Source organism: Streptomyces sp. NPDC058239 (genome assembly GCF_042882185.1).
GTDB lineage: Bacteria > Actinomycetota > Actinomycetes > Streptomycetales > Streptomycetaceae > Streptomyces.
This window is the reverse complement of sequence record NZ_JBHVWS010000074.1, coordinates 1-41381: the sequence shown is the minus strand read 5'-3', so window position 1 is coordinate 41381 and position 41381 is coordinate 1. Positions and strand designations below refer to the sequence as shown.

The 41381-nt window shown below is 68.2% G+C and carries 39 protein-coding genes and 8 pseudogenes; 26 read left to right on the top strand and 21 right to left on the bottom strand.

The annotated features are described in order from the left end of the window. Positions 1 to 194: pseudogene (locus ACFVYE_RS42535) on the top strand (IS630 family transposase); the annotation flags it as partial. Positions 195 to 201: 7 nt separating this feature from the next. Here ACFVYE_RS42535 and ACFVYE_RS42530 read toward each other — a convergent pair. Next, entirely contained in the window at positions 202 to 474 is a 273-nt protein-coding gene (locus ACFVYE_RS42530) for a DUF6225 family protein (RefSeq protein WP_389608771.1), read from the bottom strand. Between the two features lie 320 nt (positions 475 to 794). Here ACFVYE_RS42530 and ACFVYE_RS42525 point away from each other — a divergent pair. Beyond that, positions 795 to 1076 (top strand): annotated as a pseudogene (locus ACFVYE_RS42525) (hypothetical protein); the annotation flags it as partial. Positions 1077 to 1191: 115 nt separating this feature from the next. Here the strand turns inward: ACFVYE_RS42525 and ACFVYE_RS42520 are convergent. Further along, positions 1192 to 1812, bottom strand: coding sequence for a hypothetical protein (locus tag ACFVYE_RS42520; RefSeq protein WP_389608770.1), 621 nt, complete (start codon positions 1810 to 1812; stop codon positions 1192 to 1194). A gap of 511 nt (positions 1813 to 2323) precedes the next feature. Here ACFVYE_RS42520 and ACFVYE_RS42515 point away from each other — a divergent pair. Next, positions 2324 to 2488 carry a hypothetical protein gene (locus tag ACFVYE_RS42515; protein WP_389608769.1) on the top strand — a complete coding sequence of 55 codons (165 nt, stop codon included), beginning with the start codon at positions 2324 to 2326 and terminating at the stop codon, positions 2486 to 2488. 272 nt (positions 2489 to 2760) lie between these two features. Here ACFVYE_RS42515 and ACFVYE_RS42510 read toward each other — a convergent pair whose 3' ends face one another. Beyond that, positions 2761 to 3687 carry an oxidoreductase gene (locus ACFVYE_RS42510; RefSeq protein ID WP_389608768.1) on the bottom strand — a complete coding sequence of 309 codons (927 nt, stop codon included), beginning with the start codon at positions 3685 to 3687 and terminating at the stop codon, positions 2761 to 2763. A gap of 134 nt (positions 3688 to 3821) precedes the next feature. Here ACFVYE_RS42510 and ACFVYE_RS42505 point away from each other — a divergent pair, with 134 nt between their 5' ends. Beyond that, the gene (locus tag ACFVYE_RS42505) at positions 3822 to 4736 is read left to right on the top strand and encodes a helix-turn-helix domain-containing protein (protein ID WP_389608767.1); all 915 of its coding nucleotides are present in this window, start codon (positions 3822 to 3824) and stop codon (positions 4734 to 4736) included. A 506-nt stretch (positions 4737 to 5242) separates the two neighbouring features. On the opposite strand, the gene ACFVYE_RS42500 is transcribed toward ACFVYE_RS42505, so the two are convergent. After that, positions 5243 to 6163, bottom strand: a complete 921-nt coding sequence (locus ACFVYE_RS42500; RefSeq protein WP_389608766.1) for an RNA polymerase sigma-70 factor — start codon at positions 6161 to 6163, stop codon at positions 5243 to 5245. Next, positions 6160 to 7368, bottom strand: a complete 1209-nt coding sequence (locus tag ACFVYE_RS42495) for an NAD(P)/FAD-dependent oxidoreductase (protein WP_383976726.1) — start codon at positions 7366 to 7368, stop codon at positions 6160 to 6162. Before ACFVYE_RS42495 ends, ACFVYE_RS42500 begins: the two co-directional genes overlap by 4 nt. 332 nt (positions 7369 to 7700) lie before the next feature. Between ACFVYE_RS42495 and ACFVYE_RS42490 the strand changes: the two genes are divergently transcribed. Continuing rightward, positions 7701 to 7904: a terpene synthase family protein gene (locus tag ACFVYE_RS42490; protein ID WP_383976724.1), complete on the top strand. Its 204-nt coding sequence runs from the start codon at positions 7701 to 7703 to the stop codon at positions 7902 to 7904. A gap of 255 nt (positions 7905 to 8159) precedes the next feature. On the opposite strand, the gene ACFVYE_RS42485 is transcribed toward ACFVYE_RS42490, so the two are convergent. After that, positions 8160 to 8702 carry a TetR/AcrR family transcriptional regulator gene (locus ACFVYE_RS42485; RefSeq protein WP_389608765.1) on the bottom strand — a complete coding sequence of 181 codons (543 nt, stop codon included), beginning with the start codon at positions 8700 to 8702 and terminating at the stop codon, positions 8160 to 8162. Between the two features lie 196 nt (positions 8703 to 8898). Here ACFVYE_RS42485 and ACFVYE_RS42480 point away from each other — a divergent pair, with 196 nt between their 5' ends. The 3 genes and pseudogenes from ACFVYE_RS42480 to ACFVYE_RS42470 all read left to right on the top strand — a co-directional run. Then, positions 8899 to 10464: a class I adenylate-forming enzyme family protein gene (locus ACFVYE_RS42480; protein ID WP_383976721.1), complete on the top strand. Its 1566-nt coding sequence runs from the start codon at positions 8899 to 8901 to the stop codon at positions 10462 to 10464. A 29-nt stretch (positions 10465 to 10493) separates the two neighbouring features. After that, entirely contained in the window at positions 10494 to 11690 is a 1197-nt protein-coding gene (locus tag ACFVYE_RS42475) for an acyl-CoA dehydrogenase family protein (RefSeq protein WP_389608764.1), read from the top strand. 42 nt (positions 11691 to 11732) lie between these two features. Next, positions 11733 to 12284: pseudogene (locus ACFVYE_RS42470) on the top strand (MFS transporter); the annotation flags it as partial. Positions 12285 to 12385: 101 nt separating this feature from the next. On the opposite strand, the gene ACFVYE_RS42465 reads toward ACFVYE_RS42470, so the two are convergent. Then, positions 12386 to 12802 carry a DUF3592 domain-containing protein gene (locus ACFVYE_RS42465; protein WP_389608773.1) on the bottom strand — a complete coding sequence of 139 codons (417 nt, stop codon included), beginning with the start codon at positions 12800 to 12802 and terminating at the stop codon, positions 12386 to 12388. Positions 12803 to 13171: 369 nt separating this feature from the next. After that, on the bottom strand, positions 13172 to 13489 hold the full coding sequence (locus ACFVYE_RS42460) for a hypothetical protein (protein ID WP_389608763.1): 318 nt from the start codon (positions 13487 to 13489) through the stop codon (positions 13172 to 13174). Positions 13490 to 13596: 107 nt separating this feature from the next. On the opposite strand from ACFVYE_RS42460, the gene ACFVYE_RS42455 reads away from it, so the two are divergent. Continuing rightward, positions 13597 to 14112 carry a cupin domain-containing protein gene (locus ACFVYE_RS42455; RefSeq protein WP_389608762.1) on the top strand — a complete coding sequence of 172 codons (516 nt, stop codon included), beginning with the start codon at positions 13597 to 13599 and terminating at the stop codon, positions 14110 to 14112. After that, positions 14109 to 14507: a VOC family protein gene (locus ACFVYE_RS42450; RefSeq protein WP_389608761.1), complete on the top strand. Its 399-nt coding sequence runs from the start codon at positions 14109 to 14111 to the stop codon at positions 14505 to 14507. Before ACFVYE_RS42455 ends, ACFVYE_RS42450 begins: the two co-directional genes overlap by 4 nt. Before the next feature lie 361 nt (positions 14508 to 14868). Here ACFVYE_RS42450 and ACFVYE_RS42445 read toward each other — a convergent pair whose 3' ends face one another. Continuing rightward, positions 14869 to 15051 carry a hypothetical protein gene (locus ACFVYE_RS42445; protein ID WP_383976708.1) on the bottom strand — a complete coding sequence of 61 codons (183 nt, stop codon included), beginning with the start codon at positions 15049 to 15051 and terminating at the stop codon, positions 14869 to 14871. Positions 15052 to 15266: 215 nt separating this feature from the next. Here ACFVYE_RS42445 and ACFVYE_RS42440 point away from each other — a divergent pair, with 215 nt between their 5' ends. Further along, positions 15267 to 15548 carry a hypothetical protein gene (locus tag ACFVYE_RS42440; protein WP_383976706.1) on the top strand — a complete coding sequence of 94 codons (282 nt, stop codon included), beginning with the start codon at positions 15267 to 15269 and terminating at the stop codon, positions 15546 to 15548. 660 nt (positions 15549 to 16208) lie between these two features. Here the strand turns inward: ACFVYE_RS42440 and ACFVYE_RS42435 are convergent. Further along, on the bottom strand, positions 16209 to 21341 hold the full coding sequence (locus tag ACFVYE_RS42435; RefSeq protein ID WP_389608760.1) for a hypothetical protein: 5133 nt from the start codon (positions 21339 to 21341) through the stop codon (positions 16209 to 16211). A gap of 1 nt (position 21342) precedes the next feature. After that, a complete protein-coding gene (locus ACFVYE_RS42430; RefSeq protein WP_389608759.1) occupies positions 21343 to 21687 on the bottom strand; it encodes a trypco2 family protein in 345 nt (114 codons plus the stop codon). 158 nt (positions 21688 to 21845) lie between these two features. On the opposite strand from ACFVYE_RS42430, the pseudogene ACFVYE_RS42425 reads away from it, so the two are divergent. The 3 genes and pseudogenes from ACFVYE_RS42425 to ACFVYE_RS42415 form a co-directional block, all read left to right on the top strand. Next, a pseudogene (locus ACFVYE_RS42425) lies at positions 21846 to 21980 on the top strand (IS701 family transposase); the annotation flags it as partial. Between the two features lie 199 nt (positions 21981 to 22179). Further along, on the top strand, positions 22180 to 22461 hold the full coding sequence (locus tag ACFVYE_RS42420) for a hypothetical protein (protein ID WP_383977238.1): 282 nt from the start codon (positions 22180 to 22182) through the stop codon (positions 22459 to 22461). A gap of 95 nt (positions 22462 to 22556) precedes the next feature. Next, positions 22557 to 23288, top strand: coding sequence for a hypothetical protein (locus ACFVYE_RS42415; protein ID WP_389608758.1), 732 nt, complete (start codon positions 22557 to 22559; stop codon positions 23286 to 23288). Positions 23289 to 23418: 130 nt separating this feature from the next. Here ACFVYE_RS42415 and ACFVYE_RS42410 read toward each other — a convergent pair whose 3' ends face one another. Beyond that, positions 23419 to 24021: a DUF1707 domain-containing protein gene (locus ACFVYE_RS42410; protein ID WP_389608757.1), complete on the bottom strand. Its 603-nt coding sequence runs from the start codon at positions 24019 to 24021 to the stop codon at positions 23419 to 23421. Between the two features lie 189 nt (positions 24022 to 24210). On the opposite strand from ACFVYE_RS42410, the gene ACFVYE_RS42405 reads away from it, so the two are divergent. Next, a complete protein-coding gene (locus tag ACFVYE_RS42405; protein WP_389608756.1) occupies positions 24211 to 24915 on the top strand; it encodes an SDR family oxidoreductase in 705 nt (234 codons plus the stop codon). A gap of 7 nt (positions 24916 to 24922) precedes the next feature. Here the strand turns inward: ACFVYE_RS42405 and ACFVYE_RS42400 are convergent. Beyond that, a pseudogene (locus ACFVYE_RS42400) lies at positions 24923 to 25764 on the bottom strand (IS5 family transposase). Positions 25765 to 26406: 642 nt separating this feature from the next. Here ACFVYE_RS42400 and ACFVYE_RS42395 point away from each other — a divergent pair. The 5 genes from ACFVYE_RS42395 to ACFVYE_RS42375 all read left to right on the top strand — a co-directional run bounded on the left by ACFVYE_RS42395 (position 26407) and on the right by ACFVYE_RS42375 (position 30954). Further along, a complete protein-coding gene (locus ACFVYE_RS42395) occupies positions 26407 to 26748 on the top strand; it encodes a PadR family transcriptional regulator (RefSeq protein WP_389608755.1) in 342 nt (113 codons plus the stop codon). After that, positions 26745 to 27704 (top strand): hypothetical protein, encoded by a 960-nt coding sequence (locus ACFVYE_RS42390; RefSeq protein ID WP_389608754.1) that lies wholly within the window; start codon positions 26745 to 26747, stop codon positions 27702 to 27704. The genes ACFVYE_RS42395 and ACFVYE_RS42390 overlap by 4 nt, the downstream gene beginning before the upstream one ends. Before the next feature lie 97 nt (positions 27705 to 27801). Further along, entirely contained in the window at positions 27802 to 28716 is a 915-nt protein-coding gene (locus ACFVYE_RS42385) for a phosphatase PAP2 family protein (RefSeq protein WP_389608753.1), read from the top strand. 323 nt (positions 28717 to 29039) lie between these two features. Next, a complete protein-coding gene (locus tag ACFVYE_RS42380) occupies positions 29040 to 29564 on the top strand; it encodes an AAA family ATPase (RefSeq protein ID WP_389608772.1) in 525 nt (174 codons plus the stop codon). 493 nt (positions 29565 to 30057) lie between these two features. Then, entirely contained in the window at positions 30058 to 30954 is an 897-nt protein-coding gene (locus tag ACFVYE_RS42375) for an aminoglycoside phosphotransferase family protein (protein ID WP_389608752.1), read from the top strand. 66 nt (positions 30955 to 31020) lie between these two features. On the opposite strand, the gene ACFVYE_RS42370 is transcribed toward ACFVYE_RS42375, so the two are convergent. The 5 genes from ACFVYE_RS42370 to ACFVYE_RS42350 all read right to left on the bottom strand — a co-directional run bounded on the left by ACFVYE_RS42370 (position 31021) and on the right by ACFVYE_RS42350 (position 33321). Continuing rightward, positions 31021 to 31188, bottom strand: coding sequence for a hypothetical protein (locus ACFVYE_RS42370; RefSeq protein WP_389608751.1), 168 nt, complete (start codon positions 31186 to 31188; stop codon positions 31021 to 31023). 225 nt (positions 31189 to 31413) lie between these two features. Continuing rightward, entirely contained in the window at positions 31414 to 32079 is a 666-nt protein-coding gene (locus ACFVYE_RS42365; protein WP_383972765.1) for a nitroreductase, read from the bottom strand. 14 nt (positions 32080 to 32093) lie between these two features. Then, a complete protein-coding gene (locus ACFVYE_RS42360; RefSeq protein ID WP_383972763.1) occupies positions 32094 to 32261 on the bottom strand; it encodes a hypothetical protein in 168 nt (55 codons plus the stop codon). Continuing rightward, complete coding sequence (locus ACFVYE_RS42355) at positions 32258 to 32974, bottom strand: integrase (RefSeq protein WP_389608750.1); 717 nt, start codon at positions 32972 to 32974, stop codon at positions 32258 to 32260. Before ACFVYE_RS42355 ends, ACFVYE_RS42360 begins: the two co-directional genes overlap by 4 nt. A gap of 35 nt (positions 32975 to 33009) precedes the next feature. Next, positions 33010 to 33321 (bottom strand): hypothetical protein, encoded by a 312-nt coding sequence (locus ACFVYE_RS42350; RefSeq protein ID WP_383972759.1) that lies wholly within the window; start codon positions 33319 to 33321, stop codon positions 33010 to 33012. A gap of 80 nt (positions 33322 to 33401) precedes the next feature. Between ACFVYE_RS42350 and ACFVYE_RS42345 the strand changes: the two are divergent. The 6 genes and pseudogenes from ACFVYE_RS42345 to ACFVYE_RS42320 all read left to right on the top strand — a co-directional run. After that, positions 33402 to 33642, top strand: a pseudogene (locus ACFVYE_RS42345) (ADP-ribosylglycohydrolase family protein); the annotation flags it as partial. A 117-nt stretch (positions 33643 to 33759) separates the two neighbouring features. After that, positions 33760 to 34034: pseudogene (locus ACFVYE_RS42340) on the top strand (hypothetical protein); the annotation flags it as partial. A gap of 1074 nt (positions 34035 to 35108) precedes the next feature. Beyond that, positions 35109 to 36074, top strand: a complete 966-nt coding sequence (locus ACFVYE_RS42335; protein WP_389608749.1) for a phosphotransferase family protein — start codon at positions 35109 to 35111, stop codon at positions 36072 to 36074. 141 nt (positions 36075 to 36215) lie between these two features. Beyond that, the gene (locus ACFVYE_RS42330; protein WP_389608748.1) at positions 36216 to 36371 is read left to right on the top strand and encodes a hypothetical protein; all 156 of its coding nucleotides are present in this window, start codon (positions 36216 to 36218) and stop codon (positions 36369 to 36371) included. A gap of 415 nt (positions 36372 to 36786) precedes the next feature. Next, positions 36787 to 38766, top strand: a complete 1980-nt coding sequence (locus ACFVYE_RS42325) for a hypothetical protein (RefSeq protein WP_389608747.1) — start codon at positions 36787 to 36789, stop codon at positions 38764 to 38766. Between the two features lie 129 nt (positions 38767 to 38895). After that, positions 38896 to 39135 carry a hypothetical protein gene (locus ACFVYE_RS42320; RefSeq protein WP_389608746.1) on the top strand — a complete coding sequence of 80 codons (240 nt, stop codon included), beginning with the start codon at positions 38896 to 38898 and terminating at the stop codon, positions 39133 to 39135. A 1049-nt stretch (positions 39136 to 40184) separates the two neighbouring features. On the opposite strand, the gene ACFVYE_RS42315 is transcribed toward ACFVYE_RS42320, so the two are convergent. The 3 genes and pseudogenes from ACFVYE_RS42315 to ACFVYE_RS42305 all read right to left on the bottom strand — a co-directional run. Further along, positions 40185 to 40469 carry a hypothetical protein gene (locus tag ACFVYE_RS42315; protein WP_389608745.1) on the bottom strand — a complete coding sequence of 95 codons (285 nt, stop codon included), beginning with the start codon at positions 40467 to 40469 and terminating at the stop codon, positions 40185 to 40187. Between the two features lie 5 nt (positions 40470 to 40474). Further along, positions 40475 to 41251 (bottom strand): ABC transporter permease, encoded by a 777-nt coding sequence (locus ACFVYE_RS42310; RefSeq protein ID WP_383976512.1) that lies wholly within the window; start codon positions 41249 to 41251, stop codon positions 40475 to 40477. Beyond that, positions 41248 to 41381, bottom strand: a pseudogene (locus ACFVYE_RS42305) (ABC transporter); the annotation flags it as partial. The pseudogene ACFVYE_RS42305 and the gene ACFVYE_RS42310, both read right to left, overlap by 4 nt.

Sequence of the window (41381 nt, the reverse complement as noted above, 5' to 3'; positions counted from 1 at the left end):
CCGAAGAAGAACCGCACGAGGTTCCTTGAGTTCTGCCGCTACCTGCGCAGCCTCTACCCGCCCGAGATCCGTATCGCGATCGTGCTCGACAACTTGAGCAGGGCAGCATGATCCGTCGCTACATCATCTGGCGAAACAAGCACGCCGCCGACGAACGCCTCCGCGAGGTCGTGAACAGGGCGAACGTTGCCTGATGCGGCACTAGTCGAGCAGTTCGTACCTGCCGGCTGTCCAGTCAGCGAACAGGGTGAGTGCCTTCTCGGCTTCGGTGCGTTCGGGCTTATTGGAGGTGGCCGGACACCAGTTCTCGACGTGTTCGGCGTCTACGAGCACGTAGGTGGCGTAGCTGTCGAAGTTGCCGGGGTCTTCGGCGACACCGATGCGGATGGGAGCGTCATCGAGCAGGTCTTTGATTGCTTTGCGGAGTTGCGCGGCGTTCCATGCCTGTGGGGCGTGGTCAAAGGTGTCGGCCATGGGCGCAGGATGCAGGACCGGGCTGACAGTCCTGGTGATGACAGGGCCGTACCCCGGGCCAGAGCGCTGATCCGGGGTACGGGGGGCTGGGGTGAAGAACCAATCACCGGGTGGTGAACCGAACCCAGCCGACGACGCCGTACCGGTCAGAGGATTGCCGTGGCCCAGGAATCTCGCGGTGGCGACTCGCGGGCAGCCGTTCCTACCTGCCGAGTGGCACGTGTCGCGCGGGCCGGCCGAAAGGCAGCTGCCTCAGTGGAGAAGGCTTCACGACGACGCTGGACGCAGCCGGCATCGATCCGGGTCGGCGCACCCTCGGCCGCAACCCCCGGCTCCGCAACCGCCCGCCGGGTCTCGCGGCCCACCAATACGACTTGGTCCACGCCCACGGCGACTACGACCTGGAGTGCGACACCAGCACGGCAAGCCCACGCGAATGCGCACAGCGCATCAAGGAGATCCTCCCGCACCGCCCCGACCCCACCGCCTTCACCCGCCTCCGCCGACGCCACCTGACGGGCAGCCAAGAACCGCCGACGGCGATGCACAGGCCAGAACGCGCTCATGCCGCGCTGGACTTCCACAGAAGCCAGGTGGAGTGAGAATCCCGGGGCATGCCGGTCTCACCCCAACTGGCAAACCCGCAGATCGGCGCGAGATCCACAGTCAACTTCACTCCGACAGGACAGGGACAATGCGGTCGCCCCGTCCGGGACTTCAGGAACGGAAGCCGATAACGCCAAAGCCCGGCCGCCCCACCGCGTGCCGCATCCAGCCGAGACACTGCATAACGGCCTCCACGACTTCAGGCTCCAGCGGTGGCGCCTGGCCCGACTCGTCGACCGCCCGCTTGGTGACCTCGAACTGCTCCAGCGCCTGTGCGATGTGATCAGGTGTCCACTCGCCACAGCCCGGTATGTATGTGTACGGCAGAGGATCGGGCAGGTCGCTGTAGCTGAAGTCCTGAACAGACACGGCGGTGACGCCCAGAGCATTCAGGCCCTCGTCGACCACCGACAGCCAGTCACCCCGGTGCGGCGTAAAACAGTCGTTGTCGAGGAACGAGCCGGTGAGCGAGCACAGCCGCTTGTAGGCGTAGCCGTACTGGAAGGCGTGGTCCTTGTTCTCGCTGAAGGGCCCGCCGTTGATGACCCCGCGCAGTGCCTCGTATGCCGTGGGGGCGCCTTCCTCGATCGTGTGGCTGAAATAGTCGTCGTCGCGTGCCAGGTCGTCCCCGAAGCTGTTGCGGATCACCTCCAGCAACTGATCATCGCGGGATCCGACCAAGGCACGCGTCGCGGCCACGTCGAGCAGGTAGACACTCAGGGAAGAACTCATGGGACGAACCTAAGGGAAGCCTCTGACACTGCTGCGCACGGCCGCTGACGGGCACTGGACCACGGCAGGCCCGTGAACGGGGCCTGCCTCCTCCGTACCGCCCAGTTCCCGGTCGCGTCCCTTCTGCAGCGCGCCCACCACCGGCTGCTCACCGGCGGCTGGTGCTCCGGAGCCCTGGTCGACGCGGACGGCGCCCGCTGCATGCTCGGGGCCGTCCGGATCGAGGCGCGCGGCGATGGCGGCCCGGAAGCGGACGCGGCCGCCGTGCTTCTGGACGCGAACCGCCGCAAGTTCGGCGACGACGTCGACTCCGTGCCGTCCTTAACGACGCGCACGGCTCCGGCCGCGTCCCGCTCCGCGTGGTCGACCAGGCAGCCGGCCTCGCCGACACCCGCGGCCTCTGACCCCTGCTCCGGACCACCTGCCTGGCACCCGGACCCACGCGGTCGGGTGCGGGCCAGGCCGTCCGGCCCGCGCACCACCCGTACCCGAGCAAGGGAGTCGCCCCGCCATGCAGTCCGACGACAAGCCCATCAACGGCCAGCACAACCCGAACAGCCCGAGCTTCTTCAACCTGATCGACCAGACGCCCCCGCCGCCGGTCATCGACCGGGAAGACGGCCCCGGCACGGCCAGGAACTGCTCGTACAGTTCCTCGTCCTGGAGGTGGAAGTAGATGCGCATCACGGTGCGGGGGCTGGTGGTCATCCGGCGCTCCCGGGGTTCTCCAGATGTCTCAGATTGTCTCGGCTCTCTCTCGCAGACGGGCTTGCCGGCAGGGGCGTCGAGACGCATATCTTCTGCAACGCGCTGTCCGCCTCGCAGTGCACCGAGGGCCGTTTCGGCACTTCCGAGACCAATGAATCGAACACCGCGAGGTGAAAGATACTTGCGGTCTGGGTGGGCTCTCGGCGCGAACTCGACGGGCTGCCCGGTCAGCACCCCTGATCAGAGGTAGGTGACCCCGGTCAGCTGTTCGGCCTCCGTCCAGAGTCGATAGCCTGTCTCGGGGTGGGCGGCTTCGGCACCGGGATGAACTGCATTCACGCCTCGGCCGCGCATCTCTTTGAAGCCGGAGGGGCCAAAGAATTGTCCGCCGCGCACATCGGACGCAGTGGCGGCGTAGAGCTGAGGCAGTGCTCCCTGCTCGCTCGGTGTCTGGAGGACCCGCAGGATGGCCTGGGCCATGAGCCGCTCGAACCGGCCGCGGTCATGCAGGGCACGGGGGTTGAGATTGCTGCGACTCATTCCGGGGTGCGCAAGGACACTGAGAATGGGCGAACCGGTATCGCGCAGACGGCGGTCGAGTTCGAGGCCGAAAGCGGTCAAGGCCAGTTTGGACCGGTTGTAGGCACGATTTGCCTGGTAGGCGTGGTGCGACATGAGGTCGTCGACGTCGAGGTGGGCGTTCTTGTGGGTGATCGAGCTGATGTTGATCACCCTCGCGGCGGCGGTGCGGCCGAGCGAGTCGAGCAGCAGGCCGGTGAGGGCGAAGTGGCCGAGCATGTTGGTGCCCATGTGGAGTTCGAATCCGTCGGCCGTGGTGCGGGCGGGTCCGAGATGCAGCACGCCGGCGTTGTTGATCAGCAGGTCGATCGCCGGGTGCTCAGCGGTCAGCTCCTTGGCGAATGCCTGGACCGACGCGAGTGAGGCGAGGTCCAGTTCCCGCACTTCCAGGTCGGCTCCGGTGACCGCGGCGCGGATGCCCTCCCGGGCCCGCTCACCGGCCGTGGTGTCGCGTACGGCGAGTACGACCTTGGCACCGTGCCCGGCGAGTTCGGTCGCCGTGACCAGACCGAGGCCTGAGTTCGCCCCTGTCACGACGGCGACTCTGCCGTGCTGGTGGGGAATGTGGCGGGTGTTCCACGCGGCCATGGCGGCGCTCCTGCAATGTTTCGGGGATGGTTCAGTAGCGACGGTAGGAGCAACCGGGCGCGGTTCCGTCGTACTCGTTTGCCTGGGAATAGCAGACCTACCTTGGCGCGCCGGTCGGCGTGCACACTTGCAACATGGCGACCGATCATCCCTACGCACGCGAGCTGGGTGACTTCCTCCGTGCGCGGCGCGCTCGGCTGCGTCCGCAGGACGTCGGCCTGGAGCCGGGAGGCCGACGGAAAGTGATCGGTCTGCGCCGCGAGGAGATCGCTCTGCTGGCCGGGCTCAGCACGGACTACTACCAGCGGATGGAGCAGGGCCGCGACGTGCGGCCTTCCGACGAGGCCCTCGATGCGCTGGCCGCCGCCCTGTGCCTGGACGGTGACGAGCGCCGGCACCTCTTCGACTTGGCCCGCTCCGCCCGGCGTCCTGTACATGCCCGCCCACGCCGAGCAGCGGAACGCGTGCCGGAGAGCACACGCCGACTGCTGCATGTCATGGGCACCCCCGGGCTGGTGCTCGGTCGGCATCTTGACGTGCTCGCCTGGAATCCGCTCGCCGAGGCACTGCTGGGCGATCCAGCCGGCCGGCCCCTGCCGGAGCGCAACATGGTCGCCGTCTTGTTCCGGGACCCTGAGGCCCGTGTGCTCTGCCAGGGCTGGGAAAGCATGGCCCGCCAGTACGTGGCCATGCTGCGCGCCGCCGTCGCGGACGACCCGGATCACCCGCGTGCCAGGGCGCTCGTGGGCGAACTGAGCATCCACAGTGCCGACTTCCGGCGCCTGTGGGCCCGGCACGACGTTCGCGAGAACGTCCACGGGAGCACGCTGTTCCAGCACCCTGAGGTCGGCGGAATCACCCTCGACTGGGACACCTACCCTCTGCCCGGCAACCCTGGCCCGGTCCTCCTGGTCTTCACCGCCGAACCCGGCACAGCCGACGCGGAGCGCCTCCAGCTCCTCGCCTCCTTGCAGGCGACCCGCGACCACGGCGGCGACACAGCCGCCCGGCGTCCGTCAGCCGAACGCAATCGCCCGCGCCCTGCATGAGGGAGGTTCGTTGCAGCAAGGTCACGGACTGGGATGGAGGGATCGCGGGCCCTGATGGTGTCCGTACAAAGCGGGTTCGGTATTGCGGCGACTGAGTTCGCCCCGAAGAGTGTCTGGCGGCGGAGTGCTCGCAGCTGATGTCCACCGTGTACGGGAGAGGAAGGCAAGCCCGAGTTGCCGGACCGACAGCCTGGCTGATCCGGTGTCCGGCAGTCCATACGTGGCCCCGTGAACTACCGCAGGCCACCAGCGCTTGACCTTCTCGGTCGCCATCCAGCGGTGGCGCTTCTTGAAAATGCCACCCATGCTCACCTCGTTCGCCAGACCTGCTCTTGTTCCCCGCCCCGCGAGGTGAAGAGGTCGGTGAAGTGGATGCGCCCGGCTTCCGACCGCTCAAGGGCGCTCTTCGAGCGTCGCTCTGCGATGGCCTGCAGCTTCTCCCTTGCGAGCGGACCCACCCGGGCCGGCCCTCGGCTGCCAGCCGAGGGTGGATCCCAGCTCAGGGCTCACTGCGTACCCACGTCGTGAGTGGTGCCGTCGGCGATGGCCTGGAGTTTGTCCGGGTTGGCCATGTTGTGGATGGCGGTGATGCGGCCGTCGGCGTCGAAGTCGAAGGTGACAGTGGCGATCACCCGGTCCGGAGCGCTGAACAGGATGCCCGGCCCGCCATTGATCTCGACGAGTTCGGCGTTCATGTCGGCGGGCTCGATGCCCTGGTAGGTGACGGTGCCGATGGCTGCGAACCAGCCAGCCACCGGTTGTGCGCCCACGACCGGACGCAAGGCCTGGCGGACCTTGCCGCCACCGTCGGTCCACAGGGTGACGTCCGGGGACAGCAGCTCCATGAGGGTGTTGATGTCGCCACCGGTCGCGGCGGCGAAGAACCGCTCGGTGACCTCCCGCTGCCGCGACCGGTCGGCCGTGAAGCGTGGCCGCCGGGCCCGCACATGCTCACGAGCACGGTGCGCGGCCTGCCGCACCGCGGCTTCGGAACGCTCCACCGCCTCCGCGATTTCGGCATGGCTGAAGGCGAAGATCTCCCTCAGTACGAACACGGCGCGCTCAAGCGGGCTCAGCGTTTCCAGTACCACCAGCATCGCCATGGACACCGACTCGGCGTCCGTGACGGCCTCGGTGGCATCCCCGCTGGTGAGGATGGGCTCCGGAAGCCACGGCCCCACATAGGTCTCGCGCTTGTGCCGGGTGGAGCGCAGCCGTTCCAGCGCCAGATTCGACACGATCCGCGCAAGGTACGCCTTGGGGTCGGTCACCTGTGAGCGGTCGGCGGCCGACCATTTGATCCAGGCGTCCTGTACCGCGTCCTCGGCATCGGCCGCGCTGCCGAGGACGCGGTACGCCACCGAGAACAGCAGGTTCCGATGCTGCTGGAACACCTGCTGGTCTGCGTCCGTAGACAGGTGGGTCACCGCGCCTCCCGGATGATTCGGGTGAAGCGGCCACCGCGGGGCCAGAACGCGCCCGAGGCGGGCATCTTCTTCATTCGGCCGTAGGTCGGCCAGGGCGAGGCAGTCACTGTCTCCTTATACCGGGCCGCCATACGGCCGGTCAGATGAATGCGTCGCGGGCTGTCGTCGGGGCGGGTGAACTGCACCACTGCGTCGTGCCGTCCCAGGCTCACCGGCGTGTGGTAGTAGCCGAAGCGGAACGGCTTGGGCTGCTTGCCCTTGAGTGCGCGGAGGATCGACACCGCGGCGTGCACACCGGTCGGCATACCGCCCTGGCAGGTGCCGTGCATGACACCGTAGCCCTGGCGGATCGCGGCCGCGTCGCCCACCGCGTACACCTCCGGGTGCGACACCGACCGCAGGGCGGCGTCGGTGACGATGCGGCCGCGCTCATCGACCGTCAGTCCGGCGGCGGCCGCCAGCGGCGATACCCGCGTACCGCTGGTCCACGCGACCGCATCGGCGGCGATGATCTCCCCGCCCGCCAGTTCGACCGCACCGGGCAGCACCTTCGCCACCTCGACCCCGCTGCGCACCTGGACACCCAGCCGGTCGAGCGCAGCCTGCAGATACGCCTTGGCCTTCGCATTCATGGCCGCACCGGGTTCCTGCCGGCCCAGCAGCACGACGTTCAGCTCCGGGTGCTGCTCGGCGATCTCCGCGGCCGACTCGACGCCGGTCAGCCCGCTGCCACCGACCACCACCGTGCCGCTGCCGAGCAGCGCCAGCCGGTCGGCCAGCACCTCGGCGTCCTGGGCGCTGTTCAGGGAGTATGCGTGGTCCTCGGCTCCTGGCACCGCCGCCGTGTCGGCCATGCTGCCCAACCCGTACACCAGCGTGTCGTAGTGCAGAACCTGGTCGTCGTCGATCCGCACCGTCTTCGCGTCCGAATCCACCGCCGTCACCCAGCCGCGCACGAACTGCGCGCCCGTGCCCTCCAGCAGCTCCGGGATGCTCAGCTCGGCGAGTTGCTGCCCGGTCGCCGTCATGTGCAGCCGCAGCCGCTCGGTGAACCGTTCCTGCGCATTCACCAGGGTCACCTGCACGTCCTCGCGCCGCCTGACCCGAGCCGCGAGCTGGATCGCCGCGGACATGCCGGCGTAACCCGCCCCCAGGATCAGAACGCGGTGGGTGGTCGCCCTGCCGGCTTCGTGCTGTGTGCTCATCGCTTCGCCTTCCTCCGCTCGCTGTTGACGACCACCAGATGGAAGGAGCCGCCGCGTCCGTGACATGAGGTCGATGTGATGCGCGACACAGCCTGCTTGGCGGTGGTTCCGCCCCCTGGTTGAGCCCGCAATCAACTGGGGCGAAGAGCAGAGGCGGGGATGCTCAAGGAGTCCCAACACCAGTCGGACTGGATGAGGCAGTCGTTGGCCAGATGTGCCAGCAGGCTCGAAGAGCACCATCAGGCCGCCTCCGTCCACGACACCTGTCGCACACAGACACCGGACGGGTCACCCTCCACGTCCACTCGACCGTCAAGCCCGAGAGAAAGGCAGTGGAGCAGCACCTGCAGGTACTGCTCCACGGTCCGCAGCTGCGGATCATGCGGGAGATCGCCGTGAACATCACGCTGATGTGCAACGACGTGTACTCGTCGGAGAAGGAGGAGGCGCGCGGGAACATGGACAGCCTCGTCCTCGTCCTTCAGCGTGCCCAGGGCTGCTCCCGCGACGAGGCCGTGGCTTGCGGCCTGCGATGAGGTCCACCAGCGTGTCGCCGGCTTCCAGCACCTGGCCGACGAAGTGGCCGCCATGTGCCGTCAGCTCGCCCTCACCCGCGTACGGGGCGCCGCCGTCGACGCTACGGTCGCCGCGAGTCCGTCGAAATCCAGATGCCCGGCGGCCCAAGCAGCCGGAACCGCGGAGGCAAGGACCATCGCGGAGTGCGGCATACGCCGGCACCTCCCCTGCACTGCTTGTCCGATTGCCCGCTGACGGGGCTGATCCTCCCTTGATCAGACCTGCGCGTCGAAGCCGGTGGCCCAGTAGCGGCCGTGGAGTCCTAGGTCGAGCAGCATGCGCACGACCTCCTCAACCGGTAGGGGCGGGGTTTCCTGTTCCGTCCACCAGCGCAGGACGGCGATCTGTTCCCCTACCCAGACACGGGCGAGCAGGTCGGGGTCGATGCGAGGGATGACCTCGTTGCGCTCGGCCCGGTCGCGGAATTCACCAGCCGTGGCGCGGGCGAGGGCGTCTGTGAATGTCTGGAGCGGCTTGCCGTCGCCTTCGCCGCGCAGCACGATCCGGTAGATGTCACGCCGCTCGCGGGCGTGGCGGAGCATTTCCAGGACGGGTTTGCCGGTGAAGCCGATGTAGCTGTCGGAGACGACGGGCCGCAGTCGCTCGGTGAGTTCTTCAAGCAGGTCGGCGGTCACCCGGGCGAACAGGTCTTCCCGGTCACGGAAGTGGCTGTAGAAGGTGGCGCGGCCCACGTCGGCACGCTCGGTGATGTCTTCCACGGTCAGTGAGCTGAACCCGCGCTCAAGAATCAGAGCCACCAATGCGTCGCTCAGGTTCCGGCGCGTTCTCCGCGTGCGTCGGTCCTCGGCCATGCAGCCCCCTCCGGTCTTCTGCCGTCCGTCTTGAGTCTACTTCAGCCTTGACAGGCGATCGGTTACTGAACAAGCTGTCTCTAATCATTCAGCATGCCTCGCATCTGGGGCATGCGCCCTGCTCGGCTTCTGGAGAACGTCCATGAACCTCGGCACCTATCTCGCCCGCAGTGCCCGCTACTGGCCAGGCCGGGAGGCACTGGTCTGTGGGAAGCGGTCCTGGACCTACGCGCAGCTGGATACGGCCGCCGACAACCTGGCATCCGCACTCCTGGCCCGCGGGCTGCGTCCCGGTGACGCGGTCGCCTCGCTGGCCTGGAACCGCGGCGAGCTGGTGGAGGTGGAGTTCGCGCTCTACAAGGCCGGGATGGTGCGCGCGCCGGTCAACGCCCGTCTGGGGCGCGGAGAGATCGCCCATGTCCTGCGCTACGCCCCGGTACGTGTCCTGATCTTCGACGGTGCGCATCGGGAGGACGCCCTCGCCGCGATCGCCGAGGCGGGCACGGGCTGTCTGCCCGTGGAGCTCGACGGTGCAACGGATGCCGAGAAGGCAGGCTCGTCCTACGCCGGACTGCTCGCCGAGGGAGGCGATGCCCCGGTCGCCGTCGAGGTCGGCGAGGACGAGCCGTGTGTTCTGAACTTCACCTCCGGCTCGACCGGTGCGCTCAAGGCCGCCGTGCAGACCTTCGGCAATCGGCTGGCCAACATGCGCAAGCTGCTGATGAGTGACGAGTCGAGGCCCGGCCCCGGTACCCGCTACCTCGCCTGCGGCCCCATCACCCACGCCACCGGCATGGGCCTGCTGGCCGGTGTGTTCGGCGGATCCACCACGCACATCCTGCCGGCCTGGAGCGCAGAGGCGTTCCTGGACACAGTGGAGAAGGAACGGATCACCACCACGTTCCTGGTGCCGGCCATGCTCAACATGGTGCTGTCCCAACCGGGCGCGGCTGAGCGAGACCTGTCCAGCCTCACCAGCGTCCGCATAGGCGGAGCGCCCATCTCGCCACAGCGGCTACGCGATGCTGTGGCACTGTTCGGGCCGGTGGTCGCCCAGGGGTACGGGCTCGGGGAGACCACCAGCGTCGTCGCCGGGCTGACGAGCCAGGACATCGCGCGCGCCGTCACCGACGATCCGGAACTGCTGCAGTCGTGCGGCCGTGCTTCGTACGACACCGAGATCCGCGTCGTGGACGAGAGCGGCCATGAGCGCGCGGCGCGCGAGGTCGGCGAGGTCATCGTGCGCGGCCCCGACTGCGTACGGGAGTACTGGCAGGACCCGGAGCTGTCCGCCGAGACCTTCCGTGACGGCTGGGTGCACACCGGTGACCTGGCTTGGATGCGCGAGGACGGCTATCTCTTCCTCGTCGACCGCAAGAAGGACATGATCATCTCGGGCGGCTTCAACATCTACTGCACCGAGGTCGAGGCCGCCCTTTACGAACACCCTGCCGTGCAGGAAGCCTGCGTCGTCGGCGTGCCCGACGAGCAGTGGGGCGAAGCCGTCAAAGCCGTGATCGTGCTCCACGGGCAGAGCGCGGTCACCGAGGACGAGCTGATCGCGTTCTGCGCCGAGCGCCTGGACCGCTTCAAGAAGCCCCGCTCGGTCGACTTCACCGGCGAACTGCCGCACAACCGCAACGGAAAGCTCGACCGCAGGGCCGTGCGCGAACCGTTCTGGGCCGGCGCCGCCCGCCGCGTCAACTGAAGCACCTTCCCGGAACGAGGAGAGAAACCATGACCTTTTCCCTGCGCCCCACCTACCAGGACGCGCGACTGGCCGGCTTTGTCGACAAGCTGCGCACCTATCTGGACGGCGAGTTGGCCGATTACGAACGCGAGCGGGGGATCACTCCGGCCACCCGTCTGACCCGCGCCGACCTCGAACCAGTCTGGCAGCGCAGCCGCGAGCTCGGCTTCTACGGCATCCATCTGCCCGAGGAGCACGGCGGGCAGAACCTGACGTACACCGAACTCGCCGCGCTCAAGGAGGAGATCGGAGCGAGCGGCCGGGTCCTGGGTCACAGCGTGCTCGGCGACATGGGCGGGCCGCTGCGGGCCGGCGACATCCTGCGCCATGCCACCGACCACCAGCTGAACACCTACTTCCTGCCCGTGGTGCGCGGCGAGCGTGCCTGCTGCTTCTCGCTCACCGAGACCGACGCCGGCTCCGATGTGCGCTCCATGCGCACCACCGCCGTCCGCGACGGGGACGACTACCTGCTGACCGGCCACAAGGTGTTCTCCTCGGCCGGACCGTTCGCCGACTTCGCCATCGTGGTGGCCCGCATGGCCGGCACCGGTGAACAGGAGGGCGAGAAGCCGAAGTTCTCCGCCTTCCTCGTCGATCTCGACAGCCCCGGCTGCCGCGTCGAGGACGGCGCCACCCCGATGTCCGGCGAGCACATCGAGAGCGACATCATCCTGGACAACTGCCGTGTGCCCGCCCGCAACCTGCTGGGCGAGGAGGGCAAGGGCATGCGCATCGCACTCGGCCGCGTCACCGTCAACCGGCTGCTGCACTGCCCCACCGCCCTGGGCGTCGCCCGCCGCGCCCTCGACCTGACCCTGGACCGCACCCGCACCCGCAAGGTCGCCGGCGGCCGGCCCCTGCTCGCCCTGCAGGCCATCCAGCACAAGGTCGCCGACATGGCCACCGAGTTCTACGCGGCGCGCTCCATGACCTACGCCGCGCTGGCAGCGCTGGACCGCGGCGAGGACGTGCGCACCGAAGCCTTCATGTGCAAGCTCTTCGTCGCCGAGTCCGCCTTCCGCATTCTCGACGAAGCCGTCCAGATCCACGGCAAGGAGGGTCTGACCCAGGGCAACGAGATCGAGTTCCTCTTCCGCAAGATCCGTATGTTCCGCATCCTGACCGGCACCTCGGAGATCCAGCGCAACGGCATAGCCCATGGCCTGGCTTTCCTCGGCTGAACCGGCGCGCCCGCCCGCCGTGCCGCGCCGGAAGACCAGGCGATGGACAACGCCGAGAGCAGCGTGACCACCGTCCTCTTCCCCCTCATGCGCGAGGCGACGGGCCTCACCTCCTCGGCGCTCGGCACCCTGGTGGCCGTCGCCAAGATTGTGAAAATGTTCGCGGGTATCCCGTGGGTGCTGCTGGCCCGCAGGTTCCGGCGCAAGGCCGTGCTCGCCGTGTGCTCCGGCTTCTGGGGCATCTGGATCATCCTGGCCGCGATGGCAGGCAGCTTCACACAGTTCGTAGTGCTCTACGGCATCGCGGCCGCCGGGTTCGCCGGGGCCGGACCCATCGCCCTGGAAATTCTCGGCGATCTCTACGCGGACAACCGCCGTGGTCGGGTGACGGGCCTGCTGTATGGCGGCGTCGCCCTCATCGCCGGGGTGAGCGCGCCCCTGTTCGGCCGCCTCTCCCATCCGGACAGCGGGTGGCGGTACGGCTATCTGGCCTCGGGTGTGATGTGCCTGATCGTGGGTGTGCTGATCCAGGTGTTCCTGGACGACCCGAGACCGGCCGCCCCCAGCCGCCCGCCGGCCCCGTGGCCATCGGGGCCCAGAAGAAGACAACCACCACCACGACCACGACGCGTACCGGGCAGCACAACCAGTCTCAGAAGAAGACGCAGACCCCGGACTATGGGGCAAGGGGGGCGTCAGGGCCTCGGTTGCCTGAGCCTCGTCCTCCAGGCGCCCCAGCCGAGCCTGAGTACCAGGAGTGGCATGAGGATCACGAGCGCGAGCCCGGCCAAGGCCAGAATGCCGTACATCACCCTGTTGCTCGTCACGGAGTGGGTGCTCGCCGTTTCGGGACGCCCCGGCTCGTAGTGGACGCGGATCGTGTCGCCGACATCGGCATCGCCGGCCTCCCGGAACTGGTAGACCGTCCCGGCGGCCGTGGTGAAACGAACTTCGATCCTCTTGCTGCGGCTTCCCTGGGGCTCGGTCACCTTGTCTTTCGCCAGGACGACCCCGTCGGCCGACAGTTCACGCGCGGCGACTGCGGAGGCGCCGTTCAGCCCGTCGAGTCCTGTACGGACGAACCCGTACCCGAGGACGACGAGCAACGCCACCGCAGTCGTCAGGGCCACCCCGCCCCCGACCTTCCCGGCGACGCGCGCCCACGCACCGAACCGGCGTAGCCACCGCCGCGCGCTCACCGTCTCCCACCTGTCCCATGAGCCATGGCCCCTCCTGCCAGAACTCGCACCGGGCGACCTTCGCCGCGAGTTTCTCCGAGGTGTCCTCCCCGTCGTACAGAGGTCTATCCGGGAAATCTTGTGCTCCCTGCGACCGGCTGTCTCACGTGACCATGTCCCTCGCCTGCGAATCGGAGAGCGTCAGGTGAGACAGCTGTCCTGTCTCACGGGATCTGTTCCGGATCTCAGTCGATCTGGTCCGATTCCTGTTCTCGGGACCAGGCACTGCCGCGGCTGGACCTGCTACTGGACCCGGTGGTCGGTCTCGAAGCCGAAGTGCAGGGCCGCGTGCTCGGAGGCGCCGTTCACGGGCAGGACGATGTCGGCGCTCACGATGGTGGCGTCGTGTAACCGGTCGAGGTGCACCTGGAAGACGAGCACGCACAGGGCCGCGGCGGTGCGGTCGGAGCCGGGCTGCGAGATCACCAGGTGGGAACCGAAGCCGATCAGCACCCGGACCAGGCAGGGGCGGCCCGCCGCGACCGCGTTGCAGAGGTCGCCCGCGATGACGTCGCCGGAGGCGAGCGGCTGACCGCGACCCGGGCGGCCAGGCTTCTCCATTCGTCGCCGGTCCGGTCAGACACCCCATTCCACCGGGCAATTGGCCCAACTCTCCGGTGCCGGAATGGCCTGGTCAGTGGAGCGCTTCGGACCGTACAGTCATGATCATGACTGAGGAAACCACCCCCGCCACCACTTTCCCGGCAGTGCTGACCCGCCACGCGGACGCTGAGACCTGCGCCGACCCGAGCAGTGTGATGACCCTGCTGGCCGACTCGGACGCAGCCGCCGCCGGCGGCGGCTTCACGAGCTACCGATCCACCTTCAGCGAGGGGGCCGTGGGGGCGCCGGCCCACTTCCACACCAGGGCGACGGAGCTGTTCTTCGTGATCAGCGGGTCCCTGCAGGTGCTGGTGGGAGACGAGGTCACCGTCCTGAACACGGGTGATTTCCTGGCGGTGCCGCCGCACACCCCACACGCCTTCGCGGCGGCGCCCGGCGCCGAGGCCGACGTCCTATTCGTGTTCACCCCGGGCATGGGCCGGTTCGACTATCTGCGCCTGCTCGGCCGGGTCATGCGCGGTGAGGCCGACCCGAAGGAGATCGCCGATTCCGCGGAACGCTTCGACAACCACTACGTCGACAGCCCGGTATGGCGTGCCGCTCTGGAACGCTCGGCATGATCGACTCCACGAGCCACATCCGCGTGGCCCGCCCCTCGCGGGACCTCGCCTCCGCGGAACGCTTCTACACGGACGGCCTCGGGCTCGAAGTCCTGTGGCGCACCACCGAACGCACGCCGGGCGAGCACGACCTCCTCATGGTCGGACCGCCCGGCGGGTCCTGGCACTTCGAGCTGACGTACGACCCCGAGCGTCCGCTGGAACCCACCCCGACCGTGGACGACCTGTTCGTGGTCTACCTGGGAGCCGCGGTGGACGAGGCCCTGATCGCCCGGCTGGTCGCTGCCGGCGGCACCCGGGTCCCCGCGCACAACCCGTACTGGGACGAGCACGGTGCGACGATCAGCGACCCGGACGGCTACCGCCTCGTCCTATGCACCCGCACCTGGGGCTAGTTCAACTGAGACGTGCGGCATTTCCCCACGGGGCCCTGAGCCCCTGCGGGCGGCAACAGCACGTTCGTCGCCACCGGCCCAGATCCAGTGAGATCGGTCGGCGATCCATGCGCCGCAGACCAGATCAATCCAGATTTCCCATTGCCCGGTGTCTCCGTTGATCTGGTCGTGGCTGGTCACAGCCAGGGGCTCGGACCAGATCAATTGCAACGGGACAGCTCGCCTCCCAGGGACGCGTCTGCCTGGGGAAGCGGTCTCTCGGACTCCCAGACATCCCAGATGATCCAGGCATTTCCGGCCCCAGTTCCCCGGTCATCTCCCAGGTCTCCCCCAGGGATCTGGGAGGTTGCGGAGGGTGAGGTCAGCCCGCGTCGAACCGGGCTTCCTCGAGGACCGCCGCGACGGCGCCGGCGTCCATGCCCTTGGCACGGCGGCGAACCACTCGCCTGCCGATGCGGGTAGGGTCGACCGGCTCGCGGGGCGCGGCAACGCGAGGGGCGAGCGGTCGGCGGGTACCGCCGTCGGGCGGCCACATCCTGGTCATCTTCGGCCTCGTACTCGTGGTGCGGATTCGGGAGCGGGGCGCCGCCAGAGCTCTGTACGGCGGCCCGCCGAATTGAGCCGAAGCACGATAGTTGCCACATAGGCAGGCTTGTTGTCACTGTGACTGAGTCAGCGAGCGTTTCACTTGGCCAGTTGAGCGCTGACGCCGGTTGAGGCGGCCAGGGACTGTCGGTGGCTGGTGGCAGGATCGCCGGTATGGTCTTCGTACGTGCTACACCGCCGCGGCCGGTCGACGCCACTGCAGTCTTTCCTGAGCTGACTCCGTTGGCGCGAGCTGCAATTCGGCTGCGCCTCGTGCCGGGTCGTACGCACGGCTGGGCGCCGTACGAGGATCAAGCCGCCGCGTTTGCCGCCGGTCACGTCGCCGGCCAGAACCCCGCGCAGCCAACCGCGGTCGAAGTCGGCAGCACCGACAATCTGCAGCTCTATGTCTGCCCGGCATCTCCGGAGCATCCGCACACCGACCTGATCCAGTGAGCTGTCGCTGAGCCCTCTTTCGCGAGGCCACACACACCGCAACAGCCCTGTGCGGGGCCCGGGTCCGGCCAGCCGCGCGGCGGTAAGTCCGCGCACGGCGCGATTTCGACGGGACGCTGCGGGAGTACGCCGCCGAGGCAGGGTGCGACCTCCCTCACCCGCCGTTCTCCGTCCCGAGCATGTACCACCAGGCCCTGCTCGAGCCAGGCGCCCGGATTATGGTCGGTGGCACTGACCACGTCTCGTTCGACGAATTCCTGGACCCGTAGGAGACCGCGTGGCCGCATCATGCCGCCGGCATCGAGGCCCTTCGCGCGTTCTACCGTGACGCCGAGCTCGCCGGTGCAGACGCGATGGCGCAGTCCCCCATGGCCGACGGGATGGCCGGCCTGCGTCGTGCCGTCGAGGACGCCGGCGACCCGGCGCTCTGCGCGGCCGCGCGTACCTGTGCGAAAGCGTCCGGCACCCTGGCGGAACTCCTCAAGCGGGCGATACACGAGCCCGTGATCCTCACGCGCCTGATGAACCATGTGATGTGGGATCAATGGGTCCGCACCGGTGGTGTACTCGTCGACGGACATGCCTCCCAGGGATCGCCCGATGCACCTTTGATGGCGGGCGCGGGTACCTGTGATGCAGGCGGCCACCACCGCGAAGACCTCAGGGCCACCATCGAATCAGGTCCAACACAGCCTTGGTCAGTTGCTGCTGTGTCCCGGGCCCGCCCTCGTCCCGGAGCCACCAAGTCGTTGCTCCCAACAGTGCGAACAGGCCGGCCCGGTCCGTCGTGGCGGTCAGGAGGTCGCGCAGGAGTGGGACGGAGCCGAAGGCTGTGCGGTGCCTTGGGCCGGCTGTGCGCAGGATGGTGACGCGGGCCGTCGTGCGGCGGGTCGGGTCGTCCAGGGTGGCGAGGTCGGTGTAGAGGCTGACTGTTTCCTCCGGCTCGAGGACGGCTAGTAGGTCGCACCAGGTGGTCCATTCGTCGCGCGCGGCCCCTTTGTGTGGAACCTGGCGAATCAGGTACTGCTGTGCGGCGTCCACTGCCTCACGACGCCGCTCGCCGGACAGCATGGGGATCAGGGCTGTGTACACCCCGCGGTAACCGGCCTTCCACGGCCACTCCGCTGCCGACCCTGCGGCGGAGTCGAGGTGAGGGGCGCGTTCCCGCGCCGGGAGGCGGGCGGCCAGTGCGGTCAGCACCTGGGCACGCTCGGCAACGCCCCGGTCAAGGCTGCCGTCGGTCATCGCGGCGAGGGCCCGCCTCAGTAGCTCCCCCGACAGCCTGGGCGCCAGGTGGACCAGGGACTTGGCCCGGGTATCGGGGTAGGGCGCGGCCAGAGCGTAGTCCAGTGCCTGCGGCAGCAGGCACTCGGGGAGCGCGGGGGCGAGGTGGGCCAGCCATCGCTCGCAGAAGGGGTCGCCCCATTCGATGGCGAAGAACGTGCGGAAGGTGACCAGCAGTTCGTCAGTGACGGCGGCGCGAGCAAGCGTCGGAAGGATTCCGAGCTTCCGTGGGGGGTCTGCGCCGATGTTGGCGGCCGAGATGCTCTCGTGGTCGTACGTGCGCAGAGCAGCGTCGACCGCGGCAGGCCGCTCGCCCGCGGGCAACCGCAGTGCCAGTACGGCCAGGACTTCGGCGCGTGTGTTCCCTTCAAGACGCTCCGCCACTGACCAGGCACGCTGCGCCTGAGTGGGCGTCAAATACGGTGCCAGCCAGTAGAGTTCGTCGCTGGTCCTGTGGGCGTCCAGCGCGCCCGACGAGTCCAGCGAGTCCAGCCAGGCCGGGATCCCCTCAGGGCCGCCCTCGCGGGCCAGGCGGGTGAAGAACTCAGGCATCGTCTCGGCGAAGTAGCCCCGATCGTCCTTCCAGCCAAGGGAGATCAATACCTGCAGCGAGGGTGCCAGCGTCTCCGCGGGCAGAACGGGCGCCAGCCTCTCCAGGGCCGCGGCCATCCATGCGGGGTGCCCAATGGACGCCACCGCCGCTTGCGCCGTCCGCGCGAGCGGCGGGGTCAGGATCGGAGTCAGGGCCGCCACCGCGCGCACTCGCTGGCGTTCGTGCTCGATGCCGGAAGCCGCCTCCAGCGCCTGCTGAGCCAGGCAGCTCGCTTCGGGCCCGGTGCCCGTGCCGAGCTCGGCGAGCGCGGTGAAGGCCTCGTCCTCCAACGGAAAGGACTGGCAGGCGCGCAGCGCCTGGAGCAGCCGCCGGTCGCTGAGGTGCGGCGCAAGGATGTCGGCGACCAGGAGGCGGGAATCCGGGCTCCAGGCCGTGCCGCGCAGCATCATGTCGAACGCGGTCTCGACACCGGCGTCGCCGAGATGGGGTGCGAGAAAGCGCAGTGCGGGGGCCTTGTCACGGGCGAGCTGCGTGTCGAGGCTCATGCTCCGGCACAGCCCGGAGACGGTCTCCACTTTCAGTGCCTCGTCCAGCCATTGGGCGAAGGGCGCCAGTGCTCGCTCGTTGCGCCACAACGGTTTCTTGATCCTCAGATGCTCCACCTCGGCCCGGATGCGCTCATCGCGTTCCTCGGCCGGCAGGCGCGGGGCCAAGGCGGCGATGACTGTGCCGCGTTCGTCGTCTGTGGCCGCGCGCAGGTCGTCGAGGAGTGCGCGGGCCTCATCGGCGTTCAGCAGAGGGGCGAGTGCGGCCAGGGCCGCCGCCGTCCTCTTGACCAACGGCAGCACTGCGGGCAAGAGTTCTTGTGCATTGCGTGCCGTGATTGCTTCGGCGAGCCGGACCCTGGCCTCGCGAACCATGTGGACCGGATCCGCGGCGAACGCGCACAGCTCGGCGATCCGGTCGGTGGGGGCACACCGCGCGAGCACCACCAGCGCGTCGTCGGCGTACTTGGGACTCATGCGCAGGACATCGATGACGGCATCGAAGGACTCCGGTGGCAGATGCGGCACCATGGCCTCGACGAGCCGGCATCGTTCGGGGCCGATGTCCACCTGGCGGGCCAGGGCCAGGACGCGCTCGGTGAGCTGCTCCGACGTGCCGGGCCCGACCAGCGTGACGGCCGCTCTCAGAATAGGTCCGCTCTGCCCGGACCAGGACGGCGCGGCAGGGTGTTGTCTCAGTGTGGCCAGTTCCTTGACAGGCAGTCGTTGGGCGAGAGCGACGAACAGCCTCGGGTGCTGCTCCGGCCTGGCGCCAGTGCAGACCGCCCGTATCGCCCGCTGCACCAGTGTCCGATCGTCCGGCAGCACGAGGACCAGTGCGTACAGCGCGGCGCTGCGCTCCTCCCCCTCCCGCAGCCCGGCGGCCAACGCCAGGGCCATACCGAACAGTTCACCGGGAAGCCGCGGCGCGAGCTGTGTCAGCGCTTCCGCCTTGCGCTGTTCGTCCGTCATCTGAGCGATCTGGGTCAGGGCCCGGGACGCGGACCACAGGCCACGGCGCACAAGCTCATCGAGCACGGCCGGCGGGCAGTTGGTCGACACCGCGGCGATGCTCGCCTTGATCAGCGCGTAGCGCACCAGTTGTGGCGTGGAGTCGGAGTGGCGGGCGGCACGCTCGACGTCGTTGAGGAACTGTTCGGTCGTGCCCGCCTGTTCGTGCGCTGCATACCAAAGGTGTGCCTCCCCTGTACCGCAGCGCAGCAGCGCGTGCAGGTCGGCAGTGCGGCCGGTGGCCAGCAGGTGGTGGGTGAGGTGACGCAGAGCATAGCCCCCGTACTCGTCTTCGCGCCCCGGATCGGCACCGAGCTCCGGCAGTCCCTCCGCCAGCCCGCCCCAGCGGCCGAAATAATGGTCGGCAATGCGGTCGTGGGCCTGTCGGCAGGCGTAAGCGGTCCTCTCGCGCAGCGCCCTGGCGGACGCGTCGCCCTCCTCGGGGACTGTGATCAGGTACTCGCGCAGGCTGCTGTGCGCCGGGCTGAACCGAGTGTGGGCCGTCGACGCCGTCGGGCTCTGTGCCGATGCGAACGGCCTCAGTCGTCCGGTGAGTTCGGAGACGGCGAAGGCGTGGTCCACGGCGGCCAGGGCAGCGAGCGTCGACGCGTCGGCGGGCTCTTCGAGGACGGCGAACGTCACCACCAGGCGCAGGCGGGCGTCGCCGTCCGCGCCGTCGCACCACTGCCGCACCTGTCTGGCGTAGTACTTGTCGAGGCCGATCGGCAGGTCGGGCAGTGCCGTGGCCAAGGAAGGCTGCCGCTCGATCGCGTCCAGCACGTAGCGTACGTAGATCCAGATGCCGCGGCTTCGGTCGAGGAGGGACGCGACGAATGCCTCCCCGGCGACGCCGACCTGGGCCAATTTGGTCGCGAGCGGCTGTTCGGCGACTGACTTCGTGAGGTGTCCGTGCAGGTCCGCCTGGTTCTCGCATTGCCCGCCGGTGAGAGAGCGGACGCGGGAGTCATCGGGCAGCAGTTCACAGTTGAGGCCTCCGGTGCGCACGGTGGCCACCACGTAAACGCCGTCGGGCAGTTGCCCGGGCAGTCCGAGCGGCAGGAATCCGGTGGAGTGCCCGACCGCCGCGTCCAGCGCGTCGACGACGAGGACGACGGGCGTGCGGGTCGCACCCGGCAAGCCTGCCTCCTCCCGGCCCCGGTCTGCGGCCGCTTGCGCAGCCCGGCGCAGCACCTTCGCCAGCCAGCCGACGGTGCGGCAGGACTGGGGAAGCAGGCCGCCCGGGGCCAGCTCGGACAAGCCCCAGACTTCGATGAGTTGGGCGGTGAGACTCGGTACAGCGACCTCGGTGCGGCCCGCGTCCGAGTCCAGCTGGGTGAAGTGGACCGGGTGGCCGCCCGTGCGGGCCAGCCACGCGGCGAACACGGACTTGCCGATGCCGGCGTCGCCTTCGATGACGAAATAGCCGCTGTCGTGTTCGCTGATGAACGCCTCGATCTCCTTTGCCAGCCAGCCGCGATGCCACACCATGCCCTGCAGCGCGCTGTCCATGAGGGTGTCGTGGGCCTGACGGGCGTCCCTCAGAGGCAGTCGGCGGTCGTCGACGTAGTAGGTGCCGACCACGGCGCCCGCGCTGTCCCTCGGGGCCGGCCGCAGACCGCCCACCGCGGTTCCGGCGCTCTCGCCGGCCGCGCTGTCCACGGCCGTGGGCCACAGGGGACTCGCCGAGGGGACGGAATCGCTGCCATCGACGGCCGCTTCCGGAATGTCCTCGCCCCGGGGCGAGCCCTCGCCATGCCGGCTCAACAGAGACACGAAAGCGGTGTCGGTGACGAAAGCGTTCGTCGGGCAGGCGTGCAGGCGCCGGTTGTCATACTCGGCGTCGTCACGCACGACCACTCCGACAAGGAAGCCATGGCAGAAGACGGCAGCGCCCGACACACCCGACCAGGCGCGTTCACCGGCACCTTCCGGACGTGGTCGGGGCGCGGCCGCCTGGTCCAGGACGAACGTGTCGGCCGGTCCCGTCGACAGGGGCGCAAGGACACCACGCAAGGTCTCCACTCCGCGCTCGTCGTCGGCGTACTCGGCGAGCTGCGGATAGCCGAGGCCCTCGTACGCCAGGGGACGTCTGCCTGTGGGGTGCCCCCAGCGCACGGGCTCGGCACCGGGCAGGTGTACGGCCTCCTCCAGCCACACCAGGGCAACGTCCGTGTCCGCCGGGCCGACCCAGCAGACTTCGCCGTCGCGCCAGACGGGTAGTGAGCGTCTGGGGTGGCCGATGCGTACGTCGATACGTGGATGCGCCCCGGCGGTCCCCGCGTCGGAGACACTGTGACGGGCAGTCAGGACCAGTTGCGGAGCGACGAGGTAACCCGAGCTGACGGAGCGCGTGCTCAGCGCGTCACCGGCCCGGATGTCCGCCAGCCGCCGAGGGTCCACCTCAGCGCTCCCACGGACGCGACTGCGGCCGGTTCACCTCGGCATTGCGCCCGCCCAGCGCTTCGTCCCGCACCTTGAGCTTCAGCGTCAGACGATGCGTGCGTGTGCTCGCGACGCCCCCGTCGACGCCCGCGGTGACCACACCGAAAGCGAGCTTGACCCCCGGCTTCACATCCTTGCGGAGCTCCAGCAACAGCTCCAGCTGAGCCTCCTCGATCTCGAACCGCAACTGCTGGTTCGCTCCGGCGTCCTGGGCGATGCCCAGTTCCGCCCGGAGTGCCTCGATGGCCCGCGCCAAACCGGTGCCCTCGACCTCAATGCCGTCAGCCCCGTATTCATCCGTCATGCGCAACCCTTGGCAACCCGATGGAGCACACGTACCCGGAACTCAGTGACATCGCCGTCACCTCTCCTAAATCCCTTGTACTGAAAGGCCCTTCAGCGAAATCAGCCTAGTATTGCAGTCGCGGCCCCGGGGATCGATGCCCCAGGGGCGAAGTCCGAGAAGCGGGCCATGCAGGAACGGACCGCATCCACCGGCTTTTGAACCGGATCGAGTGGGACGCCGACGAGGTTCTGGACGATGTGCGTGAGTACGTGGTCGAGCATCTCGGCGATCGGGGTGCGGTCCTGATCGTGTGGCGCCCAATGTTGAACATTTGAGTGGCTGGGAAGTGGATCGCTCGCTCGAGTGGTCGATTCGATGAGCCGCTGCGGTTCTACATCCAGTGCCGTTGCTGCTTCCGAGCGTCACAGTGCCGGAATGAGGCACCAGCCGAGGTGACAGTGCGTAAGATCAAAATTCCTGTAAGCGACATTCCAGTGGAAGGGGTAGGGCATGAGCGAGAAGGGTCAACCCGAAGGCACCGAGGCAAGCGCGCTCGCTTTGGAGTACAAGGACGGTCAGCCCGTGATCACCGTCAGCGGTGGAACAGCAATCCCGCCGAAGGTCACCGTGGTGGACGAGCAGGGGAACCCGGTCGCGCTCTACAGCGCGGAGGCGATCACGAAGCCGCAGGCACGAGCTGCCTTCACCGGCGCGGACCACGCCCTCATCTATGAGGCGGAGCACGGGCTGTTCGATGTCAGCTACGCGTCTGCCTGGACTCTGGGGCGCTAGGGCCTGCCTCTGGATGTGATCACGTTGCTGCGAGCAGGGGCCTGGTCGGTTCTCCATAGCGGGAGTGCCACTGCTGGGCTGTAGCGTCCGGCGCCATGACCAGTACGGAAGCGGAAACTGCCGCCCTTCGAGCCGCTGCCGAGGCCGGTGACGCCGATGCCGCGCGAGAGCTCGGCCGACTGCTGTGCCTGGTTCCCTTCGACGTTACCGAGGAGCCGAAGGAATTTTCCGACTTCGAACCTACGTGGCCCGCTGAGCAGTGGTTGCGGACGGCGCTGGATGCTCAGCCTGACGACGCGCTCGCCGCCGTCCTGCTGGCCGGACTGCTGATCGTGCAGATCGATCATTGGCAACTGCGGGTGGGGGCCGATCCGGAAGCCGACGAGGACGAGATCGAGGAGGCCAATACGCGCCGTACCGCCGAGGCGGAGGAACTGCACACGCGGGTAGCACGGCACGCTCATGGTGCGGCGGCCGGCACCCTGCGCCGCACCGCTCTCGCAGGCCGTGCGGCGCTGGCGGAACTCTCCGCCGAGGACGGACGGCAAACGGCGGCCGACTACGCCTGCTACGTTGTCGAGTTGGATTGGTGGAGCGGATCGGTCAACAGCACCGAGCGCCTCGTGGTCGCCGACCCCGAAGAGCTGCGCTGGGCGTGCGACAAATGGTTGGGGGCCCTGTACGGTGACGGACCGATACCTGCGGACTCCCTTACTCTCACAGTTTACGAACCGGGTGAGGAACCAAAACAGGTCGACCTCAGCGCACACTTCGACAAGACCGTAGGCCGGTCGAAGGCCTTTCCACGTCCGGTGGGTCGCAGTTGACTGCGCGTATGGCCGGCCCGATCCGCTGGTGCTGTGACCGCACAGGCGCGCCGGGCTGGCGGTCGTGGCGGGCGGACGTCCTCTCAAGACCGCTGCCTGAGCCGACTGGCGACCCGATGAGGTCACCGCATCAGCGGTCGAGCGGGGACGGAGAAGTGACGGACAGGTGGTCCTGGTGCCGGATGGAGCCTCGACGCCGCGCGTGGCGGATCTTCAACCGTCCGAACCCCACGGTTCCAGAGATCCGGATCCTCGGCCCGCCGGGGCGGGAGCGCCGCCGGGCCTTGTAGAGCGAGTCCTTCCACCCGGCGCGCAGATCCTCGACGTCGACGATGGCGTCGCGAGGCACCGTGATCTTGGCCCTGCCGGTGCCGAGTTGCAACTCGATGTCGACTACTGGATGCTCGATGACCGCCCGGGACAGGTCCAGGTGCACCCTTCCGAATGCGGACTCGGCCTTGAGGATCCGAGGTACCCGCCATGCGTCGCGCCGCCGGATCCGTCCACCGGCGGCGGCAATCGTGGCCGTGGTGCCCGCATTCTCCTCCGGGAGCGAGGCCAGAGGCGACGCGGCCTCGCTGCGTGTCCTGGCGGTGAGCACCTGGTGGAGGCGTTCGTCCAACTCCCCGTGCGAGATGTGCCCTTCGGCGTACGCCTCCTGCAGGCGCTGCACGGCCGTGTCTCGGTCGTCTTCGCCGATCAGCGACGGCGGGCCTTCCGGCAGAGAGGTCACCGTCTCACTCCAGTGCCGTGCCGACGACGTGAACACGCCAGACAGGCGCGCTTTTCCGGACTAAGAGGCCGCGAGAATAGGCGAATTGGCTACGTGCGTGACCTCTGCGGCGCTGACGGTTGACTTGGAGTGCACTCCAAATGCTGGAATCTCCGAGCCGACTTCACGACACGAGCTTTGGGGCTGCACATGACGGACTCTCCTGTCGCACTAATTACCGGTGGCGGTAGCGGGATCGGGGCCGCGACGGCTCGGCAACTGCTGAAGCACGGATACCGCGTGACGGTCACTGGCCGGAGCGAGGACCGGCTACATCGATTCGCTGCCGAGCTTGGATCCCCGGACGGTTTGCTGGTGATGCAGGGAAGCGCCGCCGAACACGAGGCCGTTCGCACAGCGGTCGAGATGACGGTGACGACGTTCGGGCGGCTCGACGTCGTTGTCGCCAACGCGGGCTACGCAACCTTCGACGACTTGACCGACGGTGACCCCACCGGCTGGCACGACATGGTATTGACCAACGTTCTCGGCCCCGCGTTGCTCATCAATGCCGCACTACCCGCGCTACGCGTAAGCAAGGGCCGGATCGTACTTGTTGGTAGCGTGGCCGGCCACATCTACACGCCGGGCAACATCTATGGCGCGACGAAGTGGGCCGTCACCGGCATCGCGGAGAACACCAGGAGAATGGTGACCGCCGATGGCATCGGCGTCACCCTCGTCTCGCCGGGAGCGACGAGGACGAACTTCTTCGACAACGCCCCCGGCGGGCTGCCGGATCGCGACTTCCTCTCCGCGGATCAGTTGGGTAAGACGATCGTGTGGGCCATCGAGCAGCCGAGCGGTGTCGATATCAACACGGTAATCGTCAGGCCGATCGGCCAGCCTGTGTAAGCGCGGTTCACGGTCTGCGTTGAGGGCGGGTCTGCCAGCGGTGCGTCGTCCACGCACGGCGGATGAGGCTACGGATGATGGTGATCGTGTCGGTGAGGTCGAAGAAGGCTTCGATGACGCTGCCTCGTCGTTCGTGGCAGCGAGTGAGTCGGTGGAGGCGTTCTGCCAGGCGTGGGTGCGTTCGATATGCCATCGCAAGGTGGCCCGGACCGGCGCCTTGGTCCCCTTGTGGGCGATCTGACCATGCAGTCCCCGCTCGCCGAGCACAGCGCGCGACGTGGCCGAGTCATAACCGGCGTCGAGGTGCACGGTGATCTCGTCGGGTAGCGGCCCAAGTTCGGCCAGAAGATCGATTGTTGGGGCCAGAAGCGGCGAGTCGTGGCAGTTGGCACCGGCCAGGACACGCCCAAGGGGGATGCCGTAGCGATCGGTCATGCCCGAACGCTTCACGCCCTGCTTGCCCCGGTCGACCGGTGAGCGTCCGGCCGCTTCCCCGCCGCCGGGGGCCTTGGTGATGGCTCCGTCCACGGCGATCCGATCGAGGACGAGACCGACGACGCGGTCATAGGCATCGAGCGCGATCTGCTTCAGCTGGGCGAACAATCCCAGGCGTATCCACTCGTCGCGGCGATTGCGGATCGTGGTGGCCGAGCAGGTGGAGTCCGCGATCGCCTCGTAGGAGCGGCCAAAGCGAAGGACTTGCAGCAGCTTGTCGAACACGATCCTGTCGCTGATCCGGCGTCGGTGGCAGCCCAATGGGTGGGCCGGATCGAACTCGGGCCGCTACGGCAGCAGGGCAGTGAGTTGGTCCCATGGCGGTTCGGTCAGCCATGATGGCAGCGCAGGCACAGGTCTCCCGTGATCACAGAGCGTTCACAACTCCATGATCACGGAACCTGTGCCTGCCTCGTCTGGCAGCCGGCCCCCGCCCACCGCCTATATGCGCGGCCTCTGAGAAACCGACCATGAGGCGGCCGTCCTCGGTACGCGGGGCAAGCGGACGTGAAGGTGCTCGGCCCCGACATCGTGGCCGCGTTCGCGCAGGGCTCGGGCAAGGATTTCGATGAGGCTGCCGGCCCTTAACCGGATCAGGACCCCCGGAAAGGGCAAGCCCGGATCATCGACGGGGCATGACAGACGGCCACGGGCGGCGATCTGCGCTTCCCGGGGGCGCTGGGGGAACAACTGCCCGGGTCGGGCCTCGTCGGACGCTGCCTCGCCGGTTTCCCGCGGCCGGTCCGGGCGAACAGAGCCTGATCCACGGGCAGGTCAACGGAGGGAAGACGGGTCCGGCGGACACGGTGGGAATGACGTTCCGCTCGGCCCGGACCAGGTCGCGGTGGGCATCCGCCAATGTCGCGCGGGTGCGTCGAGGAGAACGCCGTCGCGCCGCCGGTCGGGAGAGAGTGACGCTCGCTGCGAGAGTGGAGGCGCTGCCGCGATCACCCAGGGTCGGCAGATATATTTCGTAGCTCGATATATGCTCGCCTCATGACAAGGCAGAACCCGTCCTTGACGGAACCGCAGTACTTCATCCTTGCTGCGCTCATGGACGGACCGTTGCACGGTTACGGCATCATCAAGGCTGCCGAGCAGGCCACCGACGGGCGGCTCCGGATCGCGGTCGGCACTCTCTACGGCGCGCTGGAGCGGTTGGAACGGGCCGGGCTGGTGGCCGCCGGCCATGAGGAGATCGTGGACGGGCGGGCGCGGCGCTACTACCGGCTCACGGAGGACGGCACCGAAGCGCTCGGCCGGGAAGCGCTGCGGATGCAGCAGGCGGCGGCCGTCGTCATCGGACGCTCGCGGGATGTCGGAACGGCCCCGGCATGAACCGTTTGCTGCTTGCGGCCTATCCCGAGCCCTACCGTTCCCGGCAGGGTGAGGAGTTGCTGGCCTGTCTGGCCGAGGCGTATCCCGGCCGTTCCTGGCCCCCGCCGCGGGAGGTCGTCGCCTTGGCGCGTGCCGGGGTGCAGGCCCGCGCCCGTGCCGTCGTCGACGACACGGCCCGGCCGTGGTGGCTGGACGGCATCCATCTGACCGCTCTCGTCCTTGCCGCGCTGGCGCTGGTGCCGTACCTGCAGGATGTGTGGCACTGGGGACTGCGCATCGATCCCGGCCGGCATGCCATCGCCTTCCACTTCTCCGGCTGGTACCCGTGGGCGCAAGGTCCCGGCACGCGGACACGGCTCCTGCCCTACGGGCTGCTTCCGCTGGTCTGCCTGATCGCCCTGCTGCGCGGCAAGCCGTGGATCGCCCTGCCGGCCGCAGCAGCGATGATCTACGTCGGTGCCACGTTCAACAGCAATACGTTCTTCGGCGACGAGGGCAAGGCGGGCCTGGGCTACTACGGGCTGGGCGCCCCGATAACGGCCCGTGACCTGGTGCTGTCGGGGGCACTGTGCACCGCGTGCGCCGTGCTGGCGGTCTGCCGTCCCGGCCGGCTGCGGCGCCACTCGTACCGCTGGCTGGTGCCCGTCGTGCTCGCCATGTTCGTGGCCGGGGGCCTGCACATCATCTCCATCAGTCCGGCCTTTCAACGCGGCCTGTTCGCACTCGAAGTCGCTGCGCTGATCGCCGCGTGGGCGGCGACGGCCGCCACCGGAGATTACCGGTGGCTGATCCCCGTCGCGGCGGTCGCGTTCATCCGCACGCAGGCGATCGTCATCCAGCCGAACGGGTTCATGCAGTCCCTGCCGGACCTGGTCGTTTTCCTCCTCCTGATCGCGCCCCTCCCGGTCCTGGCGATCGCCGCCCAGCGCAGGCAGAGCCGGGCGCTCCTCGAATAGGAGCAGATCCCCGGTGGGCCGAGACGGCCTGTCGGCCCATTGCGTGCCAGAGGAGGCACGTGAGCGAACTGTTGCCGAAGGACATAGAGAGAAAACGATGACTCAGCAAGATCCCTCGCCCCTGTCCACGCACCCGGACACCCCCGGCCAGGTCCCGGGAGCCACGGCCGAACGCAGCCCTTCGCGGACGATACGGCCACGGATCTCAGCTCTGCTGTGCCTCGTGGGGTTCCTGGCGGTCTACCTGATCGCTGTCTGCACCCCGTTCGGACAACGGGCGGAAAATGCCCTGTTCCACAGCAACGGCGCCACCCCGGCATGGATCTACGACTGGTCTGGGACGGCTTACGATTCGCCGGCCCTGCCGCCGCTGGACGACACTGCCATGCCCACCCTGGTCGTGGGCATGGCGGTCATCGTGGCCGTCACCCTGGTCCGGAGGCGCTGGTGGCAAGGCTGCGCGGCGGCCGGAGTCGTCATGGCCACGCTCGGGGTCACGGAGGCGCTCAGCAAGGTGATCCTGCCCCGCCCCGACCTGGTCGGAGCGCACGTCAGCCTCATCGAGCCGAGCTTCCCCAGCGGGCACGTGGCCATCCCCGCCGGGCTGGCCCTCGGCGCCGTCCTCGTCGCTTCCCCCCGCATCCGCCCCTACGTCACCGCGGCCGGCATGCTGTGGCTCGCTTTCACCGCCGGCGCCGTCCAGGCCACCTACCACCACCGGCCCAGCGACGTACTGGGCTCCACACTGCTGGCCTGCGCCTGCTACGGCCTCGCGGCCCGGTTGCTGCCACCGGCCGGCGCACCAGGCGTCACGCGGCGCCCTCGTGCGCTGCCGGCGGTCGCCCTGGCACTGTCAGCGGCCGGCGCGCTCGTCGCCGGCGCGCGGGACGACTCCGTCACACAATCGCTGGTCTTCGCCGCAGCGGCCTTCCTGTGCGCGGCCCTGTTCTGGTTCACCACAGCGCAGGGGCCCGCACACACCGCACGCCGCACACGACCCGCACCGGGGTGACCACCCGGTCGGCTCCGGGCGGGAACCGGCGCATCCCGGCGAAGCGGCGGTCCGACACCACCGCCCGGTCGTAGAAGCCGTCGGCGCCCGAGCGGGGATGCGCTCCCGCCCGGCGTGTCCCTCGTGGTCCGGTCAGCAGGCCTTTCCGGGCCAAGGCATGTGAGGGCTTCTCCGCCTGTTCCCAGGAGTGATCCACTGGGGAGGGCCTAAGGGCGTGCGTCGTCACCACCGAGGTGACCCTCTGCCGGGGCCACGACGCAGCCCTGGCGATCTCGGCAGAGAATGCAGTTGTCCTCCACGTGGTTTCCATGAACGATCCGGGTGTGACCACGTTGTTTCTGACGATCGGCCTGCCGGGGGCCGGTAAGACCACAAGGGCTCGGCAGCTGGCCAAGGAGCACAACGCGCTTCGGCTGACGCCTGATGAGTGGATGATTCCTCTGTTCGGCGAGCCGGAGGCGGACGGGAAGCGCGATGTCCTGGAAGGACGGCTGCTCTCGCTGGCCCTGGACACGCTGCGGCTTGGAACAAACGTGGTCCTGGATTTCGGATGCTGGTCTCGTGACGAGAGGTCCGCGATCCGCTGGTTGGTGGAGTCCGTAGGCGCGTCCTGCCACCTCGTGTACGTGCCGGTGGACCATGAGACCCAATGCGCTCGGATCGCCCATCGCCAGTCGACCACTCCGGATCAGACCTTTCCGATGAACGTGGCGGACCTCGTGCGCTGGAGGACGCTGTTCCAGGAGCCCAACGCCGCGGAACTCGGCGGGCGCGAAATCGGCAGTCCGCCTCCTGGTTGGCCGGACTGGCCCGAGTGGGCCGCCGATCGTTGGCCGTCTTTCACGTGACTGTCCGGCCCCACCCTGGTCAGGCCCCATCCGGGAGCGTGATCGACCGGGTACTCGCATGCTGAAATCGCTTCCCCTGTCATGTGGTCGAGCCGGAGTGATGTGCCGGTGGGTCGGTGAAGAGGGGCATGCCGAAGTCGACCAACTGGGGGCGGCCATCGGTGGAGGTCCGGTTGAGGGTGGTGAGCTTGGCCAAGGCGGCGTTGAGGCTGACCTGGAGTCCTTCGACCTCGCCGAGTCAGCTGTTGGCGCGGGCCTCGGTGATGCGCTCACGCAGGTTGCGGATGTTCTCGATGGGGCGGGGCCGCTGATGCGGATCGAGCTGGAGCACGAGGCAGCGGATGCAGGCTTCTCTGAACTTGGGGGCCGTTCCGTCCCCAAGCCTCTGATCTGCAGCTCTCTGAAACCGAATTGGTGATGCCAGAGGAATCACAGCGAGACGTTCCGGAGAGCGAGAGCCGCTCCGCCTGCCGCCTCAGTATTGTGACTTCGCATGACCGACACCGAGATCGAGATCACCGCAGACCTGGTTCGCGACCTGCTGCAGGAGCAACATCCAGACCTTGCGGGGCTGGCCATCCGGGAGGTGGCGGGCGGCTGGGGCAACCAAATGTGGCGTCTCGGGGACGAGCTGGCCGTGCGCATGCAGCGCATGGACCCCACTCCGGAGCTCCAGCTCAACGAGCGGCGGTGGCTACCGGTGCTGGCCCCGCGCCTGCCACTCCCGGTGCCGGTCCCGGTGCGGCTCGGCGAACCGTCCGAGCGCTTCCCCAAGCACTGGACCGTGATGACGTGGGTTCCCGGCGAGCCGCTGGACCACGGCACGATCAGCCGCGGCGCCCACGCGGCCGACACGCTGGCGGGCTTCCTCCGGGCGCTCCATGTGGAGGCGCCCGCCGAGGCGCCGATCTCTACGGACTTCGGTGCCCATCCCAGGAACTGTACGGACGGCTTCGAGAACTTCTTCCAGGCCGTTGTCCCCGACGACATCGCTGCTGACGTCCGGGCCGTCTGGGACGACGCCGTTGCAGCCGACGCGTGGGAGGGCCCGCCGGTGTGGGTGCACGGCGACCTCCATCCCGCGAACGTCGTCGTCTCGGACGGAACGCTCTCGGGCATCGTCGACTTCGGTGCCATGTTCGCCGGCGACCCGGCGTGGGACCTCGCCGCCGCATGGGTGCTGCTACCCGCGGGCACGGCCTCACGGTTCTTCGACATGTACGCGCATGCAGACGAGGCGGCGATCCGGCGCGCCCGCGGGCTGGCCGCTATGAAGAGCCTCTTCCTGATGCTCATGGGGCAGAACGGAGACCGGGGTCTTCCCGGCGGCAAGCCGCACTGGGGACCTGCAGGCCGGGCGGCACTGGATCGTGTTCTGAAGGGCGTTTGAGGCACGCTTCTTTAAACCTGTTCTCGATCTTGGTTGAGGGCCATGCGGCAGCCGACCGTCGTGGGTTCATCGATCACCACGCGTACTGGGGATGCCAAGGTCCACGGCCGTATGCTGCCCCTGGCCCCGATCGAGCCGGCGGAGCTTCTCCTCGGCGCCAGCCAGGCTGACCTGGAGACCTTCGGCCTCGCCGAGCCAGCCTTCCGTCTTGGCTTCGGCGATGCGGGCGATCAAGTTGTCGCGGATCTCGACAGGCCGTGCCCGTTGGGCCGGGTCAGGTCGGAGGAGCGAGCATCTGACGCAAGCTTCTCTGAACTACGATTTGCGAGAGTCCGGGCCGACGCCATGCAGTTGTCGGCCCGTCACGATGATTGTCCCCGCTCCTGTCGCCCGGCGGGCCTGTTCAGCCGACACACGTGTTGATGTAGAGGTTCGTCATCGCCAGACCGACATGCCCGGTCATACTCCGATGAAGCTCACTGTCTCTGTCATGTCGGCCCGCCCGGTACGCAGCCGTGGCACGCCTTCCTTCTCGAATCCCACCGAGACACCGCAGAACAGTACGAGCCCGTCATCGGCTCCGACTATCTGGCTGACAGTCTTGCGATACATCGTCCACATCACTTGGGGGCAGCTGTGCAGCCCTTCCGCCCTCAGCAACAGCATGACCGTCTGCAAGTACATCCCCGCGTCCCCCCACTGTCCGGGCCCCATCGTCCGGTCGAGGTAGCAGAACAATACGACCGGCGCCCCAAACGCGTCCGAGTTCAAGGCGGCGATCTTCATGGGCCTGTCGGGGTCGTCGCGCTCGATTCCCAGCGCTTTGTACCGCTGGGCAGCCGCGGCGGAAAAGCGGTCCAGATACGGCGAGGTCAGTTCGGCCGGGTACATCGGATACTCCCGCTCATCACCCGGGTCTCCCGCCAGCGCCCTGGCCGTCGCGCGCCTCTTCAGTTCGGCCAAGGGCCCACCGGTCACGACATACACATGCCACGGCTGGAGGTTCCCGCTCGACGGAGCCTGCGTCGCTGCAGCCAGCACTCGTTGGAGAATCTCTTTGGATACCGGCTCATCGCTGAACGCCCGCACAGCCCGGCGACTGTCCACGGCTTCATACACATCCACGGCTTCTCGTCCTCTCACTCAACGACAACCACCTCTCTACCGTCTTCAGCACGCAGCAGATGATCCGGATCGCATTTCGATCTGCGGCAGGTGGCAGCGCTGTCCCCCGGTCTGTCGATTCGATCGACCTTCGCATGTTCCACGAGGCGGTGGAACAGTTCATCAGTGATCGGGCGAATCATGGAGCAGGCTCCCCAACTTCACTGGTGCGCGTGGTGATCTGGGCAAAGGTGGGCATCCCGAGGTCGGTGGCAGTGCCGCGCCGAGTCTGCTCGGCGTCAAGCTGGGCGAGCTTGTCATCGGCGCCGGCCAGGCTGACCCGCAGTCCCTCGACCTCGCCGAGCCAGCCTTCCCGTTCCGCCTCCGAAATGCGGGCGATCAGGTTGTCGCGGATGTCAGCCAGCCGTGCCCTCCGGGCCGGATCCGGTCGAAGGAGTGAGCATCTGACACAAGCGTGCTCATGGATACAAGCGGTTCCGAAGGCGCGTGCGCAGGTGCCGATGGACACCTTCCGTTTCTCGAAATGGGCGATGCAGGCGTCCCACTCTTCCTCAGTAGGGGTTCGGTACTCTTCGCCGGGACGAGAGGCTCGGCGGCGGGCGATGAACGCGCGGTGGGCCTCGATCGTCTCGACTGGATAGACCGCTTTGCACCCAATTGTCGTGTCGATGCTCCTGTGCCCGCAGATCACCTGGGCGATGTGCGGTGGCAGGCCGTTCATAATGGCATCGGTGACGAAGATTCGCCGGAAGTCGTGGGGCGAGAAGGTGAGCGGCTCGCCTCCGGCGTTGGTCAGGCTGGTGGCGGCCAAGGCATTGATCAGAAGTTTTCGGATCGCGGTCGGCGTGAATGCGCGGTGTTCGGAGCCGATCTCGCGCTGGAACAGCAGCGGCATCGGTGGGCGTCCAGACTGGCGAAGTCCAGCGACGGCTACTGCTCACGCCTGTAGTCCACGATCAGATCGCGGACCGGCTGGGACTGGATCCGGTAGCGGTCCACCAGTTCCTCGATGCTCAACTGGCCCAGGGCAAGACCGAATGCCCGGATCGTTGCCGGGGCGTCTTCGGAGAAGATTCCCAGGGCCCGCAGCCGCAGATAGAAGTCGACCTTTTTCTGCCCGCCGCGGGCATGCACCCGGCGCTGGACGTCGACCAGTTCCACGCAGTCACCGACCATGATGTCGCGGATCAGTCCGCCCTTGCAGGCCAGCAGGGCCTCCAGCAGGGTGCCGGTCCTCGACACGTGGTCACGACCAGGGTGGGCAGGGTCGAGGGCGATGCCGGCCTGCCGGAGATGGCGGCCTGGCCGGGTTCGGCGTGATCGGCGCCGCCTGCCCGTGTCTGGGCTCCGCGGTCCGGGCGTTGCGTGCGACGGGGAGTTACGAGGAAGCCGTACGGGCCGCGATCGGCCTCGGCGGGGACACGGACACCGTGGCGGCGGTCGTCGGAGGGCTCGCGGGGGGCTTGGTACGGGCTGGACGCGGTCCCCTGCCGCTGGACCGGGCCGCTGCGTGTTCCGCTGTCCGGCTTCGGGGCCCGGGTGCTGCGGCTGCCGGAGCTGCTCCACTCCGCGCTCCCGACGTGTCGTCCGGCAGTGAGCGCGGACTGCGGTGGAGGCTTCGGACGTCGGCGCGATCCGGGCCGGGCTCCCCTGCCCGCCGGTCTCCGGCGGCCCGGCGGCGGACCGGAACAGGCCGCCGCCCGGCTCGGAGTGCGCCATGCGGACCGGGATCACATGGTGCGCCTCGGCTGGGTCCGCTCCCCGCAGTCGATCGAAGTCCGCTTCGGCACCTCGCGGGCCGGGGTCGTCGACGTCGCGCTCCACACCACGCGTCCGTCGACTCGGTCATCCCCGCACACACCGAGGTCGACTGGGAGCAGCTGCACGCGGTCGAGAAAGGCCGACGCTCCCCGCTCGCCTCCCTTCGTCCGGCACCGGAGGCAGCACCGGTCTGAACCGGCAATCACCGGCGCAGCGGTGCGATCCCGCCTCTGCCCGGGAGGGGCGGATGAGGAGGGACCTTTCTCTTGCAGAGACACCTCATGCGGCTAAGACGTCAAGGTGGACGAGCACAGCCCTGCCGCCGATAGTCGGATGCGGGGCTGGTGAGCGTGACCGTATCCTCACGCGGTGGCCAGCTTTGAGACTCATCGTCGATGCGTGCACGACACAAGCCAACCCGTTCGTGCTCGTCATGCCGCGTTCCGGACGTGTGTCGCCGCTTTCGCCCCATATGGTTTTCGCGCCACGTATCACCACCTATGTCGCAGCGCACGAATTCCTGCTGATCTGGAGAAGGACCCGGCCTCGCTGGTCCGCGCGGTGGAGGAGCTTCACACGGCCCGCCGGCATTGGCTGGCGGGCGAGGCCGCGTTCGTGGCTCGCCGTCGACAGGAGAAGGCCACTGGACTTCGCCATCCCAGGAGCGATGGCAGCTGGTGGGACCAGGGGCGCGGTCCACAAGGGAGCCTGGTCTACTGTCCCGATCCGGAATTCCACCCCACCGAACCGCTCCCGGAAGTAGTGGAACGCATACTCCGTTCCGTCATCCCGCCCACAGCAGCGTCCTCGTTGTGCCGTGCCTGCGGTACAGACAAGGGGACGACTCGTTGGAGGTCCGGGCACTTCCTGCACCGGCTATGCGCACGATGCGGGGTGAGTCTCAGCGCGCAACCCACCGCCGCCGACCCTAAAGTTCTTCTGGCTCGAGCCGAGCGTTGGAATGAGATTTGGAGGCGCGCAGCCTGAGCAAGATCACTGCGTCGCCGCCGCCCCTGCCCGGGAAGCGACGGGGAACGCTGTGGCCTCATCGAACTGCAGCGGTGCAATAGGCAGTGGTGGAGCCGGCCAAGCATGCGGTTGAAGAGGTGTCGCAGAGCCTGGGCATGCCAGTCTCCGTTCTCGCGTCGCTGCCGGTAGTGGGCATTGGCGCCCTTGGAATGAGTGAGGGTGGCCAGGCCGAGGGGGAAAGGTGCTTGTCATGCCGCTGAAAGCTTTTGCGCGTGCCGCCGTCCGGATGATGAGGTGGCATGGTGATCAACCACGATGAGGCGGCGGCTGTGCGCCCGTTGACACTGGCTTGGGTGAGCCGACACCTGGAGGTCGGCGAACGGATCGTCAGAACCGAGGCCCTGCAGGGCGGCATCACTGCCGAAATGCGGAGGCTGACCATCGGCACGCGGGACGGACGCACCCGTGACCTGGTGCTGCGCACCTTCGTCGACCCGTTCTATGTAGAGCGCGCCGAGGACTGGCTGAACAGGGAGGCCGGCACCCTGACCCTGCTCGCGGGGACCGGCGTGCCGGCTCCTGGACTGGTCGTGGTTGATCCGACCGCCGCGCATTGCGAGTATCCGTCGCTCCTTATGACACATCTGCCGGGCCGGACAGTTCTTGACGATGAGGGATTGGAGACGCGCGTTCCTCTGCTGGCCCGTCAACTCGTGGCGATCCATACGTTGCGACCCGCCGAGCAGCCCCGGGAGTATGAGACGTTGACGACCGCCGACACCGTCGTGGTTCCGAAGGGCGCCGACGCGGCGGCATGGGCCGCGGCAATCGACGTGATCCGTAAGCCGGCGCCACCCTATGAAGGGCGATTCCTGCACCGGGACTTCCACCCCGGCAACGTGCTGTTCGACGTGCCGCCTTCAACGCCGGCGGGTGTCCGGATCAGCGGCGTCGTCGACTGGGCACAGCCCTCCTGGGGCCCGGCGGATCTCGATGCGGCGCACTGCTCCACCAATCTCGCGCTGCTGCACGGCCCGGCGTGGGGTCTGCGGTTCGCTGAGGCGTATGAGGAGGCCGGCGGGGTGCTGGCCGCGGTCGCGAGCGAGCGGCTGTACTGGCGGGTGCGGGACGGGCTGGCGTTCTCAGAAGACGTGCAGTTGGTGGCGCAGTCATGGCGGGAGGCAGGGAGGGCAGAGCTGACGACGCGAGCCGTGGAGGAGCGTCTGGATGCCTATATCACCGCCCTGTTGGACGCGCCGGGCTGAGCCAAGGCGGTCCGGGGCGCGGTGCCGAGAGCCGGCAAGCTCTTTCACGGAATGTGTGCCAGAACCGTTTCTGGTGAACATCCGCAGCGGCGAGGATCACCAACTGCTGCTGAAACTCATCAACAAACGCTGTCCCTGAACGTGAACGAAGCCAAGCGGTACGAACCGCACCGCTATCAGGTGACGTACCAGGGACCAGAGCAGGACGCCGTGAAGAAGCGCAAGAAGGAACTCGTCCTTCGGCAGCAGGGACTCTGCCATGCGGCGGCCGCACGCCGCGGTGCTTCCACCAGGTGATCGCCGCTGCTGCAGCGCAATCAGGGGACGTGACCGCTGACGTCGGTGGCGGGGTTCGGCCGGGTGTCTGGAAGTGTCCGTCAGTGTGTTGACCTGGGTTGGGACTGTCCCGGACGGTCCCGGACGCCTTGATCCGTTGTGCGGGGGCAGGTGGCCCGCGACGCTTCTCGTACCGCTCCGCAGCCGTCCGACGGCGCCCGGTGCGAGGGCTTCCTCCAGCAGTCCAGGACTGCGGAGCGAAGCCGGAACTCGAAGCTCTGGCGGATTCGACCGCCCGGCGCCCCACCTGCCTTGTATCAGGAGGAATCCCATGAACGTCCCTTTGCGTAAGGCCGGTTCCCACCGGGGAAGAGGGGCTGGCCGGTGGCCGGCTCGTGAGCCCCGCCGCTGGCCGGTTCCCTTGCGGATGGCTCTGGTGGCCGTCATCGCCGCGGTCGGCTTCGCCTTGGTCGGGCCGGCGGCGACGGCTTCGGCGGCCCCGCCCCCGCCCGACCCGGCAGCCGGCTCCCCCGCGAACGAACCCGGCCGGTGGGACAAGCTGTCGTGGAGCATGTACGGCTGGGCCCACCACTCGCTGGACCCCAACGACCCGTACTACCAGGTGAAGCTGCCCGTGCAGCACATCATCAAGTGGCAGTTCAAGCGGGCAGCGGGCGGCGGCACGACCTTCTCGCCAAGGACTGACGGGCCGGACATCGCAGAGACCATCGCCAACTATTACCAAGAGTCTCGCCAGACCGTGAAGGGCCTCACGAAGCAGGTCGCCAAGGCCGAGAAGAAGGTCCGGAAGGCCGAGAAGCGGGTCGCCGCGGCCAAGACCCCGGCCAAGCTCGAACAGGCCAAGGAGAAGCTGCGGAAGTCGGTCAAGCAGTACAAGTACGTGTCGGGCAAGCTCCGCGACGCGAAGAAGGCGCAGCCGGAGACCACCGCTACGCAGGTCGAGCGCCTCGACAAGCAGGTCCGCAAACTCGAGAACAAGATCCGCAGACTCCAACGCAGGGCAGCCGATCCGCGGCAGACCAGGACCAAGGACGGGCGCGCTCTGGTGAAGCAGCAGATCCACGACACCCGGACGGCACTGTCACAGGCCCAGGCCGAACGCGACCGGCTCCGCGGCCCGGACGACGACGACGGCACCGGCGGGACGCGTACAACACCGCGCGACCCGAAGCAGCCTCCCAAGGGACCGGTCTCCACCGGCCCGACGGCCACCTCGACCACCTCGAAGGGAACCACGGGGGCCAAGGGGAACAAGGGCACCACCGCCACCGGCCCCACGACCACACCGAAGAAAACCCGCAGCACCACCGCCACCGGACCCACGGCGTCCTGGAAGGGGTGGAACAGTCTCAAGACGCCGAAGACCGGGTTCCGGGGCAGCACGGGCACCAACCAGATGACTGACGCCATTTCCGCGGCCATCGCCGACGGCGTCAGCCAGGACTACGCCGCCTATCTGGACCACAGGAACCAGCAGCTGCTGGAGCAGGCACGCAAGGACCCGGATCTGGCGAAGCGGATCATCGACGACTACAACGAGATCAAGGACAACAACGATATCGAGGTCCTCTTCCGCGGCTTCGACACCTCCAAGGGATTCACGCAGGGCGCCACCCGCCAGGTCGCTCCTGAGCTGATCAAGTCTCAAAAGGCGCTCGACACCGCGAAAGCGGTCGCGGACAGGTCCAACGCGGACCCGCTGTACCAGCAGGCCCGCACCGAATGCGGCGGGTACGACACCTGCGTCACCGAACGGACTAGCAAACTCCGCACCCAGAACGCCAAGGCCATCGCCGCGTCCACGAAGAAGGCGGCCAAGTCCAACGCCGACCCGCTCTACCAGCAGGCCCGCACCGAATGCGGCGGGTACGACACCTGCGTCACCGAACGCACCACCAAACTCCGCAAGCAGAACGCGAAGGCCATCACGGACTCGACGAAGAAGGCGAAGAAGTCCAACGCCGACCCGCTCTACCGGCAGGCCCGCACCGAATGCGGCGGATACGACACCTGCGTCACCGAACGCACCGCCAAACTCCGGGCCCAGAAGAAGGCAACCACCACCACGGCCACGACGCGTACCACGGACGTCCACAAGACCACGACCGCCAAGACCAGTCAGACGAACCAGCACAAAACCCAGAACGCGAAGGCGATCACGGAGTCGACGAAGAAGGCGAAGACGTCCAACGCCGACCCGCTGTACCAGCAGGCCCGCACCGAATGCGGCGGGTACGACACCTGCGTCACCGAACGCACCGCCAAGCTTCGGGCCCAGGAGAAGGCAACCACCACCAAGAGCACGACGCGTACCGGGCAACACAACCAGTCCCAGAAGAAGACGCAGACCCCGGACTACCGGGGCAAGGGAGGCGTCAGAGCCTCGGCCGCCTGAGCCCGCGGACCGACGCCGAGCGTGGACATCCAGGTCCCGGGCCCGGGTCCGTTACCGGCGACCAAGCGATGGCGGGCTGAGCAGGCCCCAAAGTCCCAGCCCGGACACCAGCCACGAAGCAGGGCCCTCGTGGTCACGCGCCCGCACCCTGCGGCCGACTTCAGGTACTGCCAGGCCGGCGGGTACTACGGAGCGGACAAGGCGATCAACGAGACGCGCAGCCACAAGATCCGGATCCCCCGCGCCCGGGACCGAGCACCACGAGGATGGCGGCGGGTCGATCCGGAACCACCCGCCGCCGGCTTCGTCGTCCACGGCAGCCGGGTCGCGCAGCGGCCACAGGCGGCCCCCGGGCCGGGAAAGGGGTGAAGGCGTGGGCCGCGATCCCCGAACCCGAGGCGGCGACCGCATCGTCCTGACGCAGTCAGACCTGTTGGGTCCAACAGGACCAACCTCACCTGAGCTGCGACTCTCCGGTGTCCCGAGGCGCGGCCCGAACGAACGGAACACGCACCGATGTCCGACCTCTTCGACCGCGCGGATGCCGTCCCCGGACGGCACAGCGACGGCATCCGCCGGCCCTACGGGCTGGAGACCCTGGGGTTCATGGAGCGCCGCAGAGACCCCGAGGGCTACGAGCGGCGCGTAATCGAAACGAGGGCCCGGCAGGAGGTCATGGCGGCGTGGGCGGAGCGGTACGGACTGCGGTCCGGGTCCGGCCGGCTGCTGCCCGCTGTGGCTGGGGCGCGATGCGAGCCGGAGCTGCCGCTACCGCATGGGCCACGGCGTCCCGTGCACGCGGTACGGCTCATCGGGCTCGGATCGGAGCTGGATGAACCACTCCGTGGCCTGGCTGTTGGGCTCCCGCCCGGCAGTCCATCACCTCCGCCCCGTACGAGGTCTGCCCACAGGACGAGGAGCGCCTGGCCCACTGGCAGCAGACCGGCCCGCGGCCGGGGGCGGCTCGGGGACCGGGCTGGTACGGCTATGGCACAACGCAGATCACCCCGTGGCGCGGCGGCCGCATCGCGGCCATGGCCCCCGCCGAGACGCCAGAGATCTTCGCGGACTGAGCAAGGGAAGGACCACACCGGATCTGTTACACCCAACGGGCCTGACCGGCGTCGAGCAGGGAGTCGGGTTCGCCACCGTCACCCAGGACGTTCTGAACGTATGGTGTACGGGCTCGGCGGAAGACTCGGTGGGAGGCTGCCCGGGGAACGACAATCGGCGACCACCGGCCTCGCAGTCGGCGGCGGGCGGCCCGGGGCGCGCCGGGCGCGGCCAGATGCGGGGGCGGAGACAGCCGACAGCACGGTGCGGGCCGAAGGTCGCCACCCGGTGGCCGGTCGACCGGCCACCGGGTGGCGTGCGCGCGGAGCCGTCCGTGGGGTGGCTCCGCTTACGGCGCGTCGGGTTCAGTCGGTGATGTACCACTCGTTCTTGAGGTACTCCAGGGTGTAGCTGCCGAGGTCGCTCTCGGAGAAGGCTGCGGAAGCCCTGACCGCTTCGACCGGCATCTCGATCTTGTCGGGCGTGCGTACGGCGATGCGCTGCGGGGACGTCGGTGAGCACTCCACCCCGCCGACGGCTGTGTATCCACGTCGTTCGTGGACGCGAAAGGGGCGGCGCACGACCGACGCAATGTCGGTGTACGCCGCCCTGGAGTGGTCTGGGGTGGCGGGGGTGGCCCTCGCTGTCATGGCGGTTACTTGGGGTCGCGGTTGAACTGTGCCTTGGACCAGCGGTAGCCGAGGACGGTCAGGCCCAGGCACCAGGCGAGGGCGATCCACCAGTTGTTGCCGATCCCGGTCCCCAGGAGAAGTCCGCGCAGGGTCTCGATGGCGGGGGTGAAGGGCTGGTACTCGGCGATCGGCTGGAACCAGCCCGGCATGCTGTTCAGGGGGACGAAGGCACTGGAGATGAGGGGCAGCAGGATCAGCGGCATGGCGTTGTTGCTGGCCGCCTCCGCGTTGGGGCTTCCCAAGCCCATGCCGACCGCGATCCAGGTGAATGCCAGGGCGAAGAAGGCGAGCAGGCCAAAGGCTGCCAGCCATTCCAGGACGGTGGCATCGGTGGAGCGGAAGCCCATGGCCACACCGATGGCGCCGACGAGGACCACGCTGATGATGGTCTGCAGGACGCTGCCGACGACGTGGCCGAAGAGGATGGAGCTGCGGTGGATGGCCATGGTGCGGAAGCGGGCGATGATGCCTTCGTTCATGTCGGTGGAGACCGACACGGCGGTGCCGATGGTGGTGGAGCCGATGGTCATCAGCAGGATCCCCGGGACGATGTAGGCGATGTAGGCGGAGCGGCCCGCGCCCCCGCTCATGGTGTCGCCGAAGATGTAGACGAACAGCAGCAGCAGCATGACCGGGGTCAGCAGCAGGTTCAGGGTGAGCGAGGGATAGCGGCGGGCGTGCAGGAGGTTGCGGCGCAGCATCGTGGACGAGTCGCGCACGGCGAGGGAGAGGGAACTCATCGGACGGTCTCCTTGGGCTGGGTGGGCACGGTGGTGGTGAGGGCGAAGAAGACGTCGTCGAGGTCGGGGGTGTGCACGGTCAGCTCGTCGGCCTCGATACCGGCCGAGTCCAGCCAGTCGAGGATGGAGC

Bases quoted from the DNA above. Each gene is read 5' to 3' on its own strand.
- ACFVYE_RS42460 (WP_389608763.1), bottom strand. From the start codon at position 13,489: ATGGAGAAGCCTGGCCGCCCGGGTCGCGGTCAGCCGCTCGCCTCCGGC.
- ACFVYE_RS42520 (WP_389608770.1), bottom strand. From the start codon at position 1,812: ATGAGTTCTTCCCTGAGTGTCTACCTGCTCGACGTGGCCGCGACGCGT.
- ACFVYE_RS42395 (WP_389608755.1), top strand. From the start codon at position 26,407: ATGACAAGGCAGAACCCGTCCTTGACGGAACCGCAGTACTTCATCCTT.
- ACFVYE_RS42375 (WP_389608752.1), top strand. From the start codon at position 30,058: ATGACCGACACCGAGATCGAGATCACCGCAGACCTGGTTCGCGACCTG.
- ACFVYE_RS42510 (WP_389608768.1), bottom strand. From the start codon at position 3,687: ATGGCCGCGTGGAACACCCGCCACATTCCCCACCAGCACGGCAGAGTC.
- ACFVYE_RS42440 (WP_383976706.1), top strand. From the start codon at position 15,267: ATGGTCTTCGTACGTGCTACACCGCCGCGGCCGGTCGACGCCACTGCA.
- ACFVYE_RS42445 (WP_383976708.1), bottom strand. From the start codon at position 15,051: ATGACCAGGATGTGGCCGCCCGACGGCGGTACCCGCCGACCGCTCGCC.
- ACFVYE_RS42495 (WP_383976726.1), bottom strand. From the start codon at position 7,368: ATGAGCACACAGCACGAAGCCGGCAGGGCGACCACCCACCGCGTTCTG.
- ACFVYE_RS42475 (WP_389608764.1), top strand. From the start codon at position 10,494: ATGACCTTTTCCCTGCGCCCCACCTACCAGGACGCGCGACTGGCCGGC.
- ACFVYE_RS42515 (WP_389608769.1), top strand. From the start codon at position 2,324: ATGCAGTCCGACGACAAGCCCATCAACGGCCAGCACAACCCGAACAGC.
- ACFVYE_RS42355 (WP_389608750.1), bottom strand. From the start codon at position 32,974: ATGCCGCTGCTGTTCCAGCGCGAGATCGGCTCCGAACACCGCGCATTC.
- ACFVYE_RS42385 (WP_389608753.1), top strand. From the start codon at position 27,802: ATGACTCAGCAAGATCCCTCGCCCCTGTCCACGCACCCGGACACCCCC.
- ACFVYE_RS42480 (WP_383976721.1), top strand. From the start codon at position 8,899: ATGAACCTCGGCACCTATCTCGCCCGCAGTGCCCGCTACTGGCCAGGC.
- ACFVYE_RS42310 (WP_383976512.1), bottom strand. From the start codon at position 41,251: ATGAGTTCCCTCTCCCTCGCCGTGCGCGACTCGTCCACGATGCTGCGC.
- ACFVYE_RS42450 (WP_389608761.1), top strand. From the start codon at position 14,109: ATGATCGACTCCACGAGCCACATCCGCGTGGCCCGCCCCTCGCGGGAC.
- ACFVYE_RS42335 (WP_389608749.1), top strand. From the start codon at position 35,109: ATGGTGATCAACCACGATGAGGCGGCGGCTGTGCGCCCGTTGACACTG.
- ACFVYE_RS42455 (WP_389608762.1), top strand. From the start codon at position 13,597: ATGACTGAGGAAACCACCCCCGCCACCACTTTCCCGGCAGTGCTGACC.
- ACFVYE_RS42390 (WP_389608754.1), top strand. From the start codon at position 26,745: ATGAACCGTTTGCTGCTTGCGGCCTATCCCGAGCCCTACCGTTCCCGG.
- ACFVYE_RS42415 (WP_389608758.1), top strand. From the start codon at position 22,557: ATGACCAGTACGGAAGCGGAAACTGCCGCCCTTCGAGCCGCTGCCGAG.
- ACFVYE_RS42505 (WP_389608767.1), top strand. From the start codon at position 3,822: ATGGCGACCGATCATCCCTACGCACGCGAGCTGGGTGACTTCCTCCGT.
- ACFVYE_RS42420 (WP_383977238.1), top strand. From the start codon at position 22,180: ATGAGCGAGAAGGGTCAACCCGAAGGCACCGAGGCAAGCGCGCTCGCT.
- ACFVYE_RS42315 (WP_389608745.1), bottom strand. From the start codon at position 40,469: ATGACAGCGAGGGCCACCCCCGCCACCCCAGACCACTCCAGGGCGGCG.
- ACFVYE_RS42405 (WP_389608756.1), top strand. From the start codon at position 24,211: ATGACGGACTCTCCTGTCGCACTAATTACCGGTGGCGGTAGCGGGATC.
- ACFVYE_RS42530 (WP_389608771.1), bottom strand. From the start codon at position 474: ATGGCCGACACCTTTGACCACGCCCCACAGGCATGGAACGCCGCGCAA.
- ACFVYE_RS42430 (WP_389608759.1), bottom strand. From the start codon at position 21,687: ATGACGGATGAATACGGGGCTGACGGCATTGAGGTCGAGGGCACCGGT.
- ACFVYE_RS42360 (WP_383972763.1), bottom strand. From the start codon at position 32,261: ATGATTCGCCCGATCACTGATGAACTGTTCCACCGCCTCGTGGAACAT.